Here is a 57,671-nt window from a genome sequence, read left to right as displayed (position 1 = left end):
GCCAGCGGCAAGATCGTCAGCGCCTTCGATATCGCCAGCGTCCTGGCCATCGGTGCCGACTGGGCCAACTCGGCGCGTGGCTTCATGTTTGCCATAGGTTGCATCCAGTCGCAAAGCTGCCACACCAACAAATGCCCCACCGGCGTCGCGACCCAGGACCCGCTGCGCCAGCGCGCCCTGGTGGTACCGGACAAGGCCCAGCGCGTGTTCAACTTCCATCGCAACACGCTTAAAGCCTTGGCTGAAATGCTCGCGGCAGCCGGCCTGGATCATCCGTCGCAGCTCTCGGCCAAACACCTGGTGCGGCGCATGTCGGCCACCGAAATCAAGCTGTTCTCGCAGTTGCACGTGTTCCTCAAGCCTGGCGAATTGCTCACCGGCGAAGTCAACGGCGAGTTCTACTCGCGCATGTGGCAGATGGCGCGGGCCGATAGTTTTGAGCCGAATGAAATCGCGGCTGCCTGATGTTTTTAACGGAACGATACGATGCTGAAAGTGATTGCCGAAGACTTCATCAAACCTGAACACCTCGACACCGTGCGCCCCTGGTATGCAGAACTGGTGGAAAAAACCCGCCAGGAACCCCTGTGTATTGCCTACGATCTGTTCGTCGACCAGAAAGACCCCGGGCACTTTATCTTTATCGAGCAATGGCCCGACCAGGCCGCTCTCGATGCGCACTGCCAGACGGAACACTTCACCCGTCTGGTGCCGCAGATCAACCAATACGAAGCCAAACCCTGCCGGGTTTTGCTGATGGACACGTTCTAAACCATCCACTTTCCTGCTGAACCGGACCACCGAACGGCATCGTTGAAACAAGGAGCTTCACCATGCCGTTACTCGACTTCACCGCCCTTGCCGCCCAACTGCCGGACACCTGGAAATCCACGCGCGTGGGCCAGGTCGGCCCGGCGCGGATCAAGGTGTTGCGCATGGATGCACAGGCTTATGAAGAAGAAAGCCACGACTACAACGAAGGGCTGTTGGTGATCGACGGCCTTTTGCGCCTGTCTATTGGCGAGGAGGCCATCGACGTCGGCGCCGGTCAGATGTACCTGGTTGAAGCCGGCATCGCCCACGCGGTACTCGCCGGCAGTCAAGGCACGCTGGTGATCATCGACGTTTAAACAAAGCGATGAGACATTCAGCAAAAAACTCAGCTTTGCAATTGCTTACAAATACCGCCAACCTGCGCCCGCCCGACGTACGGCTCGACTGAAGCCGTCGTCCACTTGTCATTACTAAACCCCTTGTTCAAGAGCCCGCTGCCATGTTGAAAGGACGCGACCCGCGCATCGATTTTTTTCGGGGCCTGGCGTTGATCTTTATTTTCTGGGATCACGTGCCCCACAACCCTCTGGGCCAGATCACCTTGCGCAACTTCGGTTTCAGCGACGCGGCGGAAGTCTTCGTGTTCCTGGCCGGTTATGCGGCCGTGCTGGCCTACGGCAAGATCCTGCAGCGCGATGGTTATCTGATCGCCTGCGTGAAGATCTGGCGGCGCACCTGGGTGCTGTACGTGGTGCACATCTTCTTGCTGGCGATGCTGATGGGCATCGTGTTCTTCGCCAACAGCCATGTGGAAACCCGCGACCTCGTTGAAGAGATGGGCTTGACGCACTTCGTCACTCATCCCCAGCAAGCCCTGGTGGATGAACTGCTGCTGCGCTTCAAACCCAACCTGATGGACCCGTTGCCGCTGTACATCGTGCTGCTGGGTTGCCTGCCGCTGGTGTTGCCGCTGCTGTTGCGCAAGACCTGGGCAGTGGTAGCTGTTTCGTTGACGGTGTACCTGCTGGCGCCGCATCTGGGCTGGAACCTGGCAGCGATTGCCGACGGCGTGTGGTATTTCAATCCGGTGACCTGGCAGTTGCTGTTTGTGCTGGGCGGCGCGGCGGCGATTCATGCCGGGCAACCCCGCCCTGTCAAGACTCGGCGCCTGTTGCGTCAGCCGTTGTTCGTCGCTGCGGCGGTGTATGCGCTGTTGGCGGGGGTTCTCACGCTCTCGTGGCGCTGGCCGGAAATCCACGACGCGCTGATGCCGTCGGCGCTCAGTGACCTGCTGTACCCCATCAGCAAGACCGACCTGTCGCCGGTGCGTCTGCTGCACTTTCTGGCCCTGGCCTATGTCACCGCCAAGCTGCTACCCGGCCACGCCTGGACGCAAAACTGGCTGGCGCAGCAAACCTGCCGCATGGGCCGCTACTCCTTGGAGGTGTTCTGCCTGGGGGTGCTGCTGGCACCGCTGGCGGACATGATCAATGCGATCACCGGCGATGCCTTCGCCATGCAAATCTTCACCGCATTGGTAGGCGCCGGGCTGATGGCGCTGCTGGGGGCCTGGCTGGATTTGAACAAACGGCTCACCCAACCGGCGCCTCCCGCCACCGCCTGAAAAACAAAAAGCCCCGAAAGGGGCTTTTTGTTGAGCGCAGGAAACTCAGCTCGCGGTGCGTGCCGCCGCTTGAGTCGGCTGCAACTTGAACACGTAGAACAACACCGTCAGCAGCACCAGGAATACCGGCCCTACATACAGCGCCACGCGGGTGTCCGGGAAGTACGCCATCAGGCCTACCACCAGCACCAGGAACGCCAGCGCGAGATAGGAACTGACCGGGTACAGCCACATGCGGTACTTGAGGGCTTTCTGTTCGGCCGGGCTCAGGCTTTTGCGGAACTTGAGCTGGGCCAACAGGATCATCAGCCAGGTCCAGATCGCCCCGAAGGTGGCAATCGACGTCACCCAGACGAAGACTTTTTCCGGCACCAGGTAATTGAGCAACACGCCGAGCAACAAGGCAAAGATCGACAACAGCAGCGCCTTGCGCGGCACCCCATTGCTCGAGGTCTTGGCGAAGGTGGCCGGCGCCTGGCCGTTCTGCGCCAGGCTGTAGAGCATGCGCCCGGTGCTGAAGATGCCGCCGTTGCACGACGACAGCGCCGCGGTGATCACCACGAAGTTGATGATGCCGGCGGCGGTCTTGATACCCAGGCGCTCGAAGGTCATCACGAACGGGCTGCCCTGGGTGCCGATTTCATTCCACGGGTAGATCGACAGGATCACGAACAACGCACCGACGTAGAACAGCAGAATACGCCAGAACACCGAGCCGATGGCGCTGGGGATGGTCTTCTGCGGGTTCTTCGCTTCACCGGCGGTGAGGCCGATCATCTCTACGCCCAGGTAGGCAAACATCACCATTTGCAGCGACATCAGCACGCCCTGGATGCCATTGGGCATGAAGCCGCCGTGGGCCCACAGGTTGGAAATCCCCAGTGCCACGCCGTCGTTGCCAAAACCGAACGCGATGATGCCGACGCCACCGATCACCATCGCAATGATGGTGACGATCTTGATCAGCGCGAACCAGAATTCGAACTCACCGAAGGCTTTCACCGCGATCAGGTTGATGGTGCCCATGCTGATCAGGGCCGCCAGGGCCCAGATCCAGCGTGGCGTATCGGGGAACCACACGCCCATGTACACCGCCACGGCAGTGATCTCGGCCACACAGGTCACCAGCCACAGGAACCAGTAGTTCCAGCCGGTCAGGAAGCCCGCCAACGGCCCGAGGTAATCCTGGGCATAGCGGCTGAAGGAGCCGGCCACCGGGTTGTGCACGGCCATTTCGCCGAGGGCGCGCATGATCACCAGGATGGCCAGGCCACCGATGATGTAGGACAGCATGATGGCCGGTCCGGCCATTTCGATGGCCTTGGCCGAGCCCAGGAACAGGCCGACACCGATACAGGCGCCGAGGGCCATCAGGCGGATATGCCGCTCGCCCAGTTCGCGTTTGAGCGGGCCGCCCGAAGCGGTCTCGCCATGGGGCAGGTGGTTGCCGACTGGCATAGGGATACAACCTCGTCTTGTTATTGGATATGAGCCTCTGAGTCCGGTACGTCACGACGGGTCTGCCATGGCGTACCGTTTCCGCTTGGCCTTTTGGGTCAATCGGTCTGGCCGGGCCAGATCAGGGGGGTGCAGTATAAAAAGCTCAACCCAGTGATTTTCACTCTATAAACGGCAATATTCAGAGGGAATTCCCGTATAAATCCTATTGCGCGGTTGGAGTATCGCACAGCAATGGTGCGCCATTTCAAGCCCGGCCTATCCACCAGGCGTCCACAGCGGTGCGTCGAAGAACAACTTGCGTGCCATCCGCCGGTTGATTTCGCCGCGATGGATATCCAGGCTTAGGCTGACACGCCCGCCCTGCCCGGCCTGAATACTGGCAAATGCCTGCGCCTGGGCCTGTGCCTGAGTCTGCTTGCCCATTCGATGCTGCGCAGATGTCTTGAGGTGCGCGGCATTGAAGTGATCGTCCGGGCTGGTCTGGCGCTCATAGTGAAAGTGCGCGTAACAAAAGGCCTCGCGCGTATGCACATCGATCACCACATAGGTTTGCAGCCAATCATTGGAGCTGCCGGCCACCGCGACTCGCCCGCCTTGCCGGAATATGCTCGCCTCATGATGACTGACCAGCACATCCACGCCGGACTGGGTGGGCAGGCGTGCCTTGATGGTACTCAGTCGAGCGCGCAACCCCTGCTCGGATAAACGGCTGGCGGCGGCTCGCAGGGCATCGACCTCGGTCCTGGCGCGCGCCCGTTGGGTGGCGGCTAGGCGCGCTGGCTCGCTGTACTGCAGGTGCCGATGAAGGGTCTCGGCACACTGGCGCAACTTATCGGCACGCTGCTCCAGGATATCCTGCAGCGACTGCGGCTCGTTGGCCGTGCGCGCCATCCTCAAGACCTCGCCGATGGCTTTTTCCACCTCAGCCCGCAATGCCTGGCCCTGCTCAATCAGGCTATTGAGACCGGACATTGAACCTGCACGCGTGGCAGCCGGTTTCTTGACCGGCTCCCAGACCCCATCGGCGGCATGGGTAAACGAGGCGATTACGGTGTTCTGTGCATCCACCACCTCTGCCACCTCCGCCGGCTCTTCGCCAGTCGTTATCTTTAGCTGAGCCACATACAACTCCTGATTGCGCGTGCGGATGATGTTTTTGCGCGGCGCACGAGGTGTCAGCTGTGTGCGTGGCGCAGGGGTCGCAGGCGCCAGGGCGGTGGACAACTCGCGGTCTGCCTCTGCGTGCAACTGGCTGAACAGCTGCTGCAACTTGTCCAGGTAAACCAGGTGGAATTTATCCGGCGCCATCGCGCGCCAGAACTCGATGCGGTCATCGGTCTGGGCATAAACACGGTTGAAGCTCTCCAGCAACTCGATGCGCAGTTCAGTGCTATGGGGCGCCAACTCCTCCAGCTGCGCCTGGGATCCACTGGCCCAGCGTGCGCGCTGAATGGTGTCGTCCAAGCCTTGAAAAAAATCCTCATCCAGCCTCGGCCCTTCGGTATTGAGCGCCACCGCCCACAACGCCGTCACCTGCAGCGACTGCAATTCCAACACCGACGGACTTGTCGGCAAGCCCAGCTGCAAGGCCCGGGCCTTGTCCTGTCCGAACTTGGGAACACGCTCCAATTCCTTCAGGAAGGCAAACTCCTGGGTGCGCCAGCGGATCGCGTTCTCGTTGCTGTCCGCCAATTGCCGCAACCCGTCGATCAGGGTCTGATGCGCCTGCAGATTGATGTCCAATGCGGCCTCTTCCTCACTCAGCGACTGCACGCGGTCCAGCAGCGGCTCCAGGCGAGTATTGATCGCGAGGGTCGTTGAGCGCGCCTCTACCAGCAACTGCTGCAGGCCGAGGATCACGCCTTCAAGCGACGTCGACAGTTCACGTTCATAACCGGCGCGGGGCTTGAGTGCCTGCAGGTCCTTGAGGCACTGCAGCTCCAGCAGCGAAGCGTCGAGTTTGTTCTGCAGCTCTTGGGTGTAGCGGCTGGCCGCCGTGGCCCGTTGCTGTGCGGTGACGCTGGCGGCGTCGCTGGTCTTGAGGGTGTAAGCCACCACCATGGCGCGGTTCGCGGTCTCGCGGCGCACGCCGTACTGGCGGTACTCCTGCTCCAGCTGCTGGCGGCGCGATTCGCTGTCCACGCCAACGCGCGGATAATCGGGCTGCCCCCCCAGCAGGCGCAGGCGCAGGTCCACCTCCCAGCCGCCAGTGTCGAGCAACTTGAGCCAAGGCCCGTTCTCGCGGCCATCGGCACTGATGACTCGCACACTGTTGTCGGTGACCCTGGCCCGGTACACATGACCCCGCACCAGCACCTGCCATTGCGGCGGTTGCGCGGCGGCATTGAACAACACCCCGTCGAGGCGCCCGCCCACCTGCGCGCCGGGCAATCGCGCCGGCCAGGGCCGGGCGAAGGCCTTGAGGCTCAGCCGCTCGAGCCGCGCCTGCATCGCCGGTGCAAGGGTGTCACGGGCATTGCTCCAGCCACCGGCGGCGCGCAACGGCACCTCCAGCGGACCACGAACCAACGTGGTCGGCGCCGGCCGCGGCGTCGGCTCGAACGCCGGATGCTGCAGGTCAAGGCTGGCAGGCACCTCGTGAGGTGACGCCCGATGCGCGAGGATCAGCACCAGGTTGGTCAGCAGGTCCATCACTCCCTTGGCCTGGGCGGCAGGGTCAGTCGTACTGATGGCCGGCACATCCTGGTGAACACTGTCCATCACCTGCAGCATCCATCCCACCAGCGCCACCGGCCCCCGGAGAAACGGCAACAGGCTATTGAAGAGCAACCAGCCGCCTTCCTTGAACGTCATCCAGCGCTGCTCGGCGTTGGAGACTGATTCGCGCTCTGCCAGGCTGACCAGCGCCTGCACCGTGGAGGCGAACACCCCAGGCAACGGGTCCGCGTCCAGCAGTTGTTTGCTCAGGCGCACCGGCGCAGGACGATCGGGCACAGTGAACTCATCACCCGCCAGGAAATGCTGCACATGGGGTTCCTGGAATCCGCCGTTGGCGTACACCGCCTGACGCCTCGGCGGCAGCCACGCCAGCACCGTGTCCTGCAACGGGCCTGGCGCACCGATCGCATCGAACAGCGCCTGGGCGGATGCAAACTCACGCAGGCTGGGGCTGAACAATGGCTGGTAGAGCAGGTGCGGCCCATCTTCCGAATGCCGTGGACCAATGACATACAGATTGAGCACCGTGTCCGGCGCTGAGGTCGGCGAGGCCTTGAATGCCAACGGCCATAACGCCGCCTCCGGCTGCTGCAGCAGCGCGGCCTGCACCAGGCGATAACCGGCGTCGGTCAGGCCGTTCTCGCCCTGGAGCTTCATCTGCAACGCCAGCAGCGGCAGTTGCGCACGCAGCTGTCGGGTGAACAACGTTTCACGGCGCAGGCGTTCGGCCGGATCGTCCACCAGCTTTTGGCGCAGCAGCGCCGGGTACGCCTGGCCGATATCCACCTCGGTGACACAGCCCGTGAGCAGGGTGGCCGTCATCCAGTCGGGCGCGGCGACGCCCTTGAGTTTGATCGCCGACGGCAAGTGGGGGAACCCGCCGAGGTTCTCCAGCGCCAGGTCCGTGAGCGTCAAGGTCAGCGGGTGCACCTCGCCCGTGGCAAAGCCGCCCGGAGTCATGGCCGCGGTCACGATGTGGTAAGTCAGCTCGATGTCGTCCGGCTCGATGCCATGGGCGCGGCGCTCCTTGCGCAGGCAGCCCTTGAGGGCCTCGGCAGCAAAGGTGCGGATCGGCGCAATGCCGTCCAGGAAACCCTGCCCGCCCGCCACTACCATCGCCTGCAACGCGCCGGCGTAGGCCAGGCTGTCGGCCGCCGAGGCATGGATCAGCCACAGCGGCAACTGGTCCTGCACGCGCAGTTGAAACGGGGTCAGCACCGACTCGAACCAGCGCGAAGGGTCGGTGATGTAATCGAGCATGGCCTGGAACTGTGCGGGCGTGCGCGGCACCGTGCGGTCGATCGCCAAGGTGTCCGCACGCTGGCGCTCGGCATAGCTGGCGGCCAGCGCATCGAAGGGGTCGCCCCAGGGGGCCTGCACAAACCACTCAAGGGCCTGGCCGGCCAGGCGGGCGTTCAGGTAGTCGGGGATCCGCGTGTCGATATCGTCCACACGCTCGAGCAGGTGAAGCCCGGTCGCAGGGCTGAACAGCCACGTGCCGAGGATCAACAGCGGCAGCATTTGCGCCGGCTGCGCAGTGCCTCGGGGCCGCACGTACACGGTGTGCACCGGCAAGGTTGCGTCGTGCAGGCTCCACTGGTGATCGGGACGACTGGCACGCATCGCCGCGCGTGGGAACGCGTCGCTGAATTGCTGCGCATTCATGCCCGGTGGTTTCGGGCTGTCATAGAGCAACGCCAGGCAATCATCCGACAAATAAGCCCAGCGCGTGGTGTTCACCGGCACCGTGCCCCGCCACCAGTCCTGCAGCTGTTCAAGCCAGGCGTCGAGCAGGCTGGGGCCGAGCTGGTTGATCACTTGCTCGATGTCCGCCAGTGGCGGGCCCCCGCGCACATGGATCTCGCGTTGGTGCAGGAACACTTGGTGATAATCCTCGACATAGCGCAGCGGCTCGGCGCCGGCCAGGCACACCAGCACCTCATCGGCCAGCGGGCTGTAATGATATTGATCGTCTTGCACCGGGGTACCGATGCTCACCCCTTCGGCGCGCAGATTGAGGCTGGGGAAACGTTGATTCAGCGTGGCTTGCAGTTGCTTGAGGGCGACCTCCCGCAGTGTCGGGGGCTGGGAAAACAGACTGATGATCTGCTCGATATGGGGACGACGCGGCGAATGTGTTGCAGACATGGCAGTGGACTTCCTTGTGACGGACGCTGAAGTGAGTCCGATAAGCCCGAACGGTAGGGAAGTACCACGGCGGTCGGTGGTAACCGGATGCCCCCACGCAGACAAATTCTTCGACGGCGCCAATCAGCGTCTAAGCTTCATTCAAGTCCGATCAATCTGCCGGGATGGGATCAATCGACTATGGGCGCTTTATGGCAAACCGATTCAACCCAGGCTGCGGTTCCCACCGACAGCGCGGATGAACAGCCATTGCCACGACGCCCGCGCAGACCTGCGTACCGCTGGCGCCTGGTGTGGCTGCTGCTGGTGATCGGCCTGATCGCCGCAGGGTTTGCCGCCCAGCGCGAGATGCGCACCGCGCACTGGCAGGCGCGCGAACTCAGCCGCCTGGCGGGCACCCTCGGCTACACGCTGCAAGCCGGTGCGAGCGATGCCATCGTGTATCCCGGTGACGGCCCCTTCGACAAGCGCCTGGGCTACAGCGACCTCGATCAATTCCTGCCGCGCCTGCTCAAGCGCAATTACCAGGTGCAGAGCCAGGTGCGCTTTTCCGCGCCACTCATGACGTATGTCGGGCGCGGCCTGTTCGTGCCCTATGCCGAAAAGATCCAGGCGGGCCTGTCGATCAATGACTGCCGGGCCGAGCCGCTGTACCAGTTCACCTACCCGCAGCAGGCGTACCAGCAGTTCAGCGCGATCCCGCCGGTGGTGGTCAACAGCCTGCTGTTCATCGAGAACCGCGACCTGCTCGACCCGGCCCAGCCCCAGGCCAACCCGGCGGTGGACTGGCCGCGCTTCGCCAAGGCGGCATGGTCACAAGTGGCCAGGCTGCTGCACTTGCCCGGGCAGAGCGCCGGCGGCAGTACCCTGGCCACGCAACTGGAAAAATACCGCCACTCCCCCGACGGCCTGACCCTGTCCGGCGGCGAGAAACTGCGCCAGATGTTTTCCGCCAGCGTGCGCGCCTATCAAGCCGGCCCGCAAACCTTGCAAGCCCGGCAGAATATTGTGCGCGATTACCTCAACAGCGTGCCGCTGTCGGCCGTGCCCGGTCATGGTGAAGTGCATGGCATGGCCGAAGGTTTGCGGGTGTGGTACGGCGCTGACTTTGACAAAACCAACGCCCTGCTCGCCGAACCCGGCACGCAACACCTCGCGCAAAAAGGCCTGGCGCTGCGCGAAGTGTTGTCGTTGATGATTGCCCAGCGCCGGCCTTCGCATTACTTGTCCAAGGGCCGCGACGAATTGACGAGCCTGACCGACAGCCATATCCGCCTGCTGGAGCAGAACGGCGTGGTCGAGCCGGCCCTGGCCAAGGCCGCGCTGGCGAGCAAGATCAGCTACCGCGACTGGCTGCAGCAACCGACGTTGCAACCGATTGAAACCAACAAAGGCATCAGCGTCGCGCGCAGTCGCCTGGCCGCCCTGCTCAACCGTCCGCTGTACGACCTTGACCGCCTCGACCTGTCCGCCACCAGCACCCTGCAAAATGACCTGCAGACCCAGGCCACCGCCTACCTCAAGCACCTGGCCGATCCCGCCTTCGCCGGCCTGCTCGGCCTGCTCGGCCCGCGTCTGTTGACGCCCGCCAGCACCGCCCAGGTGCGCTACAGCTTCACGCTGTATGAGATGACCGGCGACGGCGCCCGCGTGCGGGTGCAGACCGACAACACCGACCAGCCCTTCGATATCAACGAGAGCAGCAAGCTGGAACTCGGTTCCACGGCCAAGCTGCGCGTGCTCACCACCTACCTGCAAATCATCAGCGAGCTGCACGACCGTTACGCCGGCCAGACGCCTGCGGCCTTGAAGAAAGTCGACATCGACGAACAGGATCGCCTGTCGCGCTGGGCGGTGGACTACCTGGCGCAAAACAGCGACCAGAGCCTGCCGAAGATGCTCGATGCGGCGCTTGACCGGCAGTATTCCGCCAGCCCCGGCGAGAGCTTTTTTACCGGTGGCGGGATGCATCACTTTCACAACTTTCGCAACGAAGACAACGGCCGCAGCCCCAGCTTGCGCGACGCCCTGCGCGAGTCGATCAACCTGCCGTTCATTCGCCTGATGCGCGACCTGGTGCGCTACAGCACCTATCACGGCGCCAACAACAGTGCCGAGCTGCTCAAGGACGACAGCGACCCACGTCGCCAGGAATACCTGGCCCAGTTCGCCGACCGCGAAGGCACCACCTTCCTGCTGCGCTTCTGGAAAAAGTACCGCAACAAGGACACCCAGGCCCGGCTCGACACTTTCCTGGACGGCATGCGCCCAACCGCCATGCGCCTTGCCGCCGTGCACCGTTACCTGCTGCCGCAGGCCAGCCAGGACAGTTTCAACCGCTTTGTCCGGGCGCACCTGAACACGCAAAAAGCCTCGGAAAAACTCACCGACGAACGCCTGGCCAAGCTCTATAAAGATTACGGCCCTGGCGCCTACGACCTGCCGGACCAAGGCTATATCGCCAAGGTCCACCCGCTGGACTTGTGGTTGCTCGGCTACCTGTTGAACCACCCCGACGCCACCTTCACCCAGGCCGTCTCCGCCAGCGAGCATGAGCGCCAGGAAGTCTACGGCTGGCTGTTCAAGAGCCGGCACAAAAGCGCTCGCGACAGCCGTATCCGCACCATGCTGGAGATCGAAGCGTTCCTGGATATTCATCAGCGCTGGCAGGCGGTCGGCTACCCGTTCGACCATCTGGTGCCATCCCTGGCCACCGCCATCGGCAGCTCGGGCGACCGCCCGGCGGCGCTGGCGGAACTGGTCGGCACCATCCTCAACGACGGCATACGCGAGCCGACGCTGCGCATCGACAGCCTGCACTTTGCCGCCGACACGCCGTATGAAACCCGGCTGGTGAACAACCCCGACAAAGGCAAGCGGGTGATGCCCAGCGAAGTTGCCACCGCATTGCGTGGGGCGTTGTCGCAGGTGGTGGATGCAGGTACGGCGAAACGCGTGTCGGGCAGTTTCAAACTGGCCGACGGCACACCGCTGGCCATGGGCGGCAAGACTGGCACCGGCGACAACCGTATCGAGGCGATCGGCGCCGGTGGACGCATCCTCAGCTCCAAGGCGATCAACCGCACGGCGACCTTTGTGTTCTACATCGGCGACCGGCATTTCGGCACCCTCACCGCCTTCGTCCCCGGCAGCGGCGCGCAGAATTTCACCTTTACCTCGGCGTTGCCGGTGCAGGTGCTCAAGGGCATGGCACCGGTGCTGATGCCTTACCTGCAACCGGGCAGCCATACCTTGTGCACCCCCGCCACGATGGCGGTCACCGAAGGCGGTAGCCGGCTGTTTTCGAGGTGACATTTGTTGAACGGAAGGCGCGGTTATCCGGCCTGTCCGACCCAGTATTCAAACTTATTCTCGGCCCCTGGCCTCAATAGACTGAAGCGCTTTCATGGCTCTTTTCAGGATCTGTTGCATGGTCGTCATTTCCCCTGTCCCGTTCAATACAGCGTTTCAAGGTCGGCACTATCCACTGCTCAAGCATGCCTTGCCGCCCTGGCTCAAAAGCACCTCCCTGGCACGCCTGCACGCCTTGCGCGCCGTCGGGCTCAAGGATCCCGCGCCGTACCCCCACGCCACGCCGGACCAGCACGCCGGCCTCAAGCAGGCGATTGCCGACCACTGGGACACTCTCAACACCCTCGACCAGCGGCTGCAGAAGCTCAATGACGTGTATGCCTACGCCGAGCGGGTGCTGGGCAGCGCCTTGCTGGCGGACTACGGCCCGATCGATGTGAGAAACACCTTCCTGCGCGTGTATGTCAAAGCCACCAGCGCCTGGTGGGTGCATGACTTCAAGCAAGCCGTGACCAGCCGCACGGTGTCCCTGCTGGACGCGGCGCTGCACAACTTTGCCGCCTCAGAACGTTTCGTCGACTATGCCTTCCTGTCCGCCGCCGATGCCCGTGGCCAGCAACGCAGCTTGACGTTCAAGCACAAGGCCAATGGCACCGCCCTCACGGCCGAGCGCTTCAAGCAACTGTGTCGTGGCCTGGACATCGGCCGCCATTACCGCGAGCACCTGAAGATCGTCATGGGGGTCTACACCCCCACGGTCGCCCGCGACCTGCGCCGGCAAGTGATCGACCAGCACAAAGCCGGGTTGAAAGCCGCCGCCCACCTGGCGCTGGTCAAGGGCGATATTGCCCAGGATGCCTGCACCGCCGTGCTGGGGCTGATCAATGGAAACCCGACACTGCGCCTCGACGGCCAGACCCTGGCCGCCCATACCCTGGACATGATGAACAGCCGGCTCACCGGCATCCTGCTGTTCTGCGCGACGCCGCCCTCGGCAGCGCGGGTGATCGCCTATGTGCCGGACGACCCCGAGCACCCGCTCAAGCAATACCCGACGCCGATAGCGTTCATGACGCAAGTGACCCGCCAGTTGCGGGATGCCGAGCACTACCAGGTGTTCTTCAGCCGGTTTGTCGACCATGACCAGCGCGGCTTTTTTTTCGCCAACCTCAACACCCGCCTGAGCCGGGTGCAGTGGCGCATCAAAGCGCCCACCGACAGCCAGCCCACCTGGCAAGACACACCGCTGGACAACCCCCACCTGCAATTTCATGTGCAGCCCATCGCGGCTGACCACCCCAACCGCGCTGGCAACGGCGGCGCAGATGACCTGTGGCACTACCGCTACCGGGTGCACCTGAACAAGGTGCTCAACGACGCCCAGGACATCGCCGTTTCCACCCTTCGCGCCGATACCCTGGCGCGCCAGGCCTGGTGGGACAACCTGGGGAAAATCCTCGGCGATCTCTTCAACGCGGCCCTGCAGGTACTCACGCCGTTTGTGCCGGGGTTGGGCGCAGTGATGCTCGCCTACACCGCCTACCAGATCACCGACGAAGTGTTCGAAGGCGTGGTCGACTGGGCCCAGGGCCGAGGCGCGGAGGCGGCGGATCATCTGCTCGGGGTGGCGCAGGACTTTGTCCAGTTCGGCCTGTTCGCCGCCGGTACCACCTTGGCCGCGCCACTGCGCCTGAAACTCTCGGCGTTCGTCGAAGGGCTCAAGCCGGTGCAGAGTGCAGACGGTCGTCAACGCCTGTGGAACCCGGACCTTGCACCCTATGTCGACGACCAGGGCACACTCGATCCCGCGCAACGGCTGATACACGAAGGCGCGCAGTATCGGGTGCAACACGCGCGCATCGTCCACCCACGCCGCCCGCAAGCGTATCGACCACAGCTGTATCGCCGGGCCAACGGGATTGTCGTGCATGAAGCCGACCAGCCGCAGACCTGGGACAGCCGCACGTTGATGCGCCGCCTCGGGCCCAGGGTCGCGGCTTTCAGCGATGAGCAACTGGAACGCATCCGCCTCACCAGTGGCTGCGATGACGACGTGCTACGCGGCGCGTATCTGCAGGACCAGCCGCTGCCACCGCTGCTCGCCGACACGCTCAACCGCTTCGAGGCCTACGCCAGCGCGCAGTCGGCCAGTGATCAGATCCGCACGGGCATGCCGCTGGACCCGGCTGCCGCCTGGTTCGAGCAAACCGTTACCGAACTCGAGGGCTGGCCACAGGACAAGGCCCTGGAAGTGTTCCTCAGCCCCAGCCTGAGCGGCGACTCCCACCGCTATGGCCGGCTCGACGCCGCCCCGGCGGACACCCTCAAGATGAGTGTGACGCAGGTGATGTCCGGGCAGTTGCCGGAGCGGGTGCTGGGGTTTCTCGATGAAGCCCAGGCGCGCCTGCTGCTCGGCGCCCAGGTGCCCAAGGCTGGGCAAGTGCAGCACTTGCGCGAGCTGTTGGCCACCTACGTCACCCGCCAGGCCCCCGAGATCGGCCAGTACGCCCACCATGTGCGTGAGCTGTCCGATGAGCCGGGCATCCGCCTGCTGCGCGAGCATTTCCCGCAGATGGACTCCAGCGTCGCACGGTCTCTGCTCGACAGTGCCGATGCCGCCGAGCGCAGCCTGATGCTGGACCACCGGCGCCTGCCGCTGCGTTTGGAAAACCTGGCGCGCGAACTGAATTTCGCCGCCGGCACCAGCCACGCCTATGAAAGTTTCTACTTCCCCTGGCGCCAGACCGCCGACAGCGAACGCATGCTGCTCAATACCCTGAAGCGGCACAGCGACTTCTTCGCCGACCTGCACCTGCAGATTCGCCAGCACACCGCCGACGGTCCGCTGCGCTGCGAGGCCGGCCCGGTCAATGCCGGCACCCGGCGCATCCTGGTCAGGAAGGACACCCTGGGCTATGAGGTCCGCGACGGCGCCCACCGCAAGCTGCACGGCCCCGACACCCTGTACGAAGCCCTGTTGCACGCCGCGCCCGCCGATAGCCGCCAGGCGGTCGGGCTTTCACCCGGCCAAGGCGAGGGCCTGCGGCACTGGCTGCTGACCACCCTGGAACCGCTGGCCGAACGCCGCAGCGCGCTGGCCCAACCCCCCGTGCGCAGCCAGGCTGACGAGGAGACACTGAAGCTGCTCGGCTCCCCCGCGCCTGCGCGCACGCCGAAGCTGGTCGTCATGAGTGAGCAGGTGGTGATCCTGAACGCCTTGAAAACCGTATTTACGCACCAGAGCGAGGCGCACATCCTGGCCTTTATGGAAAAAGTCGGCAGCGAGCACCTCAGCCCCCGCGTCAATCAACTGATCGTCGACCATTACCGCCTGGACGCTGACCTGGCGCACTGGTCGCGCCAGCCAGGCAACCATCCGCCGGACAGGGAGCTTGAGTTGCGCCTGTTCATTCGCGGCAAACTCCTTGAATGCTGGCAGGATCAGATCCGCGCCTATACCGAACCCTCCGGCACGCGCCTGGATCTGAGCGGCATAACGCTGCCCGATACCCTGCCACCGCTGCGCGCCGACTTCAGCCATGTCACCCGGCTGAACCTGATCCACAGTCAGTTCAACGCGGACCATGGTGAGTTCCTGCAACACTTCCCGCAGCTGTCCACCCTGTATCTGGCGGATAACCCGCTGTCCCGCCTGCCGGAAGCGATCCGCGACCTGCGCCACCTGGAAAACCTCGACCTGGCCTGGTGCCCGCTGGCGTTGCAGGCGGTGGATGTCACCCGCCTGAAAAACCTGCGCTACCTGCGGCGCCTGAAGCTCAACAACACCCGCAGCCACAGGGCCCCGGATATCGGGCGCATGCGCGACCTGGTTCACCTGGACCTCAGCCACAGCCCTGTCGCGCAGTGGCCCAATGGGCTGTTCGAGGTGCCCCGGTCCTCGCGGTTTGTCCTTAACCTGCAGGGCACCGCCATTACCCACGTGCCCGAGGTGGCCCTGGGCAGTGCCGAGGCCCGGCTTGTCGCCGCGACCTACCTCAATCGCGCCGCACTCGACGCCCTGCAGCGTGAACGGTTCAAGGCCTATCGCGCGTCAGTCGGGCTGGATCCCGAGCGCACCTATGAACCCCAGGGCGACAGCACGCCGTGGCTGGACTACCTGTCACCACGAGGCCAGGACGACGCCCGCAAAGTCTGGGATGCGCTGGAGCACGAACACGGCTCCCAGGGATTGTTCGAGGTGATCAAGGCCCTGGAAATACCGGAGCGGTTCCAGACAGATGAAGATCAGCAACGCTACCGCGCCAACCACCGCACCCTGACCCGGCAGGTCTGGACCCTGCTGCAGGCGGCCGCCGTCGACACCCCGCTGCGCAATCGGCTGTTCGAGATCGCCAGTTTCCCCGGCAATTGCCCGGATGCCGGCACGCAGATCTTCAACGAAATGGGGGTCGAGGTACTGCTCTACCAGATCGAGCACCAGTCACCGACGCCAGAGGCCCATGAACGGCAACTGGTCACCCTGGTCAAGGGCCGTGCGCGCCTGCAACAGCTCAACGATGTAATCCGGGCCGACGTTCAACAGCGCCTGGCGCCGGTCGCCCAAGGAGGCCAGGGCTTGCGGTTTCTCACCGAGGTCGTCGACGGCGTGGCCGGCCAGGTGGATGAAGTGGAAATCTACCTGGCTTACCAGACCGCCCTCGCCGAGCGCCTGGACCTGCCGTGGATCGCCGAGCACATGCTCTACCGCAGCATCGCCGGGGTCAGCGACGCACAGATCGACGCGGCGTATGCCAAAGTACTCGAGCTTGGCGAGGGCGACGGCCTGGTCAACCGCATGCTGCTCGACGCGCACTGGTGCGAGTGGCTGCAACGTCGCTATGCCGGCCAATATGCCGAACAGCAGCAGTGGCTCAAGGCGCAACACAACCGCTTGTTCGACCTGCTGGAGTTGGGCGAACAGCGGCCGCAGACGCCCGACACCGCAGCGCTGCAAACACAGGTCGATGCCCTGGCCAGTGAGCTGGGCATGAGCGGACTGAACCCCGCCGACCCGGCGGCATTCCAGGCCGCCTGCGAAAAACGCGAGGAAGAACTGGGCGACATCGCCCAGGCATGGATGCGTGACCGCACCCGCGCAGCGCTGATGGCGGCGCGCACCTTACGCAATCGCCCTAGCCGCTGATCTCGATGACAGTCTCGGTGGTGCCTTCCACCAGGAAGAACCGATAGATCCTCCCGGCCTGTTTTTCAAAGCTGAAGACCCGGCCGGGGAAGATATGGTTCTTGGTGGTGGGCGCGCAGACGGTGCGGTCATTCACCGCACAATCCTTGAACTCATCCACCACTACCACGGTGTTGCCAGCATTGCGCAAGGTGTAGGTGCGGCCGCCGTTCTCGACACGGGTATCGAAGCGGCTGTCCGTGGGCCGCACGAAGAACACCGTGCCGTAGCCCGCCATTACCTGCACGCCGCCCGCCAGGGTGTTTTCGTAGGCCTGGCGGTCTTCATCGTTCAGCCCGAAGCCGTCATCTTTATCGGGTGCCACCGGCAGGTAGCGCACGCGGAAATAGCGCTCGCGATCGCGCTCGCCAATGAACACCAGGCGCGTGCTCTGCATGCCGTCCGCCGGCACGATCAGGCGCGCCGGGCTGGCGATCAGGCCATTGCGCACGCTGCCGTCGGCCTCGACCCGAAGCGGCACTTCCTCATAGCTGCCGTCCGGTTTGTAGAGCATCTCGCTGACGTTGACCTTGACGAAGGCGGTCTGGGTGCCGCCGTTGAAGATGCGCTTCAGGTAGGTACTTTTATCGCCGCGCAAATAGTCGTAGAAATCACCGACATTGATGTTCGGCCCGGCGTGGGCGTTCAGGGAACACAGCAGCAAACCCAGGGTTGCACATAAAGACTTCATCACCACTCCTCGAAAAACCATTACGGCCGTACCGCATCGAACAGCAACTCGACGCTGCCGTAGTACTCACCCGGGGTAAACCCCTCCGCCGGCTCGACCGCCGAGATATCCAGTAGCACGCGCTTGCCCTGGCTGGCCTCGGCCTGCGGCACCACCAGGGTGTCAGCCAGGCCCAGCACCTGGCCGTTGAAGGTCACACTCAAGTCGATGTAGGTACGCCCGCCGTTGAACAGCATCGGCAGCGCGCCCAGCCGTGCGTTGATGCCGCCCGCCGAACTCTTCACGTCAAAATGTTCGCGCACCGGTCGCAGGCGTCCCGGCACCAGGTCCCAGACCATCTGTTGTTCACGTTCGAAGAACCCGGGGTTGATCGGCAGTACATAAAAATCCTGGGTGGGGATGGTCACCGAAACGTCAAACACCTGCTCTTCACGGATCGCCAGGGCTTGGGTACTGAGCAACGCGAGCACCATCAGCAGCAGCGCCGCCGACATGACCTTGCACCTTCTGCACGCACGGTATGCGCGTGCCTGGGCTATTTCACTGACCATCAGCCTTTGACCTCATAGGGTGTTTTCTCGCTGCCCTCGATCAGGGTAAAGCGATAGGTACGCCCGGCCTGCCTGGTAAAACCGAAGGCACGACCCGGCAAAATGTGATGCTTGGTCACCGGTCGGCAGTCCTGGCTATCGCCGCTGGCGCAGTCCTTGAACTCATCGACCACCACCACACTGTTACCGTCGTTATGCAGCCCGTACTCAACGGGTTGCTCATCGACACGGGTGACAAACCGCGTGACCTTGGGCCGCACGAAAAACACCGTGCCGAACCCGGCCAGCACCGTGACCCCGGCCGACATGCGGGTCTTGTAGGCGTCGCGCTCCTCCTCCGACACGGCAAACTCGTCGTCCTGCTCGGGCATCACCGGCACAAAACGCACGCGAAAGTAGCGCTCTTTTTCGCGCTCGCCGAGGTACAGCAAGCGCGTGCCCTGCACGCCATTGGCCGGCACGATCAGGCGTGACGGCGTGGCCATCAGGCCATCGCGGACACCGGTCTGGGCATCGCTCTTGAGCTCGACTTCCGCGGAACCGCCGTCGCTGTCGTAGAGGATTTCCATCACCGCGACCTTGATGAAGGCCGTGCTGTCACCACTGTTGAACACGCGTTTCAGGTAGGTACTTTTATCGGCGTCCAGGTAGTCATAAAACACCCCGACATTGATATTCGGAGCCGCCGGTACCGACTGCGGCAACCAGCACAGCGCACACAGCGCCAACACATGTTTCATTGTCATGAGCCTCATCTAGAGATCCGAATCCCAAATCACCGAAACCTGGCCCGCGTACGTGCTGCCGCCGCGCTCGACCATCTGGTCGGCGTATGGCTTCTGGACCTCGAAATGCAAGGTGCCGGGTCGCCGGCTGACATAAAACCCTGGCTGGAACTGCTCGGTACCGGCGCCGCTCAATAACAGCGGCTGACGAATCACGGCGCCGCCGTCTTCACGGTTCAGGCCATGGGGCAGGCTGACGCTGACATCCACCGGCACTTCGTGGCCATCGGTAGTGTTGCGCAGGGCGCAGGTGTCCCCGATGACACGCTCGCAGGCCATCTGCATCTTGAAACGCGATGAAGCGGAGATGTGGAAGGTCTGGTCACGGAACAGCCGGGCGGGTTTGCGGCCCTGGCTGAGCCAGGCTTGCCAGCCACCCTGGGGCACCAGCTCGATTCGGTTGCCACCGGGCGGCACGTCGACCTTCAGGTCGTGCTCCACGCTCAAGGTGAAGTTGAGAGTGAGGGCGTTTTTCGAGGGCATCATGACGTCGCCGAAATCGTAATCGCCGCCCGGGCCCATGCTGTAGGTGATGCTGCCGGTGTACAGCCCACTGGACATGCCCAACGGGTTGGGCGTGCGCAGTTCGTAGGCGTACTCCATGGTGTTGACGCTCATCCTGAGCAGATCCTCGGATGGTTTCCGGCTGCAAGGGCCAGCACCTTCAGGCGTCAGCCAGAAGTACGAAGCAGACGCGGTACCTGCTGCAAGGTGGTTGGTACTTTGGCAAGGTGAAGGCGCAGACCGCCACTGCGTTGACCAGCCGACCCCTGGCTGCGCCCACCCCGACACGCCAGGCGGTCGAGGGATCGACCAAAACCCGCCGATGCCGGCGATCCGCACTTGAACGATCTCGGTTTCCTGGGTGGCGGTATGCGTTACGGTCAAATCACGCCAATCGGACGGCACCTTGACCATGAAGCCTTGGCGCTCCTGCTCATGATTGGCAATGATCGGCGCATTGCTGGCGATCCTGAGGTTCACATCCCGCAGGCTGAAAATCCCCATCGCCTTGCAGCGCGCTGCAATGTGGTAACCGCAGATCGAACTGATCGGCGTGGTGTTCTCGAACTTGTTCACCATAGGGTTGCTGGGGTCCGGCCGGAAGCGCGCAGTGATGTCCTCGTCAGCCAACGCCGCGAAGGAACACAGCAGCATCGCCGTGCCCGTGGTGCGTAAAAGGAAGCTGTTCATAACCTTGGGTTTTCTCGTCATCATGCTCAACCGGCAATCTGTTCAGTGGCGGTGGACTCGGCCAACGTGTCCGGCGTGCAGTGCAAATCACCGATCATCAGCAGGTTGTTTTCACTGCGGGCCTTGGAAGGATCGAGCCGGAACTGGCAGAGCAACTGGTTATTGCGGCGCACTTCCAGGGTCGGTGAACTGGCGTTCATTTCCAGCGAGAAGAACCCGTCGACCTCGCTCACCCCACGGGTGGCGTGATTGATGACGTGCAGGCCCTTGAGCGGTTTGCCCTGGGGGTCGACCAGACGGCCGAGCACGGTGACGGTTTGCATCACGCTGATCTTGCGGTACTCCACCCCGCCCTTGTTCAGGTGGTAGCGCGTGCGCGGCGGCTGGATCGAGGCCGACGGCGCATGGTTGCCGTCGAAGTCGAAACTCACCGAGCTGCCCTTGTAGGCTGTGATCGGGATGAAGTTGCGACCGGGACGCAAGGCCGTGCTGCCGCCACTCAGGTCGTCGGCGCGCAGGGCGATGTCGTCGACGTCGGTCTCCACGTCCACGATCAGCCCGGAGCCGTTGCCGTGGTACTGGCTGGTCATCACCATCTTTTGCTGGCCGACGGCGAACGTGCTGTCCAGGTTCAGGCCGCCACTCAAGTCGTCGTTGAACGAGGAGCGCTGCAGGTAGCCGTCACCGTTGACGTACTCGTTTTCAAAACTGGCCATGCCGGACAAACCGATGCCGTAGGTGTCGGTGGTTGTCGTGGCGGACACGCTTTGCAGCAGGTGGTCCTGCAGGTCCTTGCGGTACGTCAGCGAAGCATTGTTGTCCCGGGTGCCGTCGCGGGAAGTCCGCGTGCCGATGCTGGCGGACCATTGCTCGCCCGGCGCGCCGAGGGCCAGGCTGATGCTCAGGTCGACCCCGCGATTGCGCTGCTCGCCCGTGGCGAAGCTGGCAGGCCGGTCAAACACCGACACGCGCCAGTTGGCGTCGTTGCCGAACAGGTGGGTACGTTCGGTCCACCCCAGGTCCAGGCCGACACCTTCGTTGTTGCCCTCGCTGTAGAACAGCCGGGCATTGATGGAGCGCAGGTTGCTCAGGCGGTGGTTAACCGAAATCGACGAGTTGCTGGTCTGCCCGATGAACACGTCGCGCTGACGAATGCGCGTGCCGTCGGGCAGGGTTTCGTAGGTATTGCGGGTGTCGAGCCAGCTGCGCGTGTGGTTGAACACCACGCTGCCCAGGCCGTAGTTGTACAGGCCATTGAAGTCGAGGCCGGTGCCGTATTTTTCCGTCCAGTAGACGTTGGCATACAGGCTGGCCTGGTCGGCAAGGGTCCAGTCGAACGAGGTGCCGTACTGCATGTTGTCCTTGACCTGGCGCCCGGACACCCCCAGCACCACACGCGGATGCGCCAGGTAGTTGAGGGAGACGCCGGCAGTCGGGCTGCCGCTGCTCTGCTCGTCGAAGTTGCTCAGCAGCTTGCTTTCCTGGCCGGCGAACAGGTTGTAGCGCCAGCGCTCGTCGTGGTTGCGCCAGTTGTTGGGTTTGTACACCAACTCCTGGGTGGTGCTGGTGATCTGGCCGTCTTCCACCAGGCGCACTTCCACTTCATAGATGCCGCCGGGCAGGGGCCGCGTGTCGAGGCTGTGCAAGCCGCTGCCGACCGGCTGCGTGTTGATCAGCAGGCCATTGCGATAAATCTCCACCGACGCCTGGCGGCTGGCGGTGACGTAGATCGGGTACACCGCAGGCTTGGCGTTGCTGATCACCAGGCTGTCGGAACTGCCGTACATCACGCCGACGGCGGTGTCGGGGCTGGCCCCGAAGGTGCGCAGTTGGCGCGTCAGGCCTTCGGCATTGGGCGTGAAGTAACCTAGGCGCAGGAAGTTGCCTTCCAGCTCACGCTGGGTGTAGAGCGCGTACACCGCGTGGTTGAGGTCATCGTCATCGGGGCCGCCAAGGCGCGAGAACTGCATGTTCAGCGTCTGGCTCCACAGGCCCAGGCTACTGCTGGCGTCGACGCCGAAGCGCCCGCCGAGGTCCTGGCCTCCGCCGCCGCTGAGGTTCAATTGGTTGCGCACGATCAGGCCGGTGCTGCCGCCGGTGGGCAGGAAGTAATAACGCTGCTCCTGGGCATCACGCTCGGCGTTTTCGGTGAGCAGGGACACCGTGGAGTTTTCCAGGTTGTAGTGCACGGCCATGAGCCCCGAGGGGCAGTTGCTGGCGCAGGCACCGAGCGCCACACCCTGCTTCAGGTAATCGGCCCAGTGGTCGCGCTCTTCATCCTTGATGACGCTGCCGTCGTGGTCGGTAAAGTCGAGCAGGGTCAGGCGGTCGTCACGGGTCAGGACGATCATTGCCTCGGAGACAAACTCCTGGTCCAGTTCAACCCTGACGGCCAGGGGGACATCAAAAAAGTGCTCTTCAAAGTCCGCCGGCAATCCCTTGGCCTGGGAAAGCAAACTACGCGGTGTTGTGCCTTCGGCGGTACCTGCCGCCAACGCGCCCGCACAAAACAACAAGGCAAGCGCTGCCGCGATGGAAGTCATCGGGAACATGAACGGAATACTCTGATTTCGGACTTCAAACGCAAAACCGGTCGACCGACAGCGACTGCCTGTCGACCGGTATCGCTACCCAACAATAAGCCGGTGCTGATCAGGCCTTACTGTGTGACGCGTGGCACGTGGTCGAAGACGATGGTGTAGTTGGTGGTGAACAGCCCGGATACGCCATCTGCAGGTTTGGCGGCAGCCACGACCAGGTCAGCCTGGGTGCCTGGGGTGGTGCTTGCGTCATCGGCCACTTCCAGTGGCGCGCCGGTCAGGACTACACCGTTGAAGGTGTTGGTCAGTGCGATCGCGGAGGTGCCGTTGGTCAACGAAGCGGGGCCGCCTTCGATGTAGGCGTGGATCGAACCGTCAGTGTTTTTCAGGTCGTAGGTGGCGCGCAGCGAACTCAGTTCACCGGTGACGGGGTTGTAGTTCATGGTTTCGTCGCGACCGAAGTTGGGATCACGTGGCAGCACATGGAACTGCTTGGTAGGAATCGTCGCCTTGATGTTGATGACGCTGCTGGCCTCACCGGCAGCGAAAGCGCTGGAGGAGCCGATCGCCAAAGCAACGAGAGGCAGGACGAAAGCGGTCTTTTTAAGCATTTTTAGTACCTGTGGTGACATCAAATGTTAGTTGAGAAAACTGTTTTCTCGCCCCGCCGAAACCCAATAATCCGGTCTTGCGAAGCAGGCAAATAGTCCCTCGAAACGCCACTTGATGATGCCGGCCCTTTCGCGCTGACCCGTAATTAAACACGACACGTAAATACAGAAAAAAGCCATAAAATTCAAAAAGATGAATATTAACTGTCATCTTGTTATTACACGCAAACATGGACAGTACTACTTATATAAATCCGCACTCTGTAAGACATCAGCTACACACCAGAGCGGCTCTGGTTATTCCCCGCCATTAGAGCAATAACTCCACTGAACCAGCTGATGGTGTCTTCATAAAATGGTCATTTAGCCGCGCTGATTCGCTGATAAGGCCAGGCCCTGTTCGGAGGCGGCGGCCACCTTGCGCAGCCGCGTTTTCCTGTCGCTACCGTTCGTCAGACGGTTTTGCGCTTTACGTAAGATATATCTTAAGTTGTATCTAAATCAGACAGGAGAACACGACAGTGAGAGACCCTCATCACCACCGAGACCACGGTGACGACCGCGATGGCTTCGAAAAACGCCCTGGCCGCGAACGCGGTGGGCGCGGCCCGCGCGTCTTTGCGCCGGGCGACCTGAAATTGCTGCTGCCGGCGTTGATCGCCGAACAGCCGTGCCACGGCTACGACCTGATCCGCCGCATTGAAACCCTCTTCGACGGCGCCTACAGCCCCAGCCCCGGGGTGATCTACCCCACGCTGACCTTCCTGGAAGAAAGCGAATTGATCGCCGGCGACGCCGAAGGCGGGAAAAAACGCTACACAATCACCGACGCCGGTCGTCTCTTCATAAGCGAACAGACGGTGGCCCTCGACGGCATTCGCCTGCGCATGGAAGTGAGCAAACGCTCGCTGCGCGGCCATGACCGTCCACCGGAAATTCACGAGGCGGTGCACAACCTGCGCCACGCCTTGCATTCGCACCACGGGCGCTGGAGCCCGGAAGAAATCGTTCGTGTCGCGGCGCTGCTCAACAGCACCGCCCAAGCCATTGCCGACGGGAAAGCTCAATGAATACTCAAGCCATCCACCGCGTGACCCACGAGATCAAACGCCGCCGCCTGCAGGTATTGCGCGTGGTCGACATCACCCCGCGCATGCGCCGCATCACCCTCGGCGGGCCGGAACTGGCCGGGTTTATCAGCCTGGGCAGCGACGATCACATCAAGTTGCTGTTCCCGCAGAACGCTGCCGAACAGGCCGCGCTGGAAAGCCCGACCTTCAGCATCAAGGGCGAAGGCCCGCAGCCAGCGATGCGCGACTACACGCCGCGCCGCTATGACCTGGACATCGGTGAACTGGACATCGACTTCGTATTGCACGGCGATGGCCCCGCCTCCACCTGGGCCGACCAGGCCAAGGTCGGCCAGCACCTGTACATCGGCGGGCCACGCGGCTCGATGATCGTGCCGGACATCTTCGACAGCTACCTGCTGATCGGCGACGAAACCGCGTTGCCGGCCATCGGCCGCCGCCTGGAAGAACTGCCGGCGGGGCGCAAGGTGCTGGCGGTGATCGAGATCGCCGATGCGGCGGAACAACAAACGCTGCAAAGCGCCGCCGATGTGGAGGTGATCTGGGTGGTGCGCGGTCAGGACGACCTGCTCGACCGCGTGAAAAACCTCACGCTGCCGAGTGGCTCGCTGTACTGCTTTGTCGCCACCGAAACCAAGCTGTCGCGCCAGGTACGCCGGGTGCTGCTGGACACCCATAAGGTCAATGAGGAGTTCCTCAAGGCCGTGGGCTACTGGCGTGCGGACGGCAGCGAAGAGGAGTAAGCCGTACGCCAGGGGTGTGTCATGGCACCCCCATTACGAGTACTCCGCTGCCGCTGATGGCTCCGGCGGCAGGCAGGGAGCCTGCTCGCCGGACCAGGGAAAACGTCACATCGTCGCCCCCCGCACTGTTGGTAATTTGGGTCAGGAATGAACCGTTGACATGAACCGCACTTGCGCCACGAACAAGGGCCGTCCCCACGTCCGGGTTGGTCATTCGCAGCAGACGCGTGTCGAACGAAGAGGCGGTGCCTTTGTAAGTGATCGTGATCGGTGTGCTGATCCCGCCGTCCGGGCATGAATAAGTGAGCCGGCGGTTGCTGCGGATGGTCGTGGTCAGCGGATCGGTACCGATTGCTCTCTGGTGAACATTGCCGAAGTTGATCTCGATCGGGTTGTTATTGTTGATCGTGCAGGTAGACGGGGAAATGGTGAAGGTGTTGGCGGCCGTATAAGTGACGGTGAGTTGCGGCCGGGTGGCGTCATAATTGTTCGAACTGGTGAGGCGCAATAGCCCGAGGTTGTCCCCTATTCGCACGTCGATCGGCGTAGCCGGGTAGTTACGCAACAGAATGTAGGGGGTGATATTGATCGGGTAAGCAGCCATATTGTTCGGAATAGTGGCTATCCGAATTCCCGTCGGGACAGGGGTGTTATAGAACGCGCCGTTAATCCGCAATCCCGTCCCTTGAGTGCTGAACTTGGGGCCGGGAGACCAGGGCGCGCCTGCGACGCTGCCAGTGGTCCAGTAGTCCTCGCGTGAAGATGGACCTCCATCAGGGGTAAATCGACATTCCAGCCTTGCCCCTTCCATAAAAACCCGCGTGCGGTCTGCGCTCAGGGTGACCGTGACCGGCACAACCAGGTTGGGATTACCATTGATCCAGGGCCCGCCATTCACTCGGCAATCAACCGCCTGCGCGGTCGTACCGACACCCAGCAAGACGAGAGTCACGATGGCTACATGCAGTCGTTTCATTTGTTATATCTCGTGGCTTCCCTCCCCTGGCACCGCGCAGCGAATATCGGCCTGCGGTCTGGTGCCGTCCAGAAGAGAGTTGAAGTTCGTCCGAGGCCGTGGCGGCCTATGAGTTACGATTCACAGCGCTACGGGTAGTCCAGCGTAAACGTCGAGGTCACCCTGTAGGCTCCGTGCCCTATGGTCTGCTCCCTGAGGGCATCCGGCTCCCCCTGCACGTAGGCTTTGAGCTCAATGACATTGCTGCCATTGGCCAAAACCTGTTCGTCGCTGACTTTGTTCACGGGCAATGGCTTGTTACTCAGCGTCTCCAGACCGAGCCCGATACCCGAGGCACCATTGCCGCTATCCAGCGCGAACAACCCGGGCAGCGCCCGGTTTTCCACACCGCCGAAGGTGATGGTCACCGTGTTGCCGATGGTGGTGTCGCAGTCTTCCAGATGCAGCTTGAAGCCTTTGCCCACAGAGCGCGTGTTGATGTAGAGGTGCTTGCTGGTCAGGTCCCAGAGCTCCAGGGTGATTGCCTCGTCGCCAGGCCTGATGTTGCAAGCCTGTTCAACCAGGTTGCCCTTGAAATTCAGGTTGTCCGTCGCAGACGCCTCGGGTATCAGGCTGAAGGCTGGCACCCAGGCCAGCACGGCGCACAGCCACCTGGGATGAACACTCTCATGTCCCATGGATTCAACTCCTACTGGTATTCGGCCAACAGCGTGGCCACCGCTGTAAACCGTGCGGGGGCCAGCGTTGCACCCGGCTGTTTGACCGGCACGACTTCCAACATCGGCGGGGACGACACGGTTATGTCCAGTGGCGTATTGAGTCGAAACGGCAGGTTATTCTGGAATATCCGAATGCCCAGGCCTGTCGCACTGGTTTGCACAGCCGAGCCGTCGAACGTCGTGGGTGTGCCGTTGACACTCAACTTCAGCACCCACGGAAGCGTGGCGCTACCACAGCTGATGATGTAGCCGAGCGCTCGACGGTATCTCACGCCATCGACTCGCTTGACGCCGACATCGCCGAAATCGACTTCGATCGTGTTCCCCGCATTGATCGTGCAGGGCGGTGGCTCGTTGAGCGTCCCGCTGAACGTCAAGTTGGCCGAAGCATTGCTGCTCAGGCCGATCAAACACAAGGCGAGCAAGGCTCGCTGCTGCCCGCATGTCATTGCGCATTCCTCATCATTGGTAATCGACCACAAGCGTGGCGGCGGCATCAAATGCGCCCCCGAGCAGGACGCTGCCCGCGCGCTTGACCGGCACTGCCTGCACGACGGGGAAGTTGGGATAGGTAAAATTCACGGCCGCATTCAGCGGCCAATCCGCACCGTTGATGAACAGTTTCACCCCAAGATTCGGGTTGCGGGTCGAGAGTACGCGAGCATCAAACGAGGCCCCCGTGCCCCTGAGTTCAAGTCTCATGGCGTTGCTGAAAGGGGCATCACAGGTGACGGTATAAGGCACGTTGCGACGGTAGTTGACACCGTCCACCCGTGACGTCAGAAGGTCATTGCCAAAGGGCACATTGAGCGTACTCGCGCCGTTAATGATGCACGGCGGAGGTGCGATGATGACCGCGCGGATAATCAGGTTGGTGTCGGCCTGCACACCCTGGCTGGCGACCCACAGCAGGCCTGCCCCAATAAGAATGGCCCGCGGGCCGACTGCCTTGGTCATTACATTGGCCTCACTCATAACTGAGCCTGAAATCCACGACGGCGCGGAAGGCCCCACTGGTCAACGGCGCGGAGGTGCGCGTGGGTTGAACATTCCAGGTCTGGAGACTGCCGCCCTCGGTCAGAAACAACGGTTCGCCCCGGGAGCCCAGTTGCACGTCCCGACCCAGGGCATCGGTCAACCGCAGCCCCATCCCGGTGATGCCTTGCACTTTGACCAGCCGTGGATCATCGGCATCGGCAGGCGCGAGAAACGTGACCGACAACACCGGTTGATGGGAACTCCATGCCAGGTTCCCGGTACGCTCGCTGCGGATGCTGCCGGCGGTGCGCTGGCAATCCTGGAAGCGCAGCTGGAATGCCCTTGATGGCGCCTGGTCGCCAGGTCGTAGCAGCAGGCTGGCCGACACGGCGCCCAGGTCAATCGTTTGATGGCGCGATGTCATCTCCAGGCTGCAAGGCGATTCATGCATGGACCCGTTAACGTTCAACCGCCCACGTTGGCCATCGATGCCTTCGTCATCCTCGGCGCCTACTCGCGCCGCCAGGACACATAACACGCAACCCAAGACTTTCACGGTGTGCGACTTCATGACGTTCTCCCGCAGCAGGCGCTACTCATTAGGCGATGAGACCTGCGCATTCACGGTGCAGGTTTCGCCACTGCAAGTGAATGCCAGGAGCGGGCGTCCACCGTAATCGTTGACGTAGGCCAAATACGGGGCCTGGCCAAGTGCCGTGGCCGTTGGCCCCAAGGCCAGCGCCCCCTTGGGCGGGATCATCACCGGTTCAAAGCCCGCCACGGTTTTACCGTCTTTGCTGCTGCGCGCGTCCACCAGGGACACGTAGTAAGGCGTGGGGTTATTCACCTGGTATCGGTCGCCCTGCCGGGTCAGGGTGAGCTTTTCCTGCCAGGGGTTGGACAAGTCCTGCTGGCTGGGCATGATGGCTTGGGGGCGGTAGAACAATTTGATGCGGGTCTGCAGCGCAATTTGCAGGGTGTTGGATTTGTCGCTGCGCGGCGGAATTTCCCGCAGGTTGAAGTAGTAAACAGTCTCGCGATCCTGGGGCAACGATTTGACCGCCGGCAACGCCTGAACTTTCACCTGGCTTTGTTTACCGGGCTCCAAGCGTTGAACCGGCGGTAGCACGATCAAGGGCGAGGTGATTTTGTTGCCCTGCTCATCCTCGATCCACCCTTGGGCCAGGTACGGCAACTGGGTGTTGTTATTGGTGATGTTCACGCTGGTGGCATCCTTGCCACCCTCAAAGATCACACGGGTGCGATCCAGGCCAACCGCAGCGTTGGCGGCCGGGTTCAGGCCTGTAGCCAAGAGTGCGAAGAGCAGGAATCTAGAGCGCGTATTGAGCATCATGAGGCGGGGTTCTCCGTATCGGTACGCTTGCCGGTCAGCGATGCTGGCTCGGGTGAGGATTGATCAGTGGCTACACTCTGGCAGCGCAGTTGCAGGGCATCGCTCAAGCTGTCGGCTGGCAAAACCACAGGGAGTGTGAGCAGACATTGCTCGAGGCCACTCCAACTGACAATCATCTGCTCGCCGGCCTGGATGCCACTCAGGTAAACAGCACCGCCGTCGTTCACAATCCCGGTGTCCTGCTGTTTTAGGTTCTTCACCGTCGCGCCGAAGGGCGGTGAACTGCCATCCGGCAGGCGCAGCACGGCCATGGCCTTTTCACCGGCAATCACCTCCAGCGATCGATAACCGATGGCCCCTTCGGTGAGTGTCAGTTGCGTCACCGACTGCGTGGCTTCGACGTTGCTCGGCAAGCTCTCCAGGTCGACACTGGCGGCCGTGCGCTGGTAGCTGCTGATATCGGAGATCACCGCCTTGCCGAAGATGTTGGTGCGGGTCGACACGCCGTAGCCCCGCACAGGCACGTCGGGTACCCCGCCGGAATCGATCATCAGACGGGTTCCGCCAACGGCATTGGTTCGGTGCAGGGCTGCGCCGTAGGGCGTGAGTGTGCCGCCACCGCGAACAGACGCACTGAGGGTCCTGCCATTGCCTTGTTGTGTGCTGGCGCTGAGATCGATGTCAGCCTGGTCGCCAATATGGCTCAGGTAACCGCTGGTAGAGTTGTCACTTGCACTGAGCTGATAGCTATTGCGCTCATCGAGGCGGTCACTGTAACGCGTGGCATAGCTCTCTTTGCCCGAGGTCCTGCTGCCATCCAGCGACAGTGTGCCGCTGCGCCCCAATGGCAGGCTGACCGTCAGCGCCATTCCGCTATCCTTGTAGGCGTATTCCTGACTGCGGTACATATTCAGGGACAGGCTCATGTTCCTGACTGTCCCCAGATTAAAGTAGCGCGACATGGACAGGTTCCAGCGCTGAGTGTCCGGGCGCCCCCAATACGTCTGTTTGTTGTAACTGGCGTAGACGGTCGCCCCAAGGTCACGAAACTGTTTATTGAGCGTCACCGTATACAGTGACTTGCTGTCGCCAATCGGTTTCCAGCCCTCGATGATCTCTACGTTCTCGATCCCGCCGAGCTCGCCATTCAACCCATAATGGCTGGCGTCCAGGTACTCACTCATGCTCAAGTAGTTTTTCTCGGAAAACCGGTAGCCGGCAAACGTCACCTGGCTGTCGTACTGCTCGAAGTGCTTGGAGTATTGAAGGCGGTAGGATTTGCCCGAGAGCGCCTGATTCCACACGCTGGCGTGGGACTGGGTGACATCCAGCGATACGGCGCCGAACGCCAACAGGTCACGACCGGCACCGACCGACAACGCACGGTAGTTGTTATCGGTGATAGCACCGCCGAACAGCGACCAGCCATTGCTGACGCCCCAGGAGAACTCACCGGTACCGAAAAAATTGCCATTGGCGCCGTATTGAAGATCGGAGGGCCGCCCCAACGCCAGCTTGTAACGAACCTGGCCAGGACGCGTCAGGTAGGGAATGCCTGCCGTGTCGATCTGGAAGGTGTGGACCGAACCATCCTGCTCTTCCACCCGTACATCCAGGGTGCCGCTGACGGCGTCATTGAGGTCCTGGATACGATACGGGCCTGCAGCGACCAGCGTTTCATACAGCACGCGGCCCTTCTGGCTGATAACAACCCGGGCGTTTGTCTTGGCGACGCCCACCACTTCCGGGGCATAACCGCGCAAGTTGGGTGGCAGCTGGCTTGCATCCGAAACGAGTGCGGCACCGGTATAGCGGAAGCTGTCAAACAGGTCCGAGTACAGATAGTCCTCTCCCACCGTCAGGCGCGCCTTCAGCGCAGGCACTGCGCGATACGCGTAGTAACGACTCCACTCCAGCTGTTGTGGATCGCCGTACCCACTGTCGAGGCCTTTTTCGACACGCCCCTGCCAGTCCGCCCTCAGGCGCCAGGCCCCGGCATTCGCCCCCACGGTGCCGTTACCCGTCAAGTTGTTACGGGTGCCGTCATTCTTCTGGTAGCGGGACTGCACCGTCATGTTGTAATCGATCAGCAGCCCCGGCACGCCCTCATCCCAGCGGGAAGGTGGATCCCAATTGATGGCGCTGTATTCAAGGTAGGCCTGGGGCACGCTGATGTTCAGCGTGGAGGTGGCCAGATCGCCACTGACCTCCATGCCCGGCAAGCTTTCTATATCCAGGCAGTCATGGCCTTTCCACCACTTGAGTTCGGCAGCGCTCGACACTTTCAGGCCCAGCAGGTCCACAAGCGCCGGCGACAGACAGGCCTGGCTGCCTTTGGGATCATTATCGGGTGGATAGAACGCCACCGATTGCTCGGCCATCGCCTGATTATTGATCTGCACCACCATCGAGTAAGTACCAGGCAGAATAAAACCGCTGCGGGCAAACCGAGACAAGTCAATATTGGTCCGATCACTTAGATCGAGGACGTCTGTATTGAACTCAATATCCCCGCTCGCCATAGCCGTGCTCGGTAATAATATCAACCCACTAAAAAAGTTTGAGCGCAGCGTATTCTTGACCTTCGCCGTATTCAACATGCAAGCAACCCATCAAAGTTCAGAAATATTCCAACTTGAATCGCACGGTGGCGCGGTGTGCTCCGGCCACTATGGGCAATCCGTTGCCAACAAAATGAAGCGTGAAGTGCAGCGTCATGTCGCCTTCCGCCAAGGGGTGCGGTGTCATCGGCTGACCGGGAATACTTAATTGGCCAACCGAATTCTGGATATTGAGAGCAACACCTTGCGAGCCACCCAATACAGCAAAAGAGCGACCCTCCCTGTCGGAGGGACCGTCAAATGTCACCCGCAGGTGCTGCCAGTCGGGCAGCGTTACCCCGGGGCGTAACGGATCGGTGCGACTCAATGTGCAATTGACCAGGCGCAGCTGGAAGGATTGGTCGCCGCCCCTGGCGCGTCGTAAAAACCGGCCGATCGGCTCAGGGTCCATATCGATGGTTTGATCGATGCTGACCAACTCCAACCCGCAGGCCGAGTCAACGACCTCTCCTCCCAGCGTGACGAGCCCATCCCCGTGCGCAAGCTCCTGGGCAACCCCCCAAGGGCTGGCGAACATCGCCAAAGAAGAGGTGATAGCGAGACTTACGAATGTTTTCACCAGTGCCTCCACCCGCCTCCCCCGCCACGCTGGGTGGCGGGGGAAAAAGCTTACTGATAAGCCAAGGTGAAATTGGTCACCGCGCTGAAATCACCCGGCAACACGTCGCCCGTAGCAGCGCCTTGCACATAGGCGCCGAACTCCAGCGTGTTATCACCGGTGGCAATGATCTGCGGCGTGGTAGGCACGCCCAATCGAACGGGTTGACTGCCATGGGTCATCATGATGCCGACGTTGCCCGCGCTACCGACGGTGCCCAGCGCACCCGGCACCACGCCGGATGGCGCCCCGGTGAAGGTCGTGGTCACCGTGTTATCGGTGAGGCCGGCCAGGTCGCAACCTTCGAGTTCAATCAGCAAGCGCCGTGGCTCGGACTTCCCACCCGCCTGCAACTGATGCTTGGCAATCGCGCCAAGGGGAATGGTTTGATCGACGGAGTCAGGCTTGATGGAGCAGGCGCCGGAATGCACCGAACCCAAAAAGGTGACCGTTCCATCCGCCGCCTGGGCAACAGACACAGACCCTACCAACAACCCGATGGATAACAGCACAGTGTTCATTTTGGCTTTCATGTCTAGAGGCTCACAGAGTAATAAACGTCATTAAGTCATTCCGACGCCTGAGCGCGCAGAACGCCCTACCTTTTTCCAATTACTTGTATTGCAACTCAACTCGCTTGATGAGCCCGAGTGATTATCCAGTGCAAACTTTAAAAGGAAAGTCGGCCCGTTCATTTAATGACGTAGCCTGGCGACGCCAAGACTTATAAGAAAATTATGGCAATTTGCCAAAACTTTATATTCATCTGTAAGACGTGGATGACGTGAAGTTTATGGGTGCCGAGTTATCGGTAACTATAACTGTAAGAACCGAACTACATCACCTTGAAAGTCAACGCTTTCATGTAGAAAGATTAACTAATGAGTTGAAGCGTTCGAGAAGAGGCGCGCAACCGCTCGACGAGACGGTGCTCGCCGGGTAGGTAAGGAAAGAATCAATCAGGAGCGGGGCTTGATGCGTTTATCCAGCCCCACCACGGCCAGTGCAACCAGCACAAACCCCGCCAGAATCCCCCCGGCATTCACGAACACTTGTGGATAACCGAGGGTGCCGACATCGATGAACGGGTACTGATACTGCCCGAGCAAATCCCCGCGCAGCAGCGCATAGCCGAAGTACACCAGCGGGTAGATCACCCACAGGCCGATGTGTTTCAGGCGCAGATGCCCCTTGGGCACATACCGCCACCAGTACACGACGAACAACACCGGCATCACGTCGTGCAGCAGCTCATCGGCGATAAATTGAAAGCCCTCGGGCTGCCACAAATGCCGCAGCAACAGGCTGTAGGCGAGGCCCACCACCACGATGCTCACTACGATGCCACTGCTGACCGCGGGCGCGAGAAACCACCGCTTCGCCGGCGAGTCGCGCTTGACCCACGCATAGCTCAACACCACCGCCGCCAGGGTGTTGGTCAACACGGTGAAGAAACTGAAAAAGTTGATCAGCCCGCCCAGCAGACTGGCGCCGGCGTCCCAGCGCGAAGAGAAGATCAGGTATTGCTGAATCGCCAACCCGACCCATCCGGCCAGCGCCGCTGCCGCCACATACCGCTTCATGAGGTCAGTCCAGCGGGCGTTTGGTGCGCATCAGCTTGACGTACAAGCCTTCGACTTTTTCCCGCGCCCACGGCGTCTTGCGCAGGAAGGTCAGGCTCGACTTGATGCTCGGGTCGCTCTTGAAGCAGCGGATATCAATGCGCTCGGCCAGGCCTTCCCATTCGTAATGTTCCACCAGGGTGGTGAGGACGTGCTGCAGGGTCACGCCGTGGAGTGGGTCGTTGCTTGTCGCGGTCATGCCGGGCCTTTTGCAATAAGAGGAAATACAGCCGCGCACCTTAGCCGACGGGGCGTACCGGTGGAAGCACTGCATTGAATATAGCCCGTGGGAGAAAGTTCCCCTTTTCAGCGAAAAAAGAGATGTTATATTGTAACGATACTTATCAAAAGTAAGCCGTTCGATACCGTCTGCAGCCTTCTCTTTTTTGCCGTTTTGCCAAGGAATGTCCGATGTCCCTCTCCTCCCTGTGGCGCTTGACCCCGCTTGCCGCCGCCCTGTTGATCTGCTCCGAAGCCCACGCCCTGGAACTGCAACCCCAAGTCATCACCGGCAACCCGCTGGGCAGCGAGCAACTCGCCTCGCCGACCACCGTGCTGGAAGGCGATGATCTGACCCTGCAACAAAAAGGCAGCCTCGGCGAAACCCTGAACAAGCAGCCCGGCGTGTCGTCTTCGTACTTCGGGCCGGGCGCCAGCCGGCCGATCATCCGTGGCCAGGACGGTGACCGCATCCGCATCCTGCGCAACGGCGTGGGCGCGCTGGATGCCTCGTCGCTGTCCTACGACCACGCGGTGCCACTGGACCCGGTCAACGTCGACCGCATCGAGATCGTGCGCGGGCCGGCAGCGCTGCTGTACGGCGGCAGCGCCATCGGCGGCGTGGTCAACACCTTCGACAACCGCATTCCCACCGAAGCCATCGAAGGCATCCACGGTGCCGGTGAATTGCGCTACGGCGGCGCCGACACCACGCGCAGCAGCGCCGGCAAGCTGGAAGCCGGCAACGGCACCTTCGCCTTGCACCTGGATGCGAATGCGCGGGAATTCAACGACCTGAAAATCCCCGGCCAGGCACGCAGTCGCCACGCCCCGGAAACCGATGACGCGCCCGGCAAGAACGGCCGCCTGGGCAACAGCGACGGACGCCAGGACGGCGGCGCGGTGGGCGGTTCCTACACCTGGGATGACGGTTACGCCGGGCTGTCCTACAGCAGCTACGACGCCAACTACGGCTCCCCTGCCGAGCAGGACGTGCGCATCCGCATGAAGCAGGATCACTACGCATTCGCCTCCGAAGTCCGCAACCTGCAAGGCCCGTTCACCTCGGTGAAAGTCGACGCGGGCTACACCGACTACGAGCACCGCGAAATCGAAGGCGGCGAGACCGGCACGATCTTCAAGAACAAGGGTTATGAGGCACGGGTTGAAGCCCGTCACCAGCCACTTGGCCCGCTCGACGGGGTGGTCGGTGCACAGGTCACCCGCAACGAGTTCTCCGCCCTGGGTGAAGAAGCGTTCGTGCCGCAGACCGACACCACGGCCGGCGCGCTGTTTATCCTCGAAGAAATGCAGGCCACCGAGCGCTTGAAACTCAGCCTCGGCGGGCGCCTGGAACACACCAGCGTCGACCCGGACGCCAAGGGCAACGAGCGCTTTGCCGGCGCCGACAAAAGCAATGACTTCACCGCCGGCAGCCTGTCGTCGGGTGCGGTGTACACCCTCACGCCGATCTGGTCGGTGGCCGCGACCCTCGGCTATACCGAGCGCGCGCCGACGTTCTACGAGCTGTACGCCAACGGTGCGCATGTCGCCACCGGTACCTATGAGCTGGGCAACGCCAACCTGAAGAAAGAAAAAGCCGTGTCCAGCGACCTGGCCCTGCGTTTCGACAACGGCACTCACAAGGGCAGCTTCGGGGTGTTCTACAGCCACTTCTCCAATTACATCGGCTTGCTGGGCACCGGTCGTACGCTGAACGATGAAGGTGAAGAAGACGCCGGCGGTATCCCTGAGTACGAATATTCCGGTGTACGTGCGCGATTTGCCGGCTTTGAAGCCCAGGACCACTGGAAACTCGGTGAAAGCGCCTACGGCAAGTTCGCCCTGGAGCTGTCGGGCGACTACACCCGCGCCACCAACCTCGACACCGGCGAAGCCTTGCCGCGCATTGCGCCGCTGCGCTTGAACAGCGGCCTGCTGTGGGAACTCGACCGCTGGCAGGCACGTATCGATGTGGAACACGCCGCCGGCCAGGGCCGGGTACCGAATAACGAGAGCGGCACCGACGGCTACACCACGCTGGGCGCGAGCGCAGGCTATCGCTTCAACGTCGGCGGCAGCCAATGGCTGGCGTTTGTGAACGGCGAAAACCTCACCAACCAGACCGTGCGCTACGCCAGCTCGATCCTGCGTGACATCGCGCCGGCACCGGGCAGAAGCGTGCAATTGGGTATCCGCACCACCTTCTAACCCACGCCTGTAGGCGCCGACTCGCCGGCGATAGCGGCCTCACGGGCCCATCGCCGGCAAGCCGGCGCCTGCACTTTTTGCAGCGACGTTCTGTCACTGTTACCAAATCGGAAATGATGCATCTTGCGATTTGTGCTTTCTCTTGGTGCACCAGCACTTTATCCTTGCCGCAACAAACTGAAACGTTTCACTCCCGCGGTCGATCCCATTTTGCCGAATTGCCCTCTCCTCGAAGACAGCGCTGTCTTGCACCGACCTGCGCCTGAAGGTCTATCGCCCGCCTGTGGATAACCGCCTGTCCCCAGAAAAACCGAATTAACGCTGAACCAAGCCCGCGCCGAATCGTCATCTACAGTGAAGCACGGGGTTACATAATTCCAACGTAACGGAGAAACACACTATGAGCACTGATGGTGCTTCAAGCCCAAGCCGCCTGCTGCCCAGGCTGCTGGGGATCTTGCTGCTGATCATGGGGCTGGCCTTGCTGGCCGGCGGCGTCAAGCTGAGCATGCTCGGCGGGTCGCTGTACTACCTGCTGGCCGGTATCGGCATCGCCCTGACCGGCGTGTTGCTGCTGGCTACCCGCCGCGCCGCGCTGGGCTTGTACGCACTGGTGTTGTTCGCCAGTACCGTATGGGCCTTGTGGGAAGTCGGCCTGGACTGGTGGCAGTTGGTGCCGCGCCTGGCACTGCTGTTTGCCCTGGGCATCGTCCTGCTGCTCCCGTGGTTTCGCCGTCCGTTGCTGCGTGGCCAGCCTGCCCCGCTGGGCACTGGCGCGCTGAGCGTGGCCGTGGTGCTGGCCGGTGCTGCCGCCCTCGCCAGCCAATTCACCAACCCGGGTGAGATGGTCAAGACCGGCCAACTGGACCGCGACGCGGTACCTGGCATGGCCAGTTCTGCGCCGGCCCAGGCCGATGGCGACTGGAACTCCTACGGCCGTTCGGCCCATGGTGATCGCTACTCGCCGCTGGCGCAGATCACCCCGGAGAACGCGCACAAGCTGGTCCCGGCGTGGACCTTCCGCACCGGCGACATTCCTGGTGCTGGCGATCCGGGTGAAACCACCGCCGAAAACACCCCGCTGAAAGTCAACGGCATGCTCTACGTGTGCACGCCGCACAGCCAGGTGATCGCGCTGGACCCGGACACCGGCAAGGAAATCTGGCGTTTCGACCCGAAGATCAGCACCGAAGGTGCCGAGAACTTCAAGGGCTGGGCGCACATGACCTGCCGTGGCGTGTCGTATCACGATGACGCTGTCTACGCTTCCGAGCAGAGCCCTACCGGCAGCGCCAGCCCGGCCGCCGCGCCGAATGCCTGCCCGAAACGCATCTTCGTACCGACCGCCGACACCCGTCTGATCGCCCTGAACGCCGACACCGGCAAGATGTGCGAAGACTTCGGCGACAAAGGCCAGGTCGACCTGCGTGCCAATATCGGCAGCTTCGCCCCCGGCGGTTACTACTCCACCTCGCCACCGGCCGTGACCAAGAACCTCGTGGTGATCGGCGGTCACGTGACCGACAACGTCTCCACCGACGAGCCTAGCGGCGTGATCCGCGCGTTCGACGTGCACACCGGCAAGCTGGTGTGGAACTGGGACAGCGGCAACCCGGACGACACTACCCCGTTGGCCGAGGGCAAGACCTACACCCGCAACTCGCCGAACATGTGGTCCATGTTCAGCGTGGATGAAAAACTCGGCATGCTCTACCTGCCGATGGGCAACCAGATGCCCGACCAATACGGCGGCGACCGTACCGAAGACTCGGAAAAATACAGCGCCGGCCTGACCGCCCTGGACATCGACAGCGGCCACGTGAAGTGGACCTTCCAGTTCACCCACCACGACCTGTGGGACATGGACGTGGGCGGCCAGCCTTCGCTGATCGACATCAAGACCGAAGCCGGCGTCAAGCAGGCAGTAATGGCGTCGACCAAGCAAGGCAGCATCTACGTGCTCGACCGTGCTACCGGCCAGCCGGTGGTGCCGATCCACGAAGTCGCCGTGCCGCAAGGCGCTGTTGCTGGCGACCACACCTCGCCGACCCAACCGAAGTCCGAGCTGAACTTCATGCCACCGCCCCTCAAGGAGCGTGACATGTGGGGCGTGACGCCGTTCGACCAGCTGCTGTGCCGCATCGATTTCAAATCCATGCGCTACGACGGCCCGTTCACGCCGCCTTCGCTGCAAGGCTCGATCGTTTACCCAGGCAACTTCGGCGTGTTCGACTGGGGTGGCATTTCCGTCGACCCGGTACGCCAGATCGCCTTCGTGAACCCAAGCTACATGGCGTTCAAGTCCAAGCTGATCCCGGCGGCCGATATCGCCAAGCAAGGTCCGCGCGTGAGTGAAACCGAAGGCGTGCAGCCGAACAAAGGCGCGCCGTACGGCGTGATCCTCGAAGCACTGCTGTCGCCTCTGGGCCTGCCGTGCCAGGCACCAGCGTGGGGTTATGTGGCGGCGGTCGACCTGACCAACCACCAAACCATCTGGATGCACAAAAACGGTACCGTGCGTGACAGCTCGCCGGTTCCAATCCCCCTGACCATGGGCGTACCAAGCCTGGGCGGCACCTTCACCACCGCCGGTGGCGTAGCGTTCCTCAGCGGTACCCTCGACCAGTACCTGCGTGCCTATGACGTGAAAAACGGCAAGCAGCTGTGGGAAGGCCGCCTGCCTGCAGGCGCGCAGACCACACCGATGACCTACACCGGCAAGGACGGCAAGCAATACGTGCTGGTCATGGCTGGCGGTCACGGTTCGCTGGGCACCAAGCAGGGTGACTACGTGATGGCGTTCAAACTGCCGGATTAAGCAACACCGGCGGTACAAAAAAGGCGGCTACCGGATAGGTAGCCGCTTTTTTTTGCAGACATTTCCCACTTCAAGAAACATCTGCATCTAACCAGTGCATTTTCCTACACCGATTTTGTTCACTCCTCTCCACTCAGTCTGAACACAATTCGGTGAGTAGCACCCAATGCCTTTTCTCGCTCTATTCAATCGCCCCACGCACTCCGCGCAAGCCGCAGCCCAACTGCACAGTCAGAGCCCCAGTGCGCACTCCACGCAACCCGCCAATCACCCGTCGGTCATTGGCACCGGCTCCAGGGGCCAGGTGGAAAAGCATCAGGATCGGGCAATCAAGTCGTTATTCAAACCCGACCCGAAAGCCCTCAAGCACGAGATGAACATGTGGAATGCCTATCTCCACGCAACCGGTAAGCCAGGCGAGGCCTACATGGAGAGAGGCCACCTGAATATGCCGTACATAGAGGGCGGACTACCCACGGACCAGGAGGTTAAAGATGCCGTCGATAACTTGTTCAAACTGGGCTTCATGATCGGTGACCCCAAGGCGCAGAACTTCAAGAAAACACCCGGCGAGGAAGTCGTGCCGGTGGACTTCGGGCAAGTGTTCAAGCCAGACCGTATCAGCGACATTGACCCCAGGGTGATGAGTGACATCGTTCACGATTACGCCAAAGGTGGTTTCAAGACCATTCCAGAAGGACTGAAAGCTGACTATCGCAGTGCGATTACGGACATGGCCAAGTTGCAAGGCAACCATAACCCCCTCAGGCGCATGAATGTCCGAGAACTGAGGCGGGCTGAGTTGATCTAGCCTCCAACCGGAGTGCGCTCGCGGCGCATCCACATCTCGAAGGCCATGGCGTTGAGGGGACGGCTGATCAGGTAGCCCTGGGCCGTGTCGCAATTCCACAGTTTGAGCAGCTTGAGACTGGGCTCGAACTCGACCCCTTCGGCCACCACCTTGAGCCCCAGGTTGTGGCTCATCTCGATGGTGGAACGGACGATCACGCCGTCGCCGCTGGTGCTGTCGAGGTTGCGCACGAAGGACTGGTCGATCTTCAACTCCTGCACCGGTAGCCGTTGCAGCTGGGCCAGCGAGGAATAGCCGGTGCCGAAGTCATCCACCGAGAGGCTGATACCGCAACCACGCAATTGCTCCAGCACGCTCAGAGCCTGCTGCGGGTTGTGCATGATCGCGCTTTCGGTGATCTCGAAAAGCAGCTGCTGGGCCGACACGCCGTAGTGCATCAGCAAGGTGGTGACGCGGATCGCCAGGTCATCATCGGCCAGATCATCCACCGAGATATTCACCGACAATTGAATATGCAGCCCACGCTGCGCCCACTCGCCGATCTGGCGGATGGCTTCTTCGATCACCCATTGCGTGAGGCCGCCCATGCTGCCGGTGCGCTCGGCCAGGGGGATGAATTCGGCGGGCGAGACCAGCCCCAGGCTCGGATGCTGCCAGCGCAGCAGGGCTTCGGCCTGGCGCACATAGCCGTGCTTGAGGTCGAGTTTGGGCTGGTAGCACAGGTACAACTCGCCTTCGACGGCGGCCCGGCGCAGGTCGCGGATCAAGGTGATCTGGCGCTGGTGGGCGAGATCGCGGTCCTGCTGGTAGATCTGCAGGTAGCCCGGCAGCGCCGCCGCATCATGGCGAGCGATGGCGGCGCGGCTGATCAGCTCTTCGACCTGCTGGCCGTCGGCAGGGTAGGCAGCGATACCGATGCTGACTTCGTGGCGCAGTTCGTCATTGCCGATGCGCTGGGGTTCGGTGAGCAACGCGTAGAGGCGGTCGGCGCGGGCCACGGCGCGGTCGATCTCGGTGTTCTCCAGCAACAACAGGAACTCGCTGCCGGTGATGCGTGCCGCCGTGTCGCTGGCCAACAGGCTCATGGACAGGCAGCGGCTGGCTTCGCGGAGCATCTCCTCGACGCCCTCGGGACCGAAGCCTTCGTTGATCACCCGGTAGTTCTCGATGCCCAGGTACAACAACACCACCGGCCGCCGCGCGCTGATCGCGCTGCCCAGGCGCTCCATGGCCAAGGCCCGATTGGGCAGGCCGGTGAGCGGATCATGCAGGGCGTTATGCGCCAGTTGCCGTTCGCGCACGGCGATCCCGCTTTGCATGGCGTTGAAGGCGCGCGCCAGCAGGCCGAACTCGTCATGGCCGCGCACCCGCACCGGCGTGCGGTAATCGCCGGCACCGATCCGCCCCGCCGCCTCGACCAGCGCATTCAACGGGCGCGACACGCGACGCGCGAGGAACAGCGCGCCGGCCAACGACACCAGCAGCACCGCCAGGGCAATCCCGAGGAACTGCCGGTCCAGCGGCGCGAAGGATTCCAGCGCATGGTCCAGCGGGCTTTGCAGCAGGACCCGCACTTCATTGCCGTCACCGGTATTGGCCAGCGGCAGTACCTGGCTGAGCACGCGCTGGCCGTAGAACAGGTGGATTTGCGGCTCGGGGTCGATAGGCGCTTCGCGCAGCAAGCTGAAAGTAGAGGCCTGATACGCATCGGGCTGGGTGCTGAACAGCGGACCCGGCTTGCCCTCCTGCACACTGAGGAACGACACCTCCAGGTTGCTCATGGAACGCAGCTCATTGGCGAACAGTTTGTCCATGGGAAAACCCATCACCACCCGTGCGATGGGCAACGGGTCGAGTACTTCCTCCTGCACCAGCAGGTACGGCCGGCCGTCCATGGCCACGATCAACATCTGCAGGCCGCTGCGCCGCGCGAGGCGCAGGGCGTTGTTATAGGGGAACACCTGGCCGCGCGACAGGACGGGCAAGGTGCTGACCATGACCTTGCCATCCAGGCCCAGCACAAACACTTCGCTGGAACGAATACCGGTGCCATGACGCCGCAGGGCGGCGAGGATCGGCACGGTCTGGCCCTCGGCCACGGCTTGTTTGAACGGGCCGTCGACGGTCAGCCAGTCAAGGCCGTATTGCAGGCGACGGCCGCGCAGGTCCAGCAGGCGTTCGAACACCTGGCTGCCGGTCTTGAGTTGGACTTGCGCCTGGTTTTCCACGGCGCGGGACGTCGCGGTCTTGACCGCGAAATAAGTGGCTGCGACGACCACCAACAGCAACAGCGCCAACACCCCCGCAATGCGGGTTTGAAAGGTGTGGCGCCAGCTCATTGCAGTGCCCGCTGGCTGCCTTCGCCGCTCTCTGCCACTCGGTCCCTTTGTCATATGCTTTCCTGGCAACTGCTGACTGGCGTCAAAAAAATATCCATTTTGCATGAATATTTGGTTTGAGCAGATTAACTGGGGAAAAGCATAAGCGCACTCAATAAATACGGGGATTTCACAGTCATTTTATTGGCGACACGTGCTTGACCGGCGCTCAGCCGCGCGCCCGCATAAAGTCCCCCCACCGCCGCACCAGGTAGTTGTGCTCATCCATGACCGAGTTCCACACCGCGATATGCCCCATGCGTTGCTCGTAGGAGCCGCCATCGCGCACCTCGCCGATATCAATCAGCGGCAAGCCGTCGCTGCCCAGCAACTCCTCCCGCGCAGGCTTGCCGGCATACCAGTAATCCCATTCGGCGCTGCTCAGGTGATCACGCGTGCGCGCCGGATTGCCGATGTAGTAACCCTGGCGCGCCATCACCGCACCGGGCCAGCCGGACAGCCACCAATTGAGATAGGCATACGCCGCATCCAGCACCGGCCCTTGGGCATGGCGCGACAACGACAAGCCGCCGAACCAGGCGCGATAACCTTCGCGCGGCACCGCCAGGCGGTATTTCACCCCGGCGCGGTGCAGGCGCATCAAAGTCGGCGACCACAGGCTCTGGATATCGATGCTCGGGCTGAGCATCAATTGCGCCGCCTCCTCGTCATCGGACCAGAACGCCGCAAAGTGCCCTTCCTTCTGTTTGCGCACCAGAATGTCGGCCAGCACATCGATCTCTTCGATGCTCATGTTGCCGATGTCCTTGAAGCTGGCCAGCCCCGCGCCCTGCACCGCCAGCGCGGCGTCCAGCGCGCCGATGGCGGCGTCACTCTGCAGCGCCGTGCGTGCGCGCCATGCCGGATCGAGCAACCAGCCCCAGCTTTCATTGCCGTGGCAAAAACCCTCGGGCAAGCGTTCGGGGCGGTAGGCAAAACTGTCGGCGTTGTGGGTCAGCGGCAACATGCTGATGCGCTCGGTGACGGTACTGCCGAGGCTGCCATCGTGCTGCACGAACAGGCGCTCGCTGGGCACGCTGCCGCTGCCCAGGCGGTCGTTCGGCGACAGGCGCCCGCGCTTGGGCAAGTCGTTGATCTCGTGCCACAGCGCCAGGCGTCGCGTGTCGATGGGCTGGATCGCGCGGGCCGGCCACACGAAGTCGACGTTGTGAAACCACTGGTCGTAGAGGTCGTAGCTGTCGGGCTGCATCACCGCGATGCGCTGGGCCTGTTCGACGTCGTGCACCTGGTACACCAGGCGAATGCCCAGCTCCTGTTCGGCGCGCACGCGCAGGCATTCGAGCAGGGTCACCGAGGTGCCGAGAACGCGCAATGTGATCATGCGGCGAACCGTCGCGAGAACACGTCGAAGGAGCGCCGCAGCAGCGCGGGGTCGAGCCCGCGCAGGATAAACACCAGGCGCGACTGGCGGTCGCTGCCCGGCCACGCGGGCAAGTGCACCGGGGCGTGCAGGCAATGCTGCACGCCATGAATGACGATGGGGGCGTTACTGGCGTTCACGTTGAGCAGCCCTTTGACGCGGAGGATTCGTTCGCCGTGGCATCTTAACAGCATCGACAACCACACCCCGAAACCCACCCAGTCCAGCGGCTGGTCGAAGGTCAGGCTGCACACCTGCGCGGCGCCGTGGGTGACGTTGGTGGCTTGATGCAGTTGCCAGCGGCTGACTTCCACGGCGGGCTCGGCGCTGCGCAGGCCTTCGCCGAGCAGCAGTTGATCGCCGCTGAGAATGTCCTGTGTATCGAGGATCGGCGTACCGGCGTTCAGCCCCTGCAGGTGCGCACGCAGCGCCGCGCAATCAGGCACCAGGTCGGTCTTGCTCAGCAACAGGCGATCCGCCGCCGCCACCTGGGCCAGCCATTCCGGGTGCAGGCGTTCCTGCAGCGCGGCGTGACTGGCGTCGACCAGGGTGATCACCAGGCCGATATGAAAACGCCCGCGCAATTGCACGTCGTTGTTCAAGGTCGCGAGGATCGGCGCCGGATCGGCCAGGCCGGTGGTTTCCAGGATCACCCGCTTGAACGCAGGAATCTCACCGCGCTCGCGGCGTTGCAACAGGCCAAGCAGCGCGTCTTTCAGTTCGCCGCGGATCGAGCAGCAAATACAGCCGCTGGGCAGCAACACGGTATTGGGCGCCACTTCTTCCACCAGCAGATGGTCGATGCCGACGTCGCCGAATTCGTTGATCAGCAACGCGGTATCGCCGAGGCTTTCGTGCTGCAGCAGGCGCTTGAGCAAGGTGGTCTTGCCACTGCCGAGGAAGCCGGTGATCACATTTAGAGCGATGCTCATTTTCTTCTTACCTCATGACGCCTGCAGGTCCAGGTGATCGAGCAAGCGGGGATCGAGCGGGTCCAGCGGGCGGCCGAGCATGGTTTCAGCGGCCTGCCAGAGTTGATCCAGGCCGCTCGCCAACGCCTGTTTGCCGGTGGCGCCCAGCAGCAGGTACGACGCGCCCTGGAAGTCTTCGACCTTGAGCCGGAACACCGCCAGCACCTGATTGATGGCGGCGATACGGCGCAGGCGTTCGCGGCGCCTGGGCAGTTCGTCGCCCAGGGGGTCGCTCCAGTGCAGGTCTTCGCCGAGCAGTCCGCAGAGTCCGCACATGCCTACACCCCACTCATGGCATGACATCGCCGGAATTGGGGCCCAGGGTCTGGCCGACGAACAGGTTGCCACCCGGCTCGCTGGCCAGCAGCACGGCGGTGGGCGCGACTTCATCCGCCAGGCCGAAGCGGCCCAGGGGCAGTTCGGCGGCCTTGGCGCGTTTCCAGTCGGCACTGATGCCGCCCACCAGCGGCGTTTCGATAGGGCCCGGCGCGATGGCGTTGACCAGCACATTGTCCTTGGCCACTTCCAGCGCGAGGGACTTGGTAAAGCCGATCACCCCGGCCTTGGCGGCGGCGTAGTGGGTCAGCTCCGCGCCGCCCTTGATACCCAGTTGCGAGGCGACGTTGATGATCCGCCCCCAGCGCTGCGCGAGCATGTGCGGCAGGGCGCGCTGGCTGGCGATGAACACGCTGGTGAGGTCGACACGCAGCATGTCATTCCACATTTCGAGGGAGAGGTCGACGCAGCGCGCCTGGGTGAGCATGCCGGCATTGTTGACCAGGATATCGATGCCGCCGAAATGCTCGACGCAGCGGTCGACACTGGCCTGGGCGCCTTCGACCGTGCCGACATCGGCCAGGCACTCGACCACTTCGGCGCCAAGGTTGCGGCAGGTGATCGCGGTTTCAGCCAGGCTGGCGGCGTTGCGGTCGGACAGCAGCAGGCGTGCGCCTTCGACGGCATAGGCGCGCGCGATGGCGGCCCCGATGCCGCTGCCGGCGCCGGTGATGACGGCGCGGCGGTGAGTGAGTTGGGGCATGGTGAACTCCTTGAATAATCGAGATGCGAACGCGGTTAAATGTGGCAGCGGCTTGCTCGCGAAAGCGGTGTGTCAGTCGATGCAGGCAGAACTGTTGCGCCGCATTCTTGAGCAAGCCCGCTCCCGCATTTGATGTGCATCAGGCTTGATCCGCATCAGTCCGGCCAGCGCACGGTCAGGCCACCGTCGATGACGATGCTCTGCCCGGTCAAATAACTCGATGCCTCACTGGTCAGGAACTGCACCAGCGACGCCACTTCATCCGCCCGCCCTACCCGGCCCAGCGGGATTGCGCGCGCCGCTTTCGCCAAGCCTTCCGGCCCCAGCGAATTTTTCGCATCCAGCGACTGCGGCGTCTCGATCAACCCGGGAATCACCGCGTTGCAGCGAATGCCCTTGGCCGCCAACTCCACCGCCAGCGACCGGCACAGCCCCGGCACACCGGCCTTGGCTGCCGCATAGTGACTGTGCTCCTGCCAGCCATACACGCCGCCGGCAATCGACGAAATCGCCACCAGCGCGCCGCCCTCGTGCATATGCCGGGTCGCCGCGCGAAAGGTGCGCATCACCCCCGTCAGGTCGACATTGAGCATTTCGTCCCACAGCGTATCGGTCATCTCCAGCAACGGCGCGCGGCGCAGCAGACCCGCGTTGGCCACTGCGTAATCGAGGCGGCCAAAATGTTGCACGGCCTGCTCGGCCAGGGCGTCCACCGAGGCGCTGGCGCCCACGTCCAGTGGCAGCATCAGGCACTCGCCGCCGGCCGCTTCCACCAGGGCCACAGTGGTGTGCGGGTCATGGGGATCGGCGGGGTAATACCCGCCGACCACCGCCACGCCGTTGCGCGCATAGGCCACGGCGAGGGCTTGGCCGATGCCGCTGGCGGCACCGGTAATCAAGGCAACTTTACGGCTCATCAAACACTCCTTACTGAACGGTTTCCGGACGCACGTGGCGTGCGGCAAACATCAGGGCACCGGACAAAAAGCACGGCAGTGCACCGAACCACAGCGCGGCGGTCTGCCAGTCGCTGCCGGCGGACAACACCTGGGTCGCGCCAAAACCTGCGACCACCGCGCCGATCGGGCCCATGGCATGGATGATCGCGCCACCGGTGGCGCGGATGCTGGTGGGGAAACTTTCGCTGATGAAGAACAGCGCTGCCGAGTACGGCCCGATCAGGAAGAACAGGCCCAGGCTGTACAGCCCGACGACCATCGCCATGTTGCTCGGGCCAAACAGCATGCCGGCGAACGACAGCCCGCCGAGCATCCAGCCCAGGCCGATCACGTTGCGGCGGCCGATCTTGTCGCCCATCCAACCGTGGCTGAGGTAACCGCAGTAACCCACCAGGTTCGACAGTACGAGGATGATCAGCGAGTTCTCGAACGAGATGTGGTGCACGCTGACGATCACTGAAGTCCCCAGCACGCTGAACACCTGGATCGCCGCCCAGTTGAGCAGCAGCGCGGCGCCGATCACCAGCGTGGCGCGGCGCGCCGGGCCACGGAAGGCCGCCTTCAGGCCGGCCTTGCTGTGTTCGTCGTAATCCACGCCGTAGGTCGCGGCGACGTTCTGCGCGTCCTTCACCGCGCCGCTTTTACGCAGCTCGCTGATGCGCTGGTGGATCTGGAACTGCGGGCTCTCCTTGAGCTTGCGCGCCATGATCGCGATCACGATCGCCGGGATCGCGGCGAAGATGAAGCAGCCCTGCCAGCCAATGACCGGCAGCAACAGCGCGGTCAACCCGGCGGCGATCAACGCACCGACCGGCCAGCCGCCCTGCACCAGGCTGTAGATGAAGCCGCGGCGCTTGGTCAGGCGCGGGTCTTCGGAAGCGCCATACAGCTCGCTCAAGTAGGTCGCGTTGACGGTTTCCTCGGCATAGCCGAGGCCGCCCAGCGACCGGATCAGAATCAGCGGCGACTTGCCCCACGCCCCGCCAATCGCGGTGAGTGCCGAGCAGAGTGCCGAACCGGCCACGGTGAAGATGATGCCTTTGCGCCGACCCAACTTATCCACGACCGGGCCAATGGCAAACGCGACCACCGCCGTGCCCACCGCCACCCAGGTCGCGATTTCAGCTTGCTCCACTTCACCCCAGCCAAAGTGCCGGCCGATCTCCGGCAGCAACGTGCCGAACAGGATGAAGTCATACACCGCAAACACCCAGGCGAAAAACGCGATCCAGGTGGCGAAGCGCACTTCCTGGGACGTCAGTTGCCGGGGTTTCCAGCCAGTCAGGTCAAGCTTGTTGTAGATGGACATGGGGCACGCCTCAAGGATTTGACCGGCAGGCGCCGGCAAGCCGGCTCCTGCAGGGTGGGGTTCAGGTACGGGGTTGGCGGCGAATGAAGTCGTCGGCGATTTCGTCGAAGGTGACGAAGCGCACGCCGGCATGGCTCTGGATGTGCTCGATCAGGCGCTCCAGCATCAACAGCACTTGCGGGCGGCCGGACACGTCGGGGTGGATGGTCATGGTGAACACCGCGTGTTCGTGCTCGCGGTAGACCCAGTCGAACTGGTCGCGCCACATTTCCTCGAGGTGACGCGGGTTGACGAAGCCGTGGCTGTTCGGGGCTTTCTTGATGAACATCATCGGCGGCAGGTCATCGAGGTACCAGTTGGCCGGGATCTCCACCAGGTCGGTTTCTTCGCCACGCACCAGGGGTTTCATCCAGGTATCGGGGTGCTGGCTGTAGTCGATCTTGGTCCAGGTGTCGCCCTTGCGCACGTAGTAGGGATGGAAGTCGTTGTGCATCAGGCTGTGGTCGTACTTGATGCCTTTTTTCAGCAACAGCTCGTTGGTCACCTTGCTGAATTCCCACCACGGCGCGACGTAGCCGGTGGGGCGCTTGCCGGTGACCTGGGTGATCAGCTCGATGGACTTGTCGAGGACGATTTCTTCCTGCTCGGCGGTCATCGCGATCGGGTTTTCGTGGCTGTAGCCGTGCACGCCGATTTCGTGGCCGGCGTCGGCCACGGCCTTCATCTGCTCGGGGAAGGTTTCCATCGAGTGGCCGGGGATGAACCAGGTGGTGCGCAGGCCGTAGCGTTCGAACAGTTTGAGCAGGCGCGGCGCGCCGACTTCCCCGGCGAACAGGCCGCGGGAGATGTCATCGGGCGAGTCTTCGCCGCCGTAGGAACCGAGCCAGCCGGCGACGGCGTCGACGTCGACGCCAAATGCACAGAGGATGTCTTTAGCCATGGTGTGTCTCCTTAAAAAGTCAGGGCGGTTTCGACCGACAAAGCGGCCCGCAGCAGGCGTGCGTCTTCGCCGCTGGGGGCGCTGAGCAGCAGGCCGGTGGGTAAACCCAGGGCGTCGCGGCCGCTGGGCAGGCTCACGCCGGGCATGTCGAGCAAACTGCCGGGCATGGTCAGGCGCAGGGTGGCGAGGTTGGTGCTGACAAACAGCGCGTCGTCGGCTTCCAGCGGTGCCAGGGCCGGGGCGACATGCGCAACGGTGGGGGTGATCAGCACGGCGCCGTCGAGGTCGTCGATCAGTTGCTGTTGCAGGCGGCGGCGTGCATCGGTGAGGGCGATCAGTTGGCTGGCCGGCAACGCGCGAGCGGCTTCGAGGCGGCGGCGTACGCGGGGGTCGAGTTGCTCGGCGTCGGCGCTGTCGAGCAACGCCTGGTGCAGGGCGAAGGCTTCGAAGGCGCCGAGCCAACCTTGGTGCTTGATCAGCTCCAGCGTGGCCTGGAACGTGGGCGAGGGGCGCAACTCGACCCGCGCACCGGCGGCCTTGAGTTGGTCCACCGCGCGCAGCAGGTTGTTGTGCACGGCGGGTTCAATGCCTTCCAGGGCGCCTTGCTCCAGCACAAAGTGCTGGCCCTTGAGGCTTCGCGCGACATGGGTTTGCCGGCGGCCGTGGAGCAGGTCGTCGATGGCCAGCGCATCGCGCACGCTGCGGGTCAGCGGGCCAAGGCTGTCGAGGGTGTGAGCCAGGGGAAACACGCCGTCGCGGCTGTAGCGTCGGCTGCTGCTGCGGTAGCCCACCAGGCCATTGAATGCCGAGGGGATGCGGATCGAACCGGCGGTGTCGGTGCCCATCGCAATGGGCACGATGTCGGCGGCGACGGCCACCGCCGAGCCGGACGATGAGCCACCCGGGATACGTGGCTGGTCAGTGCCGTGCGGGTTGTGCGGGGTGCCGAAGTGCGGATTGAGGCCGAGCCCGGAATAGGCCAGCTCGCTGAGGTTGGTCTTGCCGACGCTGACCATCCCCGCGCGGCACAGCAGCCCTACGCTGGGCGCATCGAGCAAGGCGGCAGGCGCGTTGCGCCGGTAGGCGGCACCGGCAGTGGTGACGCTGCCGGCCACGTCATAGAGGTCCTTCCAGGCCACGGGCACGCCATCCAACCCACTCAATGGCTGGCCGGCCCGCCAGCGCGCGGCGGCAGCTTCGGCTTCACGGCGGGCGCGCTCGGTGGTCAGGCTGATAAATACCGCCGGGACCTGGCTGGCCTTGTCGAGTGCCTGCTCGAGGGCTTGCACCGGGTCGTTGCGACCGCTGGCGAAATCCTCGGCCATTGAAGTGGCGTCTGACATCAAGATGACCCTCATAAAACGTACATATTAATAAAATGTACATTTTACAAAGGCAGGTTTCGTGCCAGTCTGTGAACGCGCCCAACGTGCAGATCAGATGTTCGCGTCAGGATCCACGGGATAGATGCTCCTGGGTCTGGAAAAAAAAGCGTGCAACACATCCAGCGCAGGGTTTAAAAGAAATAATGTATCTTTTATGAATAAGTACATTTTGGTGCAGAAAAGTAACATTCCCGCTGTCCAGGCCCCAAAAAAGTGCCACCGATGTGGCGCAGAGTGACAGGCGCATCTATGAGAGAATCCCCGGCCACCGTCCTACATCCTCTTGAGAAAGCAATGAAAGCAGTGTCCGCCTCGGCCTCCCGTTACGCGATGATTCATCAGCTGTTGCGTGATGCGATCGTCAACGGCACCGCGCGCCATGGGCTGGTCCTGCTGGAGGCACCGCTGGCCGAACTGTTCGGCACCAGCCGCGTGCCGGTGCGCAAGGCCCTGGACCTGCTGCATGCCGAAGGGCTGATTTGCCGCTTCAATGGCCGCGGCTACCTGATCAACCCCGAAGGCCTGGCCATGGAGCCGCTGCGCTTGCCGCTGAGCCATGCGCACCTGGGCCTGAATGGCGAAGATGAGCTGGTGGATACCCGACCGCTGGGCGAGCGGATCGTCGAGGAAATCGGCGCGGCGCTGTCCACCTGCATCGCCTTCGGCCACTACCGCCTGGACGAACAGGCCGCCGCCGACCATTACGGCGTCAGCCGCGCGGTGGTGCGCGAAGCGCTGATGCGCCTGCGCGACCGGGGCCTGGTGGAAAAAGAGCCGTACTCGCAGTGGCTGGCGGGGCCGCTGACCGCGCGGGAAGTCACCGAAGACTACGAACTGCGTGCCTGCCTGGAGCCCGAAGCCCTGCGCCAGAGCGCACCGAACCTGGACCGCGAGCTGCTCGAAGCCATGTTGCAACGCGTGCTGGACGCCCAGGACAGCCCCCATTGCAGCCTGGAAGCCATCGAACAGATCGAAGAGGATTTGCACCAGCGCTGCCTCGCCGGCCTGCAGAATCGCAAGATCGCCGCGTTGATTCGCCAGGGCCAGAGCCCGATGATCATCAGCCGGATTTTCTACCGTTTGCTGGGGATCGGCGCCGATCCAGCCATGCTTGCCGAACATCGCCTGATTCTGGAGTTGTTGCTGCACGGCGCCGTCGATGCGGCCGCGCTGAACCTGCGCGAGCACCTGCAACGGGCACGGCAGCGCATGTTGCAGCGGTTGAAAGTGTTGTCGGTACTGCCGGAACAGCCACTGCCCGCCTATCTCCACAAAATCAGCTGAGCCCTGCAGGAGCCGGCTTGCTGGCGCCTACGGGTTTCGAAAATATCATGCAATATGTTGCTATCTCACGCCCGCCATTGAAACCACCACTGCCCTGCCCCATCTAACCTGCATACTTCCTTATGCAGGTGCCCCATGAGCGACCAGCAAGAATTCCCGGACATCGACCTCAACGATTACGCCGATCCCGAAAACGCTGAACACGCAGCTTCATCCAACACCGGCCTTGCCCTGCCTGGGCAAAACCTGCCGGACAAGGTCTACATCATTCCGATCCACAATCGGCCGTTCTTCCCGGCGCAAGTGCTGCCGGTGATCGTCAATGAAGAACCGTGGGCGGAAACCCTGGAGCTGGTGAGCAAATCCGATCACCACTCGCTTGCCCTGTTTTTCATGGACACGCCGCCCGAAGATCCCCGGCATTTCGACACCTCCAGCCTGCCGCTGTACGGCACCCTGGTGAAGGTGCACCACGCCAGCCGCGAGAACGGCAAACTGCAATTCGTCGCCCAGGGCCTGACCCGCGTGCGGATTCGCACCTGGCTCAAGCACCACCGCCCACCGTACCTGGTGGAAGTCGAATACCCGCACCAGCCCAGCGAGCCGACCGACGAGGTCAAGGCCTACGGCATGGCGCTGATCAATGCGATCAAGGAACTGCTGCCGCTCAACCCGCTGTACAGCGAAGAGCTGAAGAACTACCTCAACCGCTTCAGCCCCAACGACCCGTCGCCGCTGACCGACTTCGCTGCCGCCCTCACCTCGGCCACCGGCAACGAGCTGCAGGAAGTGCTGGACTGCGTCCCCATGCTCAAGCGCATGGAAAAAGTCCTGCCGATGCTGCGCAAGGAAGTCGAAGTCGCGCGTCTGCAAAAAGAACTCTCCGCCGAAGTGAACCGCAAGATCGGCGAGCACCAGCGCGAGTTCTTCCTCAAGGAACAGCTCAAGGTCATCCAGCAGGAGCTGGGCTTGACCAAGGACGACCGCAGCGCGGACGTCGAGCAGTTCGAGCAACGCCTGGAGGGCAAAGTGTTGCCGGCCCAGGCGAAAAAACGCATTGATGAAGAACTCAACAAACTGTCGATCCTGGAAACCGGCTCGCCGGAGTACGCGGTCACTCGCAACTACCTCGACTGGGCCACCTCGGTGCCGTGGGGGGTGTATGGCGAGGACAAGCTCGACCTCAAGCACGCGCGCAAGGTGCTGGATAAACACCATGCGGGGCTGGACGACATCAAGAGCCGCATCCTCGAGTTCCTCGCGGTGGGCGCTTACAAAGGCGAAGTCGCCGGTTCCATCGTGCTACTGGTGGGCCCGCCGGGCGTGGGCAAGACCAGCGTCGGCAAATCCATCGCCGAGTCACTGGGCCGGCCGTTCTACCGTTTCAGTGTCGGCGGCATGCGCGACGAGGCCGAGATCAAGGGCCACCGCCGCACCTACATCGGCGCCCTGCCGGGCAAGCTGGTGCAGGCGCTCAAAGATGTGGAAGTGATGAACCCGGTGATCATGCTCGACGAGATCGACAAGATGGGCCAGAGCTTCCAGGGCGACCCGGCGTCGGCATTGCTGGAGACCCTCGACCCTGAGCAGAACGTCGAATTCCTCGACCACTACCTGGACCTGCGCCTGGACCTGTCCAAGGTGCTGTTCGTGTGCACCGCCAACACCCTGGATTCCATCCCCGGCCCGCTGCTGGACCGGATGGAAGTGATTCGCCTGTCCGGCTATATCACTGAAGAAAAAGTCGCCATCGCCAAGCGTCACCTGTGGCCCAAGCAGCTGGAAAAAGCCGGCGTGTCGAAAAACAGCCTGAGCATCAGCGACGGCGCCCTGCGCGCGTTGATCGACGGCTACGCGCGGGAAGCCGGTGTGCGCCAGCTGGAGAAACAGCTGGGCAAACTGGTGCGCAAAGCCGTGGTCAAGCTGCTGGATGAGCCCGACTCGGTGATCAAGATCGGCAACAAGGACCTGGAAAGCTCCCTGGGCATTCCCGTGTTCCGCAACGAGCAAGTGCTGTCCGGCACCGGGGTAATCACCGGCCTGGCCTGGACCAGCATGGGCGGCGCCACGCTGCCGATCGAGGCGACGCGCATCCACACGCTCAACCGTGGTTTCAAGCTCACCGGGCAGTTGGGTGAGGTGATGAAGGAGTCTGCCGAAATCGCCTACAGCTACATCAGCTCCAACCTGAAGTCGTTTGGCGGTGATCCGAAGTTCTTCGACGAGGCCTTCGTGCACCTGCACGTGCCGGAAGGCGCCACGCCCAAAGACGGCCCGAGCGCCGGGGTGACCATGGCCAGCGCGCTGCTGTCGCTGGCACGCAACCAGCCGCCGAAAAAAGGCGTGGCCATGACCGGTGAATTGACGCTGACCGGGCATGTCCTGCCGATTGGCGGGGTGCGCGAGAAGGTGATTGCGGCGCGACGCCAGAAGATTCACGAGCTGATCCTGCCGGAGCCAAACCGTGGCAGCTTCGAGGAGTTGCCGGACTACCTGAAGGAAGGCATGACCGTGCACTTTGCCAAGCGCTTTGCCGACGTGGCGAAGGTGCTCTTCTGATAGCTCACTAGCCCGAGTGCCCCGAGTGGCCCGAGTGCCCCCCCTGTGGTGAGCAGGCTTGCCCTGCGTTGGGCTGCGTAGCAGCCCCTCTTGAATAGACCCCATTCTTTCCGAAAGAATGGGGTCGTCAGTTCTGGGTCTGCTCCGCAGCCCAACGCAAGGCAAGCCTGCTCTCCACCAAGCGCACTCTGCGGTCCTCTTGTCACACCTTGTCTCATCTTCGGTTATGCTCGCCCTTCGTCGCTAATCAACGGAGCCTCCATGACCGCTGCCCGCCTGCTGCTTCCCCTGAGCCTTGCCCTGCTGGCCGCCTGCGCCAGTGCCCCCAAGCAAAACGTCACCGTGGAAGATCAGGGCGCCTGCCCGCTCCAGCTCAAGTCCGGGCAGAATCTGATCCTGACCCTGCCCAGCAATCCCACCACCGGTTACCGCTGGGCCATTCAGGATTCGGCCGGCGGCGTATTGCGCGCGCTGAGCCCCGAGGTCTACAGCAGCTCGGAATCCGGCGTGATTGGTGGCGGCGGCCAGTCCACCTGGCGCTTCCAGGCCTTTGCGGCCGGCCAGGGACGTTTGCGCCTGACCTCCCAGCAACCCTGGGAGCCGGAAGCCGAACCCGCCGAAACCTTCGACTGCGCCATTACGGTGAACTGATATGCCATGGCTGATTCTTGCGTTGATGGGCGCCGGCACCTTTATCTACGGCCTGACCACCCACGCCACCCTGTTGTGCCTGTTGGTCAAACCGCTGCCGGTACTCGCGCTGCTGGGCTGGCTGCATGACGCGCCGCCCACCGACTATCGACGCTGGATCAGCCTGGGGCTGATTTTCTCGCTGGTCGGCGATGTGCTGCTGGCGTGGCCGGGCGACTTGTTCATCTTCGGCCTCGGCGCGTTCCTGTTCGCGCACCTGGCTTATCTGAAAGCCTACTTCAGCGATTGCCGCCGCTTGGCGCTGCTGCCATTGGTATTGGCGCTGGGCGTGGGCGCGATTCTGCTGAGCATCATGATTTCCCACGGCCTGGGTGACCTGCTGATTCCGGTGGTGGTGTACGCGACGGTGATCAGCGCCATGCTCTGGCGCGCGTTGGCACGGCTGGGCAGTGACGTGCCGAAACGCTCGGCGCTGCTGGCGGCGGCCGGTGCGGTGTCATTTGTGTTTTCCGACACGCTGATCGGCATCAATCGGTTTGTGCTGTCGTTCGAGGCGGCACCGTATCTGTTGATCGTCACTTACTGGCTTGGCCAGTGGGGTATCACGGCCTCGGCTTTCCATCAGACAACCCGCGCATCCGAGGGCCAAGTTGGCTAAAATGCCGGCCTTTCCCCCATCGTCGCCGGAACAGCCGTGAGCAAAGAACCCGATCGCCTATTCGCCCAGCCCCTGCCCCAGGTGCCGGACTTCGCCTTTAACGAGGACGTGGTGCGGGTGTTCCCGGACATGATCAAGCGCTCGGTGCCGGGTTACCCGACCATCGTCGAGAACCTCGGCGTGCTCGCGGCGCAGTTCGCCCAGCCCAACAGCGTGCTGTATGACCTGGGGTCATCCCTTGGCGCGGTCACCCAAGCGTTGCGCCGCCATGTGCGCACCGACGGTTGCCGGGTAATCGCTGTGGATAACTCGGCGGCCATGGTCGAGCGCTGCCGCGAATACCTGAATGGCCAGGACTCGATGTTCCAGGAGCTGTTGCCGGTCGAGGTGGTGGAGGGCGATATCCTCGCGCTGCAATTTGCACCGGCCTCGGTGGTGGCGCTGAACTTCACCCTGCAATTTATCGCCCCCGAGGAGCGCCTGGCGCTGCTCGGCCGCATCCGCCAGTCGCTGTTGCCGGGCGGTGCATTGATCCTGTCGGAAAAGCTGCGCTTCAATGACCTTGAAGAACACGCGCTGCTCACCGACCTGCACATCGCGTTCAAACGCGCCAATGGCTACAGCGAACTGGAAATCGCCCAGAAGCGCAGCGCCATCGAAAACGTCATGAAGCCCGACAGCCTCGAAGAACACCGCGAACGCCTGCTGGCGGCCGGGTTCTCGAAAGTCGTGCCGTGGTTCCAGTGTCTTAACTTTGCCTCGTTGATTGCCTTGCCATGATTGATCTGTCCCCCCTCGCCCGCCATCTGGTCGGCACTCCCCTGGCCGTGTGGGCCCAGGGCCTGCAAGCGCAACTCGATAGCAAGATGGAAAAAGGTCATGGCGACCTCGAGCGCTGGCAGAGTGCGTTGGATGCGTTGCCTGCCATCCAGCCCAGCGAAGTGGATTTGCTCAACGGCCTGACCCTGGACACCGACTGCGACGACGCCACTCGCGCGCAAATGCACACCGCGCTGATGGGCCTGAGCCCGTGGCGCAAGGGGCCGTTCCACCTGTTCGGTGTGCATGTGGACACCGAGTGGCGTTCGGACTGGAAATGGTCGCGCGTGGCGCCGCACCTGGACCTCAAGGGCAAGCGCATCCTCGACGTCGGCTGCGGCAACGGCTACTACATGTGGCGCATGCTCGGCGCCGGCGCCGACAGCGTGATTGGCGTGGACCCCAACTGGCTGTTCTTCTGTCAGTTCCAGGCCGTGCAGCGCTATTTGTCCGCGCCGAATGCCTGGCACCTGCCATTCCCGTTCGAAGACCTGCCGCCCAATCTGGAAGGCTTCGACACCGTGTTTTCCATGGGTGTGTTCTACCACCGTCGCTCGCCGATCGAGCATTTGCTGGCGCTGAAGGACACCCTGGTCAAGGGCGGCGAACTGGTGCTGGAAACCTTGGTGGTCGAAGGCGACCAGCAGCAAGTGCTGGTGCCGGAGGACCGCTACGCGCAGATGCGCAACGTATGGTTCCTGCCGTCGGTGCCGGCGCTGATGCTGTGGCTGCGCCGCGCCGGCTTCAGTGAGGTGCGTTGCGTGGACGTGAGCGTGACGACGGTCGAGGAACAACGCGGGACGGAGTGGATGAAGTATCAGTCGCTGAGCGACTTCCTCGATCCGCAGGATCACAGCAAGACGATCGAAGGGCTGCCGGCGCCGATGCGCGCCGTCATCATCGCCAAGAAATAAACCCAATCGCCCTGGATAAATGCAGATCAAAAGGTGGGAGCGGGCTTGCTCGCGAAAGCACTGGTTCAGCTATGCAGAGGGTGGCTGACCCATCGCTTTCGCGAGCAAGCC

45 protein-coding genes (1 of these 45 running past the window's edge) are annotated in these 57,671 nt (G+C 62.7%); 17 read left to right on the top strand and 28 right to left on the bottom strand.

Features of this window, described 5'->3' with window-relative positions; genetic code table 11:
- From QMX97_RS09720 to QMX97_RS09705, 4 genes are all read left to right on the top strand, one after another.
- On the top strand, positions 1-465 hold the 3' portion of the coding sequence (locus tag QMX97_RS09720; protein WP_065906834.1) for an FMN-binding glutamate synthase family protein. Its footprint begins 1,155 nt before the window's first position; 465 of the gene's 1,620 nt are visible here — the last part of the coding sequence; its start codon lies off the left edge, out of view; it ends in the stop codon at positions 463-465.
- Between the two features lie 21 nt (positions 466-486).
- Positions 487-771, top strand: coding sequence for a putative quinol monooxygenase (locus QMX97_RS09715; protein ID WP_282396798.1), 285 nt, complete (start codon positions 487-489; stop codon positions 769-771).
- A gap of 62 nt (positions 772-833) precedes the next feature.
- Positions 834-1,130 carry a cupin domain-containing protein gene (locus QMX97_RS09710; protein WP_065906837.1) on the top strand — a complete coding sequence of 99 codons (297 nt, stop codon included), beginning with the start codon at positions 834-836 and terminating at the stop codon, positions 1,128-1,130.
- A gap of 143 nt (positions 1,131-1,273) precedes the next feature.
- A complete protein-coding gene (locus tag QMX97_RS09705) occupies positions 1,274-2,398 on the top strand; it encodes an OpgC domain-containing protein (RefSeq protein WP_282396797.1) in 1,125 nt (374 codons plus the stop codon).
- A gap of 45 nt (positions 2,399-2,443) precedes the next feature.
- On the opposite strand, the gene QMX97_RS09700 is transcribed toward QMX97_RS09705, so the two are convergent.
- Positions 2,444-3,856, bottom strand: coding sequence for an amino acid permease (locus QMX97_RS09700; RefSeq protein WP_282396796.1), 1,413 nt, complete (start codon positions 3,854-3,856; stop codon positions 2,444-2,446).
- Between the two features lie 258 nt (positions 3,857-4,114).
- Positions 4,115-8,686 (bottom strand): hypothetical protein, encoded by a 4,572-nt coding sequence (locus QMX97_RS09695; protein WP_282396795.1) that lies wholly within the window; start codon positions 8,684-8,686, stop codon positions 4,115-4,117.
- A gap of 180 nt (positions 8,687-8,866) precedes the next feature.
- Between QMX97_RS09695 and QMX97_RS09690 the strand changes: the two genes are divergently transcribed.
- Both QMX97_RS09690 and QMX97_RS09685 read left to right on the top strand, forming a co-directional pair.
- Positions 8,867-11,998: a transglycosylase domain-containing protein gene (locus QMX97_RS09690; RefSeq protein WP_282396794.1), complete on the top strand. Its 3,132-nt coding sequence runs from the start codon at positions 8,867-8,869 to the stop codon at positions 11,996-11,998.
- Between the two features lie 118 nt (positions 11,999-12,116).
- Positions 12,117-17,141 carry an NEL-type E3 ubiquitin ligase domain-containing protein gene (locus tag QMX97_RS09685; RefSeq protein ID WP_282396793.1) on the top strand — a complete coding sequence of 1,675 codons (5,025 nt, stop codon included), beginning with the start codon at positions 12,117-12,119 and terminating at the stop codon, positions 17,139-17,141.
- Here the strand turns inward: QMX97_RS09685 and QMX97_RS09680 are convergent.
- The 6 genes from QMX97_RS09680 to QMX97_RS09655 form a co-directional block, all read right to left on the bottom strand.
- Positions 17,131-17,871, bottom strand: coding sequence for a molecular chaperone (locus tag QMX97_RS09680; protein WP_282396792.1), 741 nt, complete (start codon positions 17,869-17,871; stop codon positions 17,131-17,133). The two genes, QMX97_RS09685 and QMX97_RS09680, sit on opposite strands and share 11 nt — an antisense overlap.
- Before the next feature lie 20 nt (positions 17,872-17,891).
- Positions 17,892-18,365: a CS1 type fimbrial major subunit gene (locus QMX97_RS09675; RefSeq protein ID WP_282396791.1), complete on the bottom strand. Its 474-nt coding sequence runs from the start codon at positions 18,363-18,365 to the stop codon at positions 17,892-17,894.
- Between the two features lie 56 nt (positions 18,366-18,421).
- Entirely contained in the window at positions 18,422-19,162 is a 741-nt protein-coding gene (locus QMX97_RS09670) for a molecular chaperone (RefSeq protein WP_282396801.1), read from the bottom strand.
- A 15-nt stretch (positions 19,163-19,177) separates the two neighbouring features.
- Positions 19,178-20,401 carry a hypothetical protein gene (locus tag QMX97_RS09665; protein ID WP_282396790.1) on the bottom strand — a complete coding sequence of 408 codons (1,224 nt, stop codon included), beginning with the start codon at positions 20,399-20,401 and terminating at the stop codon, positions 19,178-19,180.
- A gap of 26 nt (positions 20,402-20,427) precedes the next feature.
- The gene (locus tag QMX97_RS09660; RefSeq protein WP_282396789.1) at positions 20,428-22,953 is read right to left on the bottom strand and encodes a CS1-pili formation C-terminal domain-containing protein; all 2,526 of its coding nucleotides are present in this window, start codon (positions 22,951-22,953) and stop codon (positions 20,428-20,430) included.
- Between the two features lie 107 nt (positions 22,954-23,060).
- A complete protein-coding gene (locus QMX97_RS09655) occupies positions 23,061-23,552 on the bottom strand; it encodes a CS1 type fimbrial major subunit (RefSeq protein WP_065906859.1) in 492 nt (163 codons plus the stop codon).
- 521 nt (positions 23,553-24,073) lie between these two features.
- Between QMX97_RS09655 and QMX97_RS09650 the strand changes: the two genes are divergently transcribed.
- Both QMX97_RS09650 and QMX97_RS09645 read left to right on the top strand, forming a co-directional pair.
- The gene (locus tag QMX97_RS09650) at positions 24,074-24,622 is read left to right on the top strand and encodes a PadR family transcriptional regulator (protein WP_120447714.1); all 549 of its coding nucleotides are present in this window, start codon (positions 24,074-24,076) and stop codon (positions 24,620-24,622) included.
- Positions 24,619-25,386 carry a siderophore-interacting protein gene (locus tag QMX97_RS09645; RefSeq protein ID WP_282396788.1) on the top strand — a complete coding sequence of 256 codons (768 nt, stop codon included), beginning with the start codon at positions 24,619-24,621 and terminating at the stop codon, positions 25,384-25,386. The genes QMX97_RS09650 and QMX97_RS09645 overlap by 4 nt, the downstream gene beginning before the upstream one ends.
- Positions 25,387-25,405: 19 nt before the next feature.
- Here the strand turns inward: QMX97_RS09645 and QMX97_RS09640 are convergent, their stop codons facing one another.
- The 11 genes from QMX97_RS09640 to QMX97_RS09590 all read right to left on the bottom strand — a co-directional run bounded on the left by QMX97_RS09640 (position 25,406) and on the right by QMX97_RS09590 (position 34,453).
- Entirely contained in the window at positions 25,406-26,362 is a 957-nt protein-coding gene (locus QMX97_RS09640) for a fimbrial protein (protein WP_282396787.1), read from the bottom strand.
- A gap of 128 nt (positions 26,363-26,490) precedes the next feature.
- Positions 26,491-27,039 carry a fimbrial protein gene (locus tag QMX97_RS09635; RefSeq protein WP_120447712.1) on the bottom strand — a complete coding sequence of 183 codons (549 nt, stop codon included), beginning with the start codon at positions 27,037-27,039 and terminating at the stop codon, positions 26,491-26,493.
- 11 nt (positions 27,040-27,050) lie between these two features.
- Entirely contained in the window at positions 27,051-27,530 is a 480-nt protein-coding gene (locus QMX97_RS09630) for a fimbrial protein (RefSeq protein WP_106805050.1), read from the bottom strand.
- Positions 27,531-27,543: 13 nt separating this feature from the next.
- On the bottom strand, positions 27,544-28,038 hold the full coding sequence (locus QMX97_RS09625) for a fimbrial protein (RefSeq protein WP_106805717.1): 495 nt from the start codon (positions 28,036-28,038) through the stop codon (positions 27,544-27,546).
- A 10-nt stretch (positions 28,039-28,048) separates the two neighbouring features.
- Positions 28,049-28,630 (bottom strand): fimbrial protein, encoded by a 582-nt coding sequence (locus tag QMX97_RS09620; RefSeq protein WP_201143600.1) that lies wholly within the window; start codon positions 28,628-28,630, stop codon positions 28,049-28,051.
- A 21-nt stretch (positions 28,631-28,651) separates the two neighbouring features.
- Positions 28,652-29,413 carry a fimbria/pilus periplasmic chaperone gene (locus QMX97_RS09615; protein ID WP_065906875.1) on the bottom strand — a complete coding sequence of 254 codons (762 nt, stop codon included), beginning with the start codon at positions 29,411-29,413 and terminating at the stop codon, positions 28,652-28,654.
- Complete coding sequence (locus tag QMX97_RS09610) at positions 29,410-32,013, bottom strand: outer membrane usher protein (protein ID WP_282396786.1); 2,604 nt, start codon at positions 32,011-32,013, stop codon at positions 29,410-29,412. Before QMX97_RS09610 ends, QMX97_RS09615 begins: the two co-directional genes overlap by 4 nt.
- Before the next feature lie 19 nt (positions 32,014-32,032).
- On the bottom strand, positions 32,033-32,593 hold the full coding sequence (locus tag QMX97_RS09605) for a fimbrial protein (protein WP_282396785.1): 561 nt from the start codon (positions 32,591-32,593) through the stop codon (positions 32,033-32,035).
- A gap of 50 nt (positions 32,594-32,643) precedes the next feature.
- Entirely contained in the window at positions 32,644-33,153 is a 510-nt protein-coding gene (locus QMX97_RS09600) for a fimbrial protein (protein WP_065906879.1), read from the bottom strand.
- Positions 33,154-33,591: 438 nt separating this feature from the next.
- Complete coding sequence (locus tag QMX97_RS09595; RefSeq protein ID WP_282396784.1) at positions 33,592-34,215, bottom strand: Pr6Pr family membrane protein; 624 nt, start codon at positions 34,213-34,215, stop codon at positions 33,592-33,594.
- Positions 34,216-34,219: 4 nt separating this feature from the next.
- On the bottom strand, positions 34,220-34,453 hold the full coding sequence (locus QMX97_RS09590; RefSeq protein ID WP_012722427.1) for a VF530 family protein: 234 nt from the start codon (positions 34,451-34,453) through the stop codon (positions 34,220-34,222).
- A gap of 212 nt (positions 34,454-34,665) precedes the next feature.
- On the opposite strand from QMX97_RS09590, the gene QMX97_RS09585 reads away from it, so the two are divergent.
- The 3 genes from QMX97_RS09585 (at position 34,666) to QMX97_RS09575 (ending at position 40,313) form a co-directional block, all read left to right on the top strand.
- Positions 34,666-36,684, top strand: a complete 2,019-nt coding sequence (locus QMX97_RS09585; RefSeq protein ID WP_201143598.1) for a TonB-dependent receptor — start codon at positions 34,666-34,668, stop codon at positions 36,682-36,684.
- A 400-nt stretch (positions 36,685-37,084) separates the two neighbouring features.
- Positions 37,085-39,502, top strand: coding sequence for a glucose/quinate/shikimate family membrane-bound PQQ-dependent dehydrogenase (locus QMX97_RS09580; RefSeq protein ID WP_065906886.1), 2,418 nt, complete (start codon positions 37,085-37,087; stop codon positions 39,500-39,502).
- Positions 39,503-39,668: 166 nt separating this feature from the next.
- Complete coding sequence (locus QMX97_RS09575) at positions 39,669-40,313, top strand: hypothetical protein (protein ID WP_282396783.1); 645 nt, start codon at positions 39,669-39,671, stop codon at positions 40,311-40,313.
- Here the strand turns inward: QMX97_RS09575 and QMX97_RS09570 are convergent.
- From QMX97_RS09570 to QMX97_RS09530, 9 genes are all read right to left on the bottom strand, one after another.
- On the bottom strand, positions 40,310-42,652 hold the full coding sequence (locus tag QMX97_RS09570) for a bifunctional diguanylate cyclase/phosphodiesterase (protein WP_201143596.1): 2,343 nt from the start codon (positions 42,650-42,652) through the stop codon (positions 40,310-40,312). The genes QMX97_RS09575 and QMX97_RS09570 overlap by 4 nt on opposite strands.
- A gap of 208 nt (positions 42,653-42,860) precedes the next feature.
- Positions 42,861-44,033: a PotD/PotF family extracellular solute-binding protein gene (locus QMX97_RS09565; protein WP_065906896.1), complete on the bottom strand. Its 1,173-nt coding sequence runs from the start codon at positions 44,031-44,033 to the stop codon at positions 42,861-42,863.
- The gene (locus QMX97_RS09560; protein ID WP_065906898.1) at positions 44,030-45,004 is read right to left on the bottom strand and encodes a GTP-binding protein; all 975 of its coding nucleotides are present in this window, start codon (positions 45,002-45,004) and stop codon (positions 44,030-44,032) included. Before QMX97_RS09560 ends, QMX97_RS09565 begins: the two co-directional genes overlap by 4 nt.
- Positions 45,005-45,016: 12 nt before the next feature.
- Positions 45,017-45,319: a hypothetical protein gene (locus QMX97_RS09555; RefSeq protein ID WP_282396782.1), complete on the bottom strand. Its 303-nt coding sequence runs from the start codon at positions 45,317-45,319 to the stop codon at positions 45,017-45,019.
- Between the two features lie 13 nt (positions 45,320-45,332).
- A complete protein-coding gene (locus QMX97_RS09550) occupies positions 45,333-46,082 on the bottom strand; it encodes an SDR family NAD(P)-dependent oxidoreductase (protein ID WP_106805060.1) in 750 nt (249 codons plus the stop codon).
- A 155-nt stretch (positions 46,083-46,237) separates the two neighbouring features.
- Positions 46,238-46,999 carry an SDR family NAD(P)-dependent oxidoreductase gene (locus QMX97_RS09545; RefSeq protein WP_282396781.1) on the bottom strand — a complete coding sequence of 254 codons (762 nt, stop codon included), beginning with the start codon at positions 46,997-46,999 and terminating at the stop codon, positions 46,238-46,240.
- A 10-nt stretch (positions 47,000-47,009) separates the two neighbouring features.
- Positions 47,010-48,350 carry an MFS transporter gene (locus QMX97_RS09540; protein WP_065906903.1) on the bottom strand — a complete coding sequence of 447 codons (1,341 nt, stop codon included), beginning with the start codon at positions 48,348-48,350 and terminating at the stop codon, positions 47,010-47,012.
- A 61-nt stretch (positions 48,351-48,411) separates the two neighbouring features.
- A complete protein-coding gene (locus QMX97_RS09535) occupies positions 48,412-49,290 on the bottom strand; it encodes a polysaccharide deacetylase (protein ID WP_065906905.1) in 879 nt (292 codons plus the stop codon).
- A gap of 11 nt (positions 49,291-49,301) precedes the next feature.
- On the bottom strand, positions 49,302-50,633 hold the full coding sequence (locus QMX97_RS09530; protein ID WP_120447705.1) for an amidase: 1,332 nt from the start codon (positions 50,631-50,633) through the stop codon (positions 49,302-49,304).
- 336 nt (positions 50,634-50,969) lie between these two features.
- On the opposite strand from QMX97_RS09530, the gene QMX97_RS09525 reads away from it, so the two are divergent.
- The 6 genes from QMX97_RS09525 (at position 50,970) to cmoB (ending at position 57,560) form a co-directional block, all read left to right on the top strand.
- Positions 50,970-51,959: a GntR family transcriptional regulator gene (locus QMX97_RS09525; RefSeq protein ID WP_065906913.1), complete on the top strand. Its 990-nt coding sequence runs from the start codon at positions 50,970-50,972 to the stop codon at positions 51,957-51,959.
- Between the two features lie 135 nt (positions 51,960-52,094).
- Positions 52,095-54,518 carry an endopeptidase La gene (gene lon / locus QMX97_RS09520; RefSeq protein ID WP_065906917.1) on the top strand — a complete coding sequence of 808 codons (2,424 nt, stop codon included), beginning with the start codon at positions 52,095-52,097 and terminating at the stop codon, positions 54,516-54,518.
- Positions 54,519-54,779: 261 nt separating this feature from the next.
- On the top strand, positions 54,780-55,169 hold the full coding sequence (locus QMX97_RS09515; protein ID WP_106805063.1) for a protease inhibitor I42 family protein: 390 nt from the start codon (positions 54,780-54,782) through the stop codon (positions 55,167-55,169).
- Between the two features lies 1 nt (position 55,170).
- Entirely contained in the window at positions 55,171-55,827 is a 657-nt protein-coding gene (locus QMX97_RS09510; RefSeq protein WP_282396780.1) for a lysoplasmalogenase, read from the top strand.
- A gap of 36 nt (positions 55,828-55,863) precedes the next feature.
- Positions 55,864-56,607: a carboxy-S-adenosyl-L-methionine synthase CmoA gene (cmoA, locus tag QMX97_RS09505; RefSeq protein ID WP_065906921.1), complete on the top strand. Its 744-nt coding sequence runs from the start codon at positions 55,864-55,866 to the stop codon at positions 56,605-56,607.
- On the top strand, positions 56,604-57,560 hold the full coding sequence (gene cmoB / locus QMX97_RS09500; RefSeq protein ID WP_065906922.1) for a tRNA 5-methoxyuridine(34)/uridine 5-oxyacetic acid(34) synthase CmoB: 957 nt from the start codon (positions 56,604-56,606) through the stop codon (positions 57,558-57,560). The genes cmoA and cmoB overlap by 4 nt, the downstream gene beginning before the upstream one ends.
- The last annotated feature ends 111 nt before the right edge of the window (positions 57,561-57,671 follow it).

It is taken from the genome of Pseudomonas sp. PS01298 (assembly GCF_029959745.1).
In the GTDB taxonomy this organism is placed as follows: Bacteria; Pseudomonadota; Gammaproteobacteria; order Pseudomonadales; family Pseudomonadaceae; genus Aquipseudomonas; species Aquipseudomonas aylmerensis.
The sequence above is the reverse complement of the archived record's forward strand: the minus strand, read 5'-3'. Positions and strand labels throughout refer to the sequence as shown.

Coding starts and splice junctions, on each gene's coding strand:
- QMX97_RS09715 (WP_282396798.1), top strand. CDS start 487: ATGCTGAAAGTGATTGCCGAAGACTTCATCAAACCTGAACACCTCGAC.
- QMX97_RS09710 (WP_065906837.1), top strand. CDS start 834: ATGCCGTTACTCGACTTCACCGCCCTTGCCGCCCAACTGCCGGACACC.
- QMX97_RS09705 (WP_282396797.1), top strand. CDS start 1,274: ATGTTGAAAGGACGCGACCCGCGCATCGATTTTTTTCGGGGCCTGGCG.
- QMX97_RS09700 (WP_282396796.1), bottom strand. CDS start 3,856: ATGCCAGTCGGCAACCACCTGCCCCATGGCGAGACCGCTTCGGGCGGC.
- QMX97_RS09695 (WP_282396795.1), bottom strand. CDS start 8,686: ATGTCTGCAACACATTCGCCGCGTCGTCCCCATATCGAGCAGATCATC.
- QMX97_RS09690 (WP_282396794.1), top strand. CDS start 8,867: ATGGGCGCTTTATGGCAAACCGATTCAACCCAGGCTGCGGTTCCCACC.
- QMX97_RS09685 (WP_282396793.1), top strand. CDS start 12,117: ATGGTCGTCATTTCCCCTGTCCCGTTCAATACAGCGTTTCAAGGTCGG.
- QMX97_RS09680 (WP_282396792.1), bottom strand. CDS start 17,871: ATGAAGTCTTTATGTGCAACCCTGGGTTTGCTGCTGTGTTCCCTGAAC.
- QMX97_RS09675 (WP_282396791.1), bottom strand. CDS start 18,365: ATGTCGGCGGCGCTGCTGCTGATGGTGCTCGCGTTGCTCAGTACCCAA.
- QMX97_RS09670 (WP_282396801.1), bottom strand. CDS start 19,162: ATGAAACATGTGTTGGCGCTGTGTGCGCTGTGCTGGTTGCCGCAGTCG.
- QMX97_RS09665 (WP_282396790.1), bottom strand. CDS start 20,401: ATGAACAGCTTCCTTTTACGCACCACGGGCACGGCGATGCTGCTGTGT.
- QMX97_RS09660 (WP_282396789.1), bottom strand. CDS start 22,953: ATGTTCCCGATGACTTCCATCGCGGCAGCGCTTGCCTTGTTGTTTTGT.
- QMX97_RS09655 (WP_065906859.1), bottom strand. CDS start 23,552: ATGCTTAAAAAGACCGCTTTCGTCCTGCCTCTCGTTGCTTTGGCGATC.
- QMX97_RS09645 (WP_282396788.1), top strand. CDS start 24,619: ATGAATACTCAAGCCATCCACCGCGTGACCCACGAGATCAAACGCCGC.
- QMX97_RS09640 (WP_282396787.1), bottom strand. CDS start 26,362: ATGAAACGACTGCATGTAGCCATCGTGACTCTCGTCTTGCTGGGTGTC.
- QMX97_RS09635 (WP_120447712.1), bottom strand. CDS start 27,039: ATGGGACATGAGAGTGTTCATCCCAGGTGGCTGTGCGCCGTGCTGGCC.
- QMX97_RS09630 (WP_106805050.1), bottom strand. CDS start 27,530: ATGACATGCGGGCAGCAGCGAGCCTTGCTCGCCTTGTGTTTGATCGGC.
- QMX97_RS09625 (WP_106805717.1), bottom strand. CDS start 28,038: ATGACCAAGGCAGTCGGCCCGCGGGCCATTCTTATTGGGGCAGGCCTG.
- QMX97_RS09620 (WP_201143600.1), bottom strand. CDS start 28,630: ATGAAGTCGCACACCGTGAAAGTCTTGGGTTGCGTGTTATGTGTCCTG.
- QMX97_RS09615 (WP_065906875.1), bottom strand. CDS start 29,413: ATGATGCTCAATACGCGCTCTAGATTCCTGCTCTTCGCACTCTTGGCT.
- QMX97_RS09610 (WP_282396786.1), bottom strand. CDS start 32,013: ATGTTGAATACGGCGAAGGTCAAGAATACGCTGCGCTCAAACTTTTTT.
- QMX97_RS09600 (WP_065906879.1), bottom strand. CDS start 33,153: ATGAACACTGTGCTGTTATCCATCGGGTTGTTGGTAGGGTCTGTGTCT.
- QMX97_RS09595 (WP_282396784.1), bottom strand. CDS start 34,215: ATGAAGCGGTATGTGGCGGCAGCGGCGCTGGCCGGATGGGTCGGGTTG.
- QMX97_RS09590 (WP_012722427.1), bottom strand. CDS start 34,453: ATGACCGCGACAAGCAACGACCCACTCCACGGCGTGACCCTGCAGCAC.
- QMX97_RS09585 (WP_201143598.1), top strand. CDS start 34,666: ATGTCCCTCTCCTCCCTGTGGCGCTTGACCCCGCTTGCCGCCGCCCTG.
- QMX97_RS09580 (WP_065906886.1), top strand. CDS start 37,085: ATGAGCACTGATGGTGCTTCAAGCCCAAGCCGCCTGCTGCCCAGGCTG.
- QMX97_RS09575 (WP_282396783.1), top strand. CDS start 39,669: ATGCCTTTTCTCGCTCTATTCAATCGCCCCACGCACTCCGCGCAAGCC.
- QMX97_RS09570 (WP_201143596.1), bottom strand. CDS start 42,652: ATGAGCTGGCGCCACACCTTTCAAACCCGCATTGCGGGGGTGTTGGCG.
- QMX97_RS09565 (WP_065906896.1), bottom strand. CDS start 44,033: ATGATCACATTGCGCGTTCTCGGCACCTCGGTGACCCTGCTCGAATGC.
- QMX97_RS09560 (WP_065906898.1), bottom strand. CDS start 45,004: ATGAGCATCGCTCTAAATGTGATCACCGGCTTCCTCGGCAGTGGCAAG.
- QMX97_RS09555 (WP_282396782.1), bottom strand. CDS start 45,319: ATGTGCGGACTCTGCGGACTGCTCGGCGAAGACCTGCACTGGAGCGAC.
- QMX97_RS09550 (WP_106805060.1), bottom strand. CDS start 46,082: ATGCCCCAACTCACTCACCGCCGCGCCGTCATCACCGGCGCCGGCAGC.
- QMX97_RS09545 (WP_282396781.1), bottom strand. CDS start 46,999: ATGAGCCGTAAAGTTGCCTTGATTACCGGTGCCGCCAGCGGCATCGGC.
- QMX97_RS09540 (WP_065906903.1), bottom strand. CDS start 48,350: ATGTCCATCTACAACAAGCTTGACCTGACTGGCTGGAAACCCCGGCAA.
- QMX97_RS09535 (WP_065906905.1), bottom strand. CDS start 49,290: ATGGCTAAAGACATCCTCTGTGCATTTGGCGTCGACGTCGACGCCGTC.
- QMX97_RS09530 (WP_120447705.1), bottom strand. CDS start 50,633: ATGTCAGACGCCACTTCAATGGCCGAGGATTTCGCCAGCGGTCGCAAC.
- QMX97_RS09525 (WP_065906913.1), top strand. CDS start 50,970: ATGAAAGCAGTGTCCGCCTCGGCCTCCCGTTACGCGATGATTCATCAG.
- lon (WP_065906917.1), top strand. CDS start 52,095: ATGAGCGACCAGCAAGAATTCCCGGACATCGACCTCAACGATTACGCC.
- QMX97_RS09515 (WP_106805063.1), top strand. CDS start 54,780: ATGACCGCTGCCCGCCTGCTGCTTCCCCTGAGCCTTGCCCTGCTGGCC.
- QMX97_RS09510 (WP_282396780.1), top strand. CDS start 55,171: ATGCCATGGCTGATTCTTGCGTTGATGGGCGCCGGCACCTTTATCTAC.
- cmoB (WP_065906922.1), top strand. CDS start 56,604: ATGATTGATCTGTCCCCCCTCGCCCGCCATCTGGTCGGCACTCCCCTG.